Source organism: Corynebacterium sp. HMSC067D03 (genome assembly GCF_001811185.1).
GTDB lineage: Bacteria > Actinomycetota > Actinomycetes > Mycobacteriales > Mycobacteriaceae > Corynebacterium > Corynebacterium coyleae.
This window is the reverse complement of the sequence record NZ_KV803805.1, coordinates 1-57,180: the sequence shown is the minus strand read 5'-3', so window position 1 is coordinate 57,180 and position 57,180 is coordinate 1. Positions and strand designations below refer to the sequence as shown.

The 57,180-nt window shown below is 64.3% G+C and carries 48 protein-coding genes, 2 tRNA genes and 1 pseudogene (1 of these 51 only partly in view); 27 read left to right on the top strand and 24 right to left on the bottom strand.

Features of this window, described 5'->3' with window-relative positions; all coding sequences use genetic code 11:
• The 6 genes from HMPREF2785_RS04450 to HMPREF2785_RS04425 all read right to left on the bottom strand — a co-directional run.
• A protein-coding gene (locus HMPREF2785_RS04450; protein ID WP_070614352.1) for a type 1 glutamine amidotransferase crosses the window boundary here: on the bottom strand, positions 1–106 show its start. Its footprint begins 668 nt before the window's first position; the window shows 106 of its 774 coding nt (coding positions 1–106); it begins with the start codon at positions 104–106; its stop codon lies beyond the left edge, outside the window.
• Positions 99–1,385 (bottom strand): Mur ligase family protein, encoded by a 1,287-nt coding sequence (locus tag HMPREF2785_RS04445; protein ID WP_070570747.1) that lies wholly within the window; start codon positions 1,383–1,385, stop codon positions 99–101. The genes HMPREF2785_RS04450 and HMPREF2785_RS04445 overlap by 8 nt, the downstream gene beginning before the upstream one ends.
• 10 nt (positions 1,386–1,395) lie before the next feature.
• A complete protein-coding gene (locus tag HMPREF2785_RS04440) occupies positions 1,396–2,379 on the bottom strand; it encodes an exonuclease domain-containing protein (protein WP_070614351.1) in 984 nt (327 codons plus the stop codon).
• 13 nt (positions 2,380–2,392) lie between these two features.
• Complete coding sequence (locus HMPREF2785_RS11805; protein WP_070614350.1) at positions 2,393–3,610, bottom strand: hypothetical protein; 1,218 nt, start codon at positions 3,608–3,610, stop codon at positions 2,393–2,395.
• 59 nt (positions 3,611–3,669) lie between these two features.
• On the bottom strand, positions 3,670–5,481 hold the full coding sequence (leuA, locus tag HMPREF2785_RS04430) for a 2-isopropylmalate synthase (RefSeq protein WP_070614349.1): 1,812 nt from the start codon (positions 5,479–5,481) through the stop codon (positions 3,670–3,672).
• Positions 5,482–5,630: 149 nt separating this feature from the next.
• Positions 5,631–6,461 (bottom strand): DMT family transporter, encoded by an 831-nt coding sequence (locus tag HMPREF2785_RS04425; RefSeq protein WP_070614348.1) that lies wholly within the window; start codon positions 6,459–6,461, stop codon positions 5,631–5,633.
• Positions 6,462–6,552: 91 nt separating this feature from the next.
• Here HMPREF2785_RS04425 and HMPREF2785_RS04420 point away from each other — a divergent pair, with 91 nt between their 5' ends.
• Complete coding sequence (locus HMPREF2785_RS04420; protein WP_070614347.1) at positions 6,553–7,818, top strand: aspartate kinase; 1,266 nt, start codon at positions 6,553–6,555, stop codon at positions 7,816–7,818.
• 12 nt (positions 7,819–7,830) lie between these two features.
• A complete protein-coding gene (locus tag HMPREF2785_RS04415) occupies positions 7,831–8,859 on the top strand; it encodes an aspartate-semialdehyde dehydrogenase (RefSeq protein WP_070614346.1) in 1,029 nt (342 codons plus the stop codon).
• A gap of 3 nt (positions 8,860–8,862) precedes the next feature.
• On the opposite strand, the gene HMPREF2785_RS04410 is transcribed toward HMPREF2785_RS04415, so the two are convergent.
• Genes HMPREF2785_RS04410 through HMPREF2785_RS04375 form a run of 8 tightly spaced genes read right to left on the bottom strand, consistent with a single transcriptional unit; the run spans position 8,863 to position 16,749 of the window.
• A complete protein-coding gene (locus HMPREF2785_RS04410; protein WP_070421571.1) occupies positions 8,863–10,293 on the bottom strand; it encodes a YkvI family membrane protein in 1,431 nt (476 codons plus the stop codon).
• A 9-nt stretch (positions 10,294–10,302) separates the two neighbouring features.
• Positions 10,303–10,842 (bottom strand): RNA polymerase sigma factor, encoded by a 540-nt coding sequence (locus HMPREF2785_RS04405; protein ID WP_070614345.1) that lies wholly within the window; start codon positions 10,840–10,842, stop codon positions 10,303–10,305.
• 12 nt (positions 10,843–10,854) lie between these two features.
• Complete coding sequence (locus HMPREF2785_RS04400; RefSeq protein WP_070614344.1) at positions 10,855–11,166, bottom strand: Na+/H+ antiporter subunit G; 312 nt, start codon at positions 11,164–11,166, stop codon at positions 10,855–10,857.
• On the bottom strand, positions 11,166–11,432 hold the full coding sequence (locus HMPREF2785_RS04395) for a cation:proton antiporter (RefSeq protein ID WP_070614343.1): 267 nt from the start codon (positions 11,430–11,432) through the stop codon (positions 11,166–11,168). Before HMPREF2785_RS04395 ends, HMPREF2785_RS04400 begins: the two co-directional genes overlap by 1 nt.
• Positions 11,433–11,870: a monovalent cation/H+ antiporter subunit E gene (locus tag HMPREF2785_RS04390; protein ID WP_070614342.1), complete on the bottom strand. Its 438-nt coding sequence runs from the start codon at positions 11,868–11,870 to the stop codon at positions 11,433–11,435. It abuts the gene before it with no gap.
• Positions 11,870–13,375 carry a monovalent cation/H+ antiporter subunit D family protein gene (locus tag HMPREF2785_RS04385; protein WP_070614341.1) on the bottom strand — a complete coding sequence of 502 codons (1,506 nt, stop codon included), beginning with the start codon at positions 13,373–13,375 and terminating at the stop codon, positions 11,870–11,872. Before HMPREF2785_RS04385 ends, HMPREF2785_RS04390 begins: the two co-directional genes overlap by 1 nt.
• The gene (locus HMPREF2785_RS04380) at positions 13,375–13,836 is read right to left on the bottom strand and encodes a cation:proton antiporter subunit C (protein WP_070570765.1); all 462 of its coding nucleotides are present in this window, start codon (positions 13,834–13,836) and stop codon (positions 13,375–13,377) included. Before HMPREF2785_RS04380 ends, HMPREF2785_RS04385 begins: the two co-directional genes overlap by 1 nt.
• Before the next feature lie 3 nt (positions 13,837–13,839).
• On the bottom strand, positions 13,840–16,749 hold the full coding sequence (locus tag HMPREF2785_RS04375) for a DUF4040 family protein (protein ID WP_070614340.1): 2,910 nt from the start codon (positions 16,747–16,749) through the stop codon (positions 13,840–13,842).
• A 121-nt stretch (positions 16,750–16,870) separates the two neighbouring features.
• Between HMPREF2785_RS04375 and HMPREF2785_RS04370 the strand changes: the two genes are divergently transcribed.
• The 3 genes from HMPREF2785_RS04370 to HMPREF2785_RS04360 all read left to right on the top strand — a co-directional run bounded on the left by HMPREF2785_RS04370 (position 16,871) and on the right by HMPREF2785_RS04360 (position 28,120).
• Positions 16,871–18,265: a hypothetical protein gene (locus HMPREF2785_RS04370; protein WP_070614339.1), complete on the top strand. Its 1,395-nt coding sequence runs from the start codon at positions 16,871–16,873 to the stop codon at positions 18,263–18,265.
• A 151-nt stretch (positions 18,266–18,416) separates the two neighbouring features.
• Positions 18,417–24,731 carry a G5 domain-containing protein gene (locus HMPREF2785_RS04365; RefSeq protein WP_083308846.1) on the top strand — a complete coding sequence of 2,105 codons (6,315 nt, stop codon included), beginning with the start codon at positions 18,417–18,419 and terminating at the stop codon, positions 24,729–24,731.
• Between the two features lie 170 nt (positions 24,732–24,901).
• The gene (locus HMPREF2785_RS04360; protein ID WP_070614338.1) at positions 24,902–28,120 is read left to right on the top strand and encodes an alkaline phosphatase; all 3,219 of its coding nucleotides are present in this window, start codon (positions 24,902–24,904) and stop codon (positions 28,118–28,120) included.
• Positions 28,121–28,126: 6 nt separating this feature from the next.
• On the opposite strand, the gene HMPREF2785_RS04355 is transcribed toward HMPREF2785_RS04360, so the two are convergent.
• The 3 genes from HMPREF2785_RS04355 to HMPREF2785_RS04340 form a co-directional block, all read right to left on the bottom strand.
• Positions 28,127–28,861 carry a hypothetical protein gene (locus HMPREF2785_RS04355; RefSeq protein ID WP_070614337.1) on the bottom strand — a complete coding sequence of 245 codons (735 nt, stop codon included), beginning with the start codon at positions 28,859–28,861 and terminating at the stop codon, positions 28,127–28,129.
• Between the two features lie 821 nt (positions 28,862–29,682).
• Positions 29,683–29,759, bottom strand: a tRNA-Pro gene (locus tag HMPREF2785_RS04350).
• A 411-nt stretch (positions 29,760–30,170) separates the two neighbouring features.
• Positions 30,171–31,055: a metallophosphoesterase gene (locus HMPREF2785_RS04340; protein WP_371440483.1), complete on the bottom strand. Its 885-nt coding sequence runs from the start codon at positions 31,053–31,055 to the stop codon at positions 30,171–30,173.
• Between the two features lie 33 nt (positions 31,056–31,088).
• Between HMPREF2785_RS04340 and HMPREF2785_RS04335 the strand changes: the two genes are divergently transcribed.
• Positions 31,089–31,538 carry a GatB/YqeY domain-containing protein gene (locus HMPREF2785_RS04335; protein WP_070614334.1) on the top strand — a complete coding sequence of 150 codons (450 nt, stop codon included), beginning with the start codon at positions 31,089–31,091 and terminating at the stop codon, positions 31,536–31,538.
• A gap of 9 nt (positions 31,539–31,547) precedes the next feature.
• On the opposite strand, the gene HMPREF2785_RS04330 is transcribed toward HMPREF2785_RS04335, so the two are convergent.
• Positions 31,548–33,950, bottom strand: coding sequence for a transglycosylase domain-containing protein (locus HMPREF2785_RS04330; protein WP_070421553.1), 2,403 nt, complete (start codon positions 33,948–33,950; stop codon positions 31,548–31,550).
• Positions 33,951–34,132: 182 nt separating this feature from the next.
• Between HMPREF2785_RS04330 and HMPREF2785_RS04325 the strand changes: the two genes are divergently transcribed.
• Genes HMPREF2785_RS04325 through HMPREF2785_RS04315 form a run of 4 tightly spaced genes read left to right on the top strand, consistent with a single transcriptional unit; the run spans position 34,133 to position 35,975 of the window.
• Positions 34,133–34,492: a WhiB family transcriptional regulator gene (locus tag HMPREF2785_RS04325; RefSeq protein WP_070453009.1), complete on the top strand. Its 360-nt coding sequence runs from the start codon at positions 34,133–34,135 to the stop codon at positions 34,490–34,492.
• Positions 34,493–34,506: 14 nt separating this feature from the next.
• Positions 34,507–34,662: a Sp36 family protein gene (locus tag HMPREF2785_RS11800; RefSeq protein WP_092101229.1), complete on the top strand. Its 156-nt coding sequence runs from the start codon at positions 34,507–34,509 to the stop codon at positions 34,660–34,662.
• On the top strand, positions 34,663–35,124 hold the full coding sequence (locus tag HMPREF2785_RS04320) for a RidA family protein (protein WP_070483019.1): 462 nt from the start codon (positions 34,663–34,665) through the stop codon (positions 35,122–35,124).
• A gap of 41 nt (positions 35,125–35,165) precedes the next feature.
• A complete protein-coding gene (locus HMPREF2785_RS04315; RefSeq protein ID WP_070453003.1) occupies positions 35,166–35,975 on the top strand; it encodes an MBL fold metallo-hydrolase in 810 nt (269 codons plus the stop codon).
• Between the two features lie 30 nt (positions 35,976–36,005).
• Here HMPREF2785_RS04315 and glxR read toward each other — a convergent pair whose 3' ends face one another.
• The gene (gene glxR / locus HMPREF2785_RS04310; protein WP_070421549.1) at positions 36,006–36,689 is read right to left on the bottom strand and encodes a CRP-like cAMP-activated global transcriptional regulator GlxR; all 684 of its coding nucleotides are present in this window, start codon (positions 36,687–36,689) and stop codon (positions 36,006–36,008) included.
• Positions 36,690–36,939: 250 nt separating this feature from the next.
• Between glxR and nth the strand changes: the two genes are divergently transcribed.
• Genes nth through HMPREF2785_RS04290 form a run of 4 tightly spaced genes read left to right on the top strand, consistent with a single transcriptional unit; the run spans position 36,940 to position 40,181 of the window.
• Positions 36,940–37,731, top strand: coding sequence for an endonuclease III (gene nth / locus HMPREF2785_RS04305; RefSeq protein ID WP_070614333.1), 792 nt, complete (start codon positions 36,940–36,942; stop codon positions 37,729–37,731).
• On the top strand, positions 37,728–38,285 hold the full coding sequence (locus tag HMPREF2785_RS04300; protein WP_070614332.1) for a TlpA family protein disulfide reductase: 558 nt from the start codon (positions 37,728–37,730) through the stop codon (positions 38,283–38,285). Before nth ends, HMPREF2785_RS04300 begins: the two co-directional genes overlap by 4 nt.
• Positions 38,285–38,983, top strand: a complete 699-nt coding sequence (locus HMPREF2785_RS04295; protein WP_083308845.1) for an NUDIX hydrolase — start codon at positions 38,285–38,287, stop codon at positions 38,981–38,983. Before HMPREF2785_RS04300 ends, HMPREF2785_RS04295 begins: the two co-directional genes overlap by 1 nt.
• A 10-nt stretch (positions 38,984–38,993) precedes the next feature.
• Positions 38,994–40,181: a MarP family serine protease gene (locus tag HMPREF2785_RS04290; RefSeq protein ID WP_070421547.1), complete on the top strand. Its 1,188-nt coding sequence runs from the start codon at positions 38,994–38,996 to the stop codon at positions 40,179–40,181.
• Here HMPREF2785_RS04290 and HMPREF2785_RS04285 read toward each other — a convergent pair.
• Positions 40,178–40,687, bottom strand: coding sequence for a phage holin family protein (locus HMPREF2785_RS04285; RefSeq protein WP_070614331.1), 510 nt, complete (start codon positions 40,685–40,687; stop codon positions 40,178–40,180). The two genes, HMPREF2785_RS04290 and HMPREF2785_RS04285, sit on opposite strands and share 4 nt — an antisense overlap.
• 120 nt (positions 40,688–40,807) lie before the next feature.
• The gene (locus tag HMPREF2785_RS04280) at positions 40,808–41,626 is read right to left on the bottom strand and encodes an HAD family hydrolase (RefSeq protein ID WP_070614330.1); all 819 of its coding nucleotides are present in this window, start codon (positions 41,624–41,626) and stop codon (positions 40,808–40,810) included.
• 169 nt (positions 41,627–41,795) lie between these two features.
• Between HMPREF2785_RS04280 and ssd the strand changes: the two genes are divergently transcribed.
• The 7 genes from ssd to HMPREF2785_RS04245 are packed head-to-tail and all read left to right on the top strand — an operon-like array spanning position 41,796 to position 46,032.
• Positions 41,796–42,815 (top strand): septum site-determining protein Ssd, encoded by a 1,020-nt coding sequence (gene ssd / locus HMPREF2785_RS04275; protein ID WP_070614329.1) that lies wholly within the window; start codon positions 41,796–41,798, stop codon positions 42,813–42,815.
• Positions 42,816–43,943: a TadA family conjugal transfer-associated ATPase gene (locus HMPREF2785_RS04270; RefSeq protein WP_070614328.1), complete on the top strand. Its 1,128-nt coding sequence runs from the start codon at positions 42,816–42,818 to the stop codon at positions 43,941–43,943.
• A complete protein-coding gene (locus tag HMPREF2785_RS04265; RefSeq protein ID WP_083308844.1) occupies positions 43,940–44,686 on the top strand; it encodes a type II secretion system F family protein in 747 nt (248 codons plus the stop codon). The genes HMPREF2785_RS04270 and HMPREF2785_RS04265 overlap by 4 nt, the downstream gene beginning before the upstream one ends.
• Positions 44,683–45,240, top strand: a complete 558-nt coding sequence (locus tag HMPREF2785_RS04260; RefSeq protein ID WP_070614327.1) for a type II secretion system F family protein — start codon at positions 44,683–44,685, stop codon at positions 45,238–45,240. The genes HMPREF2785_RS04265 and HMPREF2785_RS04260 overlap by 4 nt, the downstream gene beginning before the upstream one ends.
• An 11-nt stretch (positions 45,241–45,251) precedes the next feature.
• A complete protein-coding gene (locus HMPREF2785_RS04255; RefSeq protein ID WP_070421541.1) occupies positions 45,252–45,443 on the top strand; it encodes a DUF4244 domain-containing protein in 192 nt (63 codons plus the stop codon).
• Positions 45,443–45,712, top strand: coding sequence for a hypothetical protein (locus HMPREF2785_RS04250; protein ID WP_070614326.1), 270 nt, complete (start codon positions 45,443–45,445; stop codon positions 45,710–45,712). Before HMPREF2785_RS04255 ends, HMPREF2785_RS04250 begins: the two co-directional genes overlap by 1 nt.
• Positions 45,712–46,032, top strand: a complete 321-nt coding sequence (locus tag HMPREF2785_RS04245; protein ID WP_070614325.1) for an Rv3654c family TadE-like protein — start codon at positions 45,712–45,714, stop codon at positions 46,030–46,032. The genes HMPREF2785_RS04250 and HMPREF2785_RS04245 overlap by 1 nt, the downstream gene beginning before the upstream one ends.
• An 11-nt stretch (positions 46,033–46,043) precedes the next feature.
• Here HMPREF2785_RS04245 and HMPREF2785_RS04240 read toward each other — a convergent pair whose 3' ends face one another.
• Positions 46,044–48,377: a DEAD/DEAH box helicase gene (locus tag HMPREF2785_RS04240; protein ID WP_070614324.1), complete on the bottom strand. Its 2,334-nt coding sequence runs from the start codon at positions 48,375–48,377 to the stop codon at positions 46,044–46,046.
• A 184-nt stretch (positions 48,378–48,561) separates the two neighbouring features.
• Here HMPREF2785_RS04240 and HMPREF2785_RS04235 point away from each other — a divergent pair, with 184 nt between their 5' ends.
• Positions 48,562–48,765, top strand: coding sequence for a cold-shock protein (locus HMPREF2785_RS04235; RefSeq protein ID WP_070421537.1), 204 nt, complete (start codon positions 48,562–48,564; stop codon positions 48,763–48,765).
• 54 nt (positions 48,766–48,819) lie between these two features.
• Here the strand turns inward: HMPREF2785_RS04235 and HMPREF2785_RS04230 are convergent, their stop codons facing one another.
• Positions 48,820–49,446, bottom strand: coding sequence for a DedA family protein (locus tag HMPREF2785_RS04230; RefSeq protein WP_070421536.1), 627 nt, complete (start codon positions 49,444–49,446; stop codon positions 48,820–48,822).
• Positions 49,447–49,611: 165 nt separating this feature from the next.
• Between HMPREF2785_RS04230 and topA the strand changes: the two genes are divergently transcribed.
• Entirely contained in the window at positions 49,612–52,476 is a 2,865-nt protein-coding gene (gene topA / locus HMPREF2785_RS04225) for a type I DNA topoisomerase (protein WP_070614323.1), read from the top strand.
• 64 nt (positions 52,477–52,540) lie between these two features.
• Positions 52,541–53,656: an HNH endonuclease signature motif containing protein gene (locus HMPREF2785_RS04220; protein WP_070614322.1), complete on the top strand. Its 1,116-nt coding sequence runs from the start codon at positions 52,541–52,543 to the stop codon at positions 53,654–53,656.
• 109 nt (positions 53,657–53,765) lie between these two features.
• On the opposite strand, the gene HMPREF2785_RS04215 is transcribed toward HMPREF2785_RS04220, so the two are convergent.
• Positions 53,766–55,289 carry an adenylate/guanylate cyclase domain-containing protein gene (locus tag HMPREF2785_RS04215; RefSeq protein WP_070452965.1) on the bottom strand — a complete coding sequence of 508 codons (1,524 nt, stop codon included), beginning with the start codon at positions 55,287–55,289 and terminating at the stop codon, positions 53,766–53,768.
• 37 nt (positions 55,290–55,326) lie between these two features.
• Between HMPREF2785_RS04215 and HMPREF2785_RS04210 the strand changes: the two genes are divergently transcribed.
• The 3 genes and pseudogenes from HMPREF2785_RS04210 to HMPREF2785_RS04200 all read left to right on the top strand — a co-directional run.
• Positions 55,327–56,541 (top strand): DNA polymerase III subunit delta', encoded by a 1,215-nt coding sequence (locus HMPREF2785_RS04210; RefSeq protein WP_070614365.1) that lies wholly within the window; start codon positions 55,327–55,329, stop codon positions 56,539–56,541.
• A 65-nt stretch (positions 56,542–56,606) separates the two neighbouring features.
• Positions 56,607–56,679: transfer RNA gene (locus tag HMPREF2785_RS04205), tRNA-Thr, on the top strand.
• Between the two features lie 225 nt (positions 56,680–56,904).
• Positions 56,905–57,180: pseudogene (locus HMPREF2785_RS04200) on the top strand (IS256 family transposase); the annotation flags it as partial.

The window sequence follows — 57,180 nt, the reverse complement described above, 5'->3', positions numbered from 1 at the left end:
CGAAACCACGCAAACGCGCACGCTCACGCAACACCAACGCATTGCCGTCATCGCCGTACGTGCCCAACACGTCGGGCAACACAAGACCAATGGTGAGTTTAGGCACGGTAATCCTCCTGCTTCGACAGCGCGCGGCGCAGATTCAGCAACGCCGTGTAGTTGGCCAACACCTCCACGCGACCCGGAGGGCAGGCACGAATCGCCTCCACAGGGTCGGGGATGCGCTCGTGGTCAATGCCGCCGTACGTCAGGCGCACCGCAAGGTCAGTGGCGCGCTCGCCGGCGGCGACGACGTGGGTGTCGCCGAAGTCCTCGAACTTCACGTCCCACAGCCACGAGACGTCCTCGCCGTCGCCTTGCTTGGCATTGACAGCGATGACGACACCGTCGGCGTCACGGTCCACCATCGACAGCGCCTCCTGCCATCCGGCCGGGTTCTTGGCCAAAAGCAGGTGGATGTCGTGTTCGCCGAGGTGGACGGTGGTGTAGCGGCCGGCGACGTTGTCCACTTCGCTGGCGGCGCGCACGGCGTCGTCGAGCGGCACCCCGAAGGCTTCGACGGCGCACGCGATGGCTTGGGCGGCGTTGCCCCGGTTCGCGCGCCCGGGCAGTTTCAGGTCGAGCACCGCTGCGCCTTGCGGGGTTTGCAGGGCGTTGTCGGTGACGGTGTATTGCGGGGTGGGGCGGCGGAATTCGCGGCCGTCGGGGAGTTTTTCGACGGCGTACCAGTCAGTTTCTTCGTCGTGCGTGACGGAGGAACGCACGATGTGCCCGCCGGAGCGTGGGTTGGTCACGGAGTCGCCGAGCCAGCCGGCGCCCGCGGCGACCCAGATGACGTTGGGGTGGTCGTAGGCGATCGAGGAGATGAGCACATCATCGCAATTAGCGACGACCACCGCATCCGGATGCGCCATCACCGCCGCACGTAGGGCGCGTTCGATGGAGTTGATCTCGCCGACGCGGTCCAATTGGTCGCGCGTGAGGTTCAGAAGGACGAACGCTTTCGGCTGCAGGCGCTCGGCAACCTTGGGGACGTGCAGTTCGTCGCACTCCAGCACGATGGCCTCCGCGTCTTTGCCGGCGAGCAAAGCGGAGATGATGCCGGCGTCCATGTTGTCGCCGCCGTCATTGGTGGCCACGGTGTGTTTCGTGCGGACGGCGCCGGCGAGCATGCGGGTGGTGGTGGATTTGCCGTTGGTGCCGGTGACCAGCACGGTGGGGCGGCCGCCGCCGAGGGAAGCCATGATGTTTGGGTCGATCGCACCTGCGACGAGGCCGCCGATCATGCCGCCGGCGCCGCGTCCGGTGGCGCGGGAGGCTGCGGTGGCGAGGTTGGCTGCGGTCGTCGCTAGGCGTGCCCGGGCTCGGGAGATGGGTCCTTGCATGCGCACAAGGCTACTCTGCGGGGGTCATGTCTCCTAGTAGGCGGGCGAATTCGTCGCCGGAGACGACGGGGATGTTTTTGCGGTCGGCGTGCATGGCTTTGCCGCGCAGTTCGGCGCCGTGGAGTTTGGCGTCGGAGACGGCGACGGAGGTTTCGCGGGTGAGTTTTTCGCGGTAGGTCAGGCCGGCGCGCATGGCGGCGTCGATGAGGTCGTCGGGGTTGCGGGTGATGTCGTCGGAGATGACGAATTCCATGCCGGGTTTGAGCCCGTCGTTGCCGAGCGTGCCGGGGTTGGTGGTGAGTGCGGGGGCTTTTTCGGCGTCGACGCGGGTGGCGCTGCGTTGGAGGCCGAATTTGTCGCCAGTGAGGTCGGCGGGGTTGTAGGTGGCGGGGTTGTCGGCCATGTGGAGGTACATGGCGATGAGTTTGAGGGTTTGCTCGCGGGAGAAGTCGGCTTCGGGGACCTGCGCGCGTTCGAGCGAGGCGGTGGCGGGTGGTGATGCGACGCCAATCATGTTGGCGACTGCGTTGATGCGGGTGTCTGTGGGGATGTGGCCATTGCGTTGCGACGACGCCAGCACGTCCACAATCATCTCCGGCCGCGGCACGTGTCCGACACGTTGGCGTCGTTTGTTGCCTCGGCCGCGGCGTGAGCGGTTGGCGCGGGCGGCGGCGTTCATGGCGCGTTTCGCCTCGGAGACGATGAAGCCCCAGGTGGTGGGGGCGTCGTGGACGATGAGGGTGCGGCCGTCGAGAAGTTTGTCCAGCGTGCGCAGGTGGCGGGAGAAGCGTGGCGCTTGGGCGAAGTCGTGTGGGGTGAGGCCGTGGGTGTGGGCGGGGCCGGGGTCGGTGCCGGGGTTGATCACGGCGTGGAAGTCTTCGCCGATGCGGCCGGAGGCGTCGAAGGTGACTGCGTCGATGGTGAGCAGGCGTGCGGTGGCCGGGTGGATGCCGGTTGCCTGCACGAATACTGCGACGAAGGGGTAGTCACTCATTGTTCAGAGGGTACTACGGCTCGGTGACCTCATACAGTGGGCGGTCGAGCGGGGCGTTGGATCGGACTTTGAAGCCGCCGATGGAGTATTCGTATGGGCGTGGGTCGGGCGCCGGGGCAGGTGCGGGTGCGGGTGCGGGGGCAGGAGCCGGTGCTTGCTCTTGTGCCGGCGCGGGTGCGGGTGCCGGGGCAGGCGCGGGCGCCGGGACAGGTGCGGGAGCGGGCGCAGGTGCCGGTACGGGCAGTTGTTGCTGTGGGGTGGGCACGCGCACGGCGGGGGCGCTTGGCGCGGGTGCTTCGGAAGGCTCGGGCGATTCCGATGACTCCGAAGGCTCCGAAGGCTCGGTCGTCTCGGGCGTCTCCGACTCAGACGATTCCGACGATTCCGACGTGGTCGTGTTGGTGACGGTTTCGGGGAAGGGGGAGACGGAGCGTTGGTCTTCGCGCCAGGATGCGCTGATCATGGCGGTGCCGACGACGGTGACGGCGACGGCGATGACGGCGGCGCCTGCGGCGACGAGTCGGCTGGCGACGCTGCTGCGGCCTGCGGTGTCGAGTTCGGCGTTGTCTTCGGTGTCGGCTGCGAGGGCTGCGGCTTCGGCGTCGACGGTGGCGAAGAATCCGGTGTCGTCCTCGCGCGGCAGGGCGGGCAAGAATGGCAGGGGTGAGATGTTGAGGTCGCCGGTGTGTGGGGTGGCGTCGATAGTCAGCGTGTGGCCGTCGGTGGTGCCGCGGGCGACGATGGTGAGGTCGCGTGCGGTGAGATCGGCGATGGTGTCGGCAAGTTCCGGAGCGTCTAGCTTTGCGACGACGCGCCCATCGACCGACACGTCCCCACCCGGAGCGATCACTGCCAGGACTTGGGTGGGGTGTTGGTCGGTTCCGTATGGGCCCACCGCGTAGGTCTGGCCGCTGGGGAGGAGGACCCAGGGGGCGCGGGGTGGTTCGTTGGTGGGGATGGAGAGGCTGGGGACGGCGAGGTCGAGGACGATGTCGTCGCCGTCGATGCGTGCGCGCACTTGGGGTGCGAAGCCGTGGCGGGCGATGTGGTCGAGGTCGGCGCGGCGCCCGGCGCTGAGTGTGCCAACCACGGCGTCACCGTGCAGTACCTCGAACCCGCCTCGGTCGAGGGGGTTGAGGGTGGCGGTGAAGGGGGTGGCGGTGGGGTCGTCGATACGCGGTTGCTCGATGGGGACGTCAAATCCGCCACCGGGTACCGCGTAGGTTCGCATCCGTTCTCCTCACCGCCTGTAAAGGTGTGCCCAAGTATAGACCTCTTGGGCAAGGCGGCCTAGTTCGCGGCGTAGGAGCGATTCACAGCCGACACGATTGCTTCAAGCGAGGCACGTGTGGTGGAGCCGGCGATGCCGACGCCCCAGGCGGAGGTGCCGTCGACGTCGGCGTAGATGTAGCAGGCTGCGTCGGCGTCGTCGCCTGCGGTGCGGGCGCGTTGCGAGTAGTCCTGCACTTCGAAGTCGATGCCGATCTGCTCGAGGGCGTTGGCGAATGCCGCGATGGGGCCGTTGCCGGAGCCTTGCACTTCTCGACGAGCCCCCTCATAGGCCACCACCGCCGATACGCGCGTGTCTTCGCCTTCTTCCTCGGCGGCGTCGATGCGGTAGGACGCCAGGTCCAGTGGGGTGTCCAGGTCGAGGTAGGTGGTGGCGAAGATGTCCCACATGTTCTTGGAGTTGACTTCGCCGCCTTCGGAGTCGGTGATGTTTTGCACCACGGCGGAGAATTCGGGCTGCATGGTCTTGGGCATGTTGATGCCGTGGTCGGTCTTCATGATGTAGGCAACGCCGCCCTTGCCGGATTGGGAGTTGACGCGGATGACGGCTTCGTAGGTGCGGCCGACGTCCTTCGGGTCGATTGGCAGGTAGGGCACTTCCCAGGTGGTGTCGCGCAGTTCGTCCCAGGTGACGTCTTCGCTGGTGGCGTCGGGGCGTACGGTTTGGGCGAGCGCGTCGAGGCCTTTGTTAATGGCGTCTTGGTGGGAGCCGGAGAATGCGGTGAAGACGAGGTCGCCGCCGTATGGGTGGCGCTCCGGCACGCGCAGTTGGTTGCAGTATTCGACGACGTCGCGGATGCGGGAGATGTCGGAGAAGTCGATTTGGGGGTCGACGCCTTGGGTGAGCATGTTCAGCCCGAGGGTGATCAGGTCGACGTTGCCGGTGCGCTCGCCGTTGCCGAACAGGCAGCCTTCGATGCGGTCGCCGCCGGCGAGGTAGCCGAGTTCGGCTGCGGCGACGCCGGTGCCGCGGTCGTTGTGGGGGTGCAGTGACAAGATCACGGCCTCGCGGTTGGCCAGGTTGCGGTGCATCCATTCGATGGAGTCGGCGTAGACGTTGGGGGTGATCATTTCCACGGTGGCGGGCAGGTTGATGATCATCGGGTTGTCTGGCGTTGCGCCCATCTTTGCGACGACCGCGTCACAGACCTCCTTTGCAAACTCCAGCTCGGTGCCTGTGAATGATTCGGGGGAGTATTCCCAGCGCCAGTTGGTGTCGGGGTAGTCGGCGGCGATGGTTTTGATCAGTTCGGCGGCGTCGGTGGCCAGGGCTTTGATCTGCTCGCGGTCCTTGCGGAACACTACGCGGCGCTGCAGTTTGGAGGTGGAGTTGTAGAAGTGCACGATGACGTTCTTCGCACCCGCGCAGGCTTCGAACGTGCGGCGGATCAGGTGCTCGCGCGCTTGGACGAGGACCTGGATGGTGACGTCGTCGGGAATCATGTCCTTTTCGATGATCTCGCGCACGAAATCAAAGTCCGTCTGCGATGCGGACGGGAAGCCGACCTCGATCTCCTTGAAGCCCATCTCCACCAGCAGGTTGAACATGCGGCGCTTGCGTTCGGGGCTCATGGGGTCGATCAGGGCTTGGTTGCCGTCGCGCAGGTCCACGGCGCACCACTGCGGCGCGTGGGTGATCTTCTTGTCGGGCCAGGTGCGGTCCGGCAGGGTGATGTCTTCTACCTCTTGGGCGAACGTCAGGTAGCGCTCGACTGGCATTTGGGAGCCGCGCTGCTTGTTCCAGGCGGGTTGGCCTTCGTTGCGTGGGCCGGAGGGGGTTTGGATTTCGCGGGGTGCAAAGAAGTCGGACATTGTTTGGTTCCTTCATTGTCGGGGGGGTGGGGGTGTCCACGGCCGGCAATGAGAAACTCCGCGACGGGGTGCCGGCCGTGTTAGTGGGCCTGATTCCCGCCGCGGCGTAGAAGGAGAAGCGTCCGTTGCGACATGCGTCACACCCTACATCACTTTATGGAAACGCGTGTGAGGAACGCCGCCGAGATGAGCATCACGCTTATCGACGACCCCACCAACACGTACCCCAACACCGACTGGTGCCTGAAGCTTTCACCCAGCAACGTCAGGCTGAGCGAGAACGCTAGCAGGGGTTCGACGATCTTGGAGGCTGGCAGGGAGGTGGCCAGGTTGCCGGCGGCGAAGGCGTATTGCTGCACGATGGTGCCGGCGGTCGCCGCGACCAACATGGCCCACAGTTGCCAGGAAGCGAGCAGTCCAGAGATGCCGCCGTGGACGAACGCGTCCACCGCCACCTTGGAGAACACGGCCTGGAAGCCGAACATGGCGCCGCAGATGATGCCGTCGATGAGTGCGCGGGTGTTGGGGCGTCGTCGAGAAGCAATGGCGAGGGCAAGTATCGAGACCACCGCACCGACCCCCACCACGGTGGCCCACTCCCAGGTCGCGGGCTCGCGCTCGCCGGGGATGGGGCGGCCGAACACGATCACACTCGCCACACTCGCGGTGAGGACGATCGCCCAAAACGCCTCCGCCTGGTGCATCCGGCGATGCTCCGCGCGCGCCGAAAACACCAGCGTGAGCATGAGGGAGAGCGCCAGGATCGGCTGCACTACCAGCAGGGTGCCAAACGCTAACGCCGCGGCCTGGAAACCGTAGGCGAGAAACGCCAGCCCCATCGACGCCCACCACGCCGGCCGACGCATGGATTTCACTACGGAACTTCCGTCGCGCATGATCCGGTGGCGCCACACAGTGCCCGCCGCCATCGTCGCCGCGGAAAGCAGCGCGAAGACAACGGCGAGAAAAATACTATGCACGGTGAATGATATTAGCGAGAGACGCCAACCAACGCTTTTGGGACGCTATTCTTGACCGTTGGAATGCACGAAGGATCCGTGGGAGGCTGACATGGCACTGATTGTCCAGAAATACGGAGGTTCTTCGTTAGAAAGCGCCGAGCGCATCAACGCGGTCGCCCGGCGCATTGTGGAGACGCGCCGGGCAGGAAACGATGTGGTGGTGGTCTGCTCTGCAATGGGTGACACCACCGACGAACTGCTTGACCTGGCAGCACAGGTCAACCCGAACCCGCCGGCACGAGAGATGGACATGCTGCTCACCGCAGGCGAGCGCATCTCCAACTCGTTGGTTGCCATGGCGGTCGACGCGCTGGGGGAGAAGGTGCAGTCCTTCACCGGCTCCCAGGCCGGCGTGATCACCACGGAGCGCCACGGCAACGCCCGCATCATCGAGGTCACGCCCGGGCGTGTGAAGGAAGCTATCGACGAGGGCAACATCGCCATCGTCGCCGGCTTCCAGGGCGTGAACCGTGAAACGAAGGACGTCACCACGCTTGGCCGCGGCGGCTCCGACACCACCGCCGTCGCGCTCGCCGCCGCATTGAACGCCGACGAGTGCGAGATCTACTCGGACGTCGACGGCGTCTACACCGCAGACCCGCGCATCGTGGCCGACGCCCGCAAACTGGACAAGCTCTGTTTCGAGGAAATGCTCGAGCTGGCCGCCAGCGGTTCCAAAATTCTTGTACTGCGCAGCGTCGAGTACGCGCGTGCCTTTAACGTGCCCCTGCGGGTGCGCTCGTCTTACAGCAACGACACCGGCACCCTGGTCGCCGGAGCATTGGAGGATATCCCCATGGAAGAAGCAGTTCTCACCGGTGTGGCCACCGACGATTCGGAAGGCAAGATCACCATCCTGGGCATCACCGACGAGGTGGGCGAGGCCGCCAAGGTGTTCCGCGCGCTCGCGGACGCTGAGGTGAACATTGACATGGTGATCCAGAACATCTCCAACATCGAGGACAACAAGACGGACATCACCTTCACCTTGCCGAAGGCCAGCGGCGCCGCCACCATGGAACTGCTGCGCGCCATGCAGGTCAACGAAGGTTGGGACGACATTACGTACGACGATGAGATCGGCAAGGTATCGCTCGTCGGCGCCGGCATGAAGTCCCACCCGGGCGTGACCGCTGATTTCTGCGACGCGCTGCGCGACGCGGGCATCAACATCGAGATGATCACCACCTCCGAGATTCGCATCACCGCCGTGGTGCGCAAGGCCGACGTGGCCGAGGCGGCGCGCGCGATCCACTCGAAGTTTGACCTCGGCGGCGACGAGCCGGCCGTGGTGTACGCAGGCACTGGACGTTAAGGAGTTTTGCAGATGACCACGCTTGCTGTTGTTGGCGCGACTGGCCAGGTTGGCCGCGTGATGCGCGACATCCTCACCGAACGTAACTTCCCGGCGGATAAGGTGCGCTTCTTCGCGTCGCCGCGCTCTGCCGGCAAGACGATTGAGTTCCGCGGCGAGGACATCGTCGTCGAGGACCTCACACAGGTCACGGAGGAGTCCGTCGCGGACGTCGACATTGCCTTGTTTTCCGCCGGTGGTTCCACGTCGCGCGAGTGGGCGCCCGTGTTCGCCGCTGCCGGCGCGACCGTGGTGGATAACTCCTCGGCGTGGCGCAAGGACACCGACGTCCCACTCGTCGTGTCTGAGGTGAACCCGGAGACGGTGAAGAACCTGGCCAAGGGCATCATCGCCAACCCGAACTGCACCACCATGGCCGCGATGCCGGTGCTCAAGCCGCTTCACGACGACGCCGGCCTGCGCACCTTGCGCGTCTCCTCCTACCAGGCCGTGTCTGGTTCGGGGCTCGCTGGTGTGGACACGTTGGCCAACCAGGTCGCCGAGTTGGGCGACCCCCACGTGCTGGTGCGCGACGGCGCCACCGACAAGCACAACGATTTCGGCCCGTACGTCGCCCCGATCGCGTTTAACGCCCTGCCGTTGGCGGGCTCGATTGTCGACGACGGCACCTTCGAAACCGACGAAGAACAAAAACTGCGCAACGAGTCCCGCCGCATCCTGGACATCCCGGACCTGAAGGTCGCGGGCACCTGCGTGCGCATCCCGGTGTTCACGGGGCACACGATGGTGGTGCACGCGGAGTTTGAGAAGGAGATCACCCCGGAGCGCGCCGCCGAGGTGCTCGGAAACGCGCCGGGCGTGCGCGTCGTCGAGGTCCCGACCCCGCGTGAGACCACGGGTATCGACGACTCCCTTGTCGGCCGCATCCGCCAGGATCAGACCATCGACGGCAACCGCGGCCTTGTGTTCGTGGTCTCGGGCGACAACCTGCGCAAGGGCGCCGCCCTGAACACGATCCAGATCGCCGAACTGCTGGTCTAGCCGCTAGAGGCGGCGCTCCTCTTCCTCGCGCTCGGCGGCTTCGGCTGCCTCCTCGGCGGCGATCATGTCGTCGACGGTGCTGTCGTTCCACGGCTCGTCCGGGTTCGCCTTGTACTCCTCGGCCGACACGGGCTCCGTGTAGGAGATGTAGACCAGGTCGGAGGGGCTTTCGCGGTCTTCTTCGTCGTAGTCGATCTCGTCGTCGTCGAGAAGCTCTTGCGCAACTTCCTCCTCGAGTGCCTCGACGAGTTCCTCCTCATCCACGTTGGACTTGGACGTGATGTACTCGAGTTCGCGTTCCTCGTTCTTGGTAAAGCGCTCGCTCGGGTCCATCTTCTTGCGCGTCAGTTCGAGTGCGCGGCGGCGACGGTCGCCTTCCTTGCGCAGTTTCGGGATGCCGCGAAGCCACGCCAGGGTCATCACGGTGATCAGCAGGATGCCCAGGTAACCCAGGATCGGGTAGACGGTGGACACCAGCGACTGGAAGCCCACAAACGACAGCGCGAAGCCGATCAGGCAGGCGGCGACGAAGATGAGGCGGAATCGTTCTTCGCGGCCGCGGGCGAGGCGCTTGCCCAGGGCGTAGAACATGCTCAGCGAGGTGGCGAAGATCATGCCGAAGATGACTAGGGCCATGATGGTGCCCATGGTCGGGTTGAGGTCGGTGATCAGGGTGAGCAGCGGCATGTCGTCGCCTTCGACGGTCTCGATCTTCACCAGCAGCGACAGCGCCAGCAGGATCAGCATGACCAGGTAGCCCACGCCGCCCAGCAGGCCGCCGAGGCCGGCAGCGCGGGTGTCCAGTTGGTTACCGCCGATGACGATGGCCATGGACGTCACGCAGATGATGTTCAGGCCCGTGTAGTTCAGGGCGGCGACCCACCAATTCGGCAGTGACGTCTCCACGTTGGATGCGGCGATGTTGAGGGCGTCCCAGTCGGGGTGGCCGTTGACCAGGGTCCAGCCACAGCCGACGATGACGAAGATGAGCAGGAACGGGGTCAGCGCACCGATAGCGCCGGTGACCTTGTCCACGTCCAGCATGCCGAAGCCAAGCGTCATCAGCAGCATGAGCACCGCGCCGATCCACACGGGCAGGCCGAACTGTTGGTTGAGGTTGGCACCAGCACCGGCGAACATGACAAAGCCGATGGAGAACAGCGTCACAATGGTGGCGATGTCCAAGATCCAGCCCATGACTTTCGACGAAATCATGCCCAGCACTTCCATATGCTCCTTGGCTTGGAAGAACGAGCCGAGCTGGAGGATGGTTACGCCTGCGATCAGCATGAGGGCGGAGGAGAGGATCGCTCCCCACAGGCCCTGGGTGCCGAAGGCGGAAAAGTACAGCATGGCCTCCTGGCCGGACGCGAAGCCTGCGCCGACCACGGTGCCGATGAACGCGGCAGAGATAAGTAAGGCTTTTTTCAGCATGTAGATAATTTACTCGGTGCCAGCGATGATGTCGCGACGGGCCCGCGCAACCCGGGATCGGATGGTGCCCACGCGCACCCCTGTGATCTTCGCGGCTTCCTCGTAGGTATAGCCCAGGACCTGCGTTAATACGAGTGCTTCGCGGCGTTCGGCGGGGAGTTCGTCGAGAAGCGAGCGCGCGTCGATGACGTCACCCCACGTGTTGGGGTTGTCGGGGCTGGGGTCGGAGGCGGCGACGGTTTCGTATTCGGCGGCGGACTTGCGGGGGCGTGCCATGTCGTGGCGGACGGAGTCGACCCAGGCGCGCCGCGCGAGCGAGAGCAGCCACGTGCGGGCGGATGAGCGTGCCTGGAAGCGCGGCAGGGAGCCGAGGACGCGCAGGTAGGTCTCTTGGGTGAGGTCGTCGGCGTGTTGGGGGCCGGCGAGGTGGGCGAGCAGGCGCCATACGTCGTCTTGGGTGAGGCGGATGAATTCGGTGAGCGCGGCTTTGTCACCGCGGCCGGCGCGTAGCGCCAGTTCGGTGATGTAGCCTTCGTCGTTCCTGCTCACAACCTGTAGAGATTACAGTTTGTCGGACACCGTCACGCCGTAGAGGGAGCGGCCCATGATGAAGGAGGCGACGGAGCCGACGATCCAGACGCCGAGGATGGCGATGATGGCGCGGATGAAGTCGTTGAGGTCGAAGCCGGTGGTGGACCAGGAGTAGATGAGTTTCGCGATGATCAGGATCGGAAACGCAATGACTACCAGGGGGCCGAGCAGGTTGACGCGGGTCAGCGCGTCGGGGGCGCGTAGTTGCAGGATGGTGGCTGCGATGACGCAGATGGTGGCCAGGATGACCAGGGCTGCGACGATGATTTCGGGGATGGTCATTAGCGGCGTCCTCTCGAGATGATGCGGGCCATGGAGATCGTTGGGATCACGCCGCAGACGATGCCGGCGAGGATCGGGATCTCGTAGGCGATGGACGAGGTGTTCCACAGGGTCCAGACGAGGAAGATGGCGATCATGCCGTAGAAGACCATGTCGGCCATGACGGCGCGAGATAGTTCGTCTTTGGTCAGGATGACCGCTGCAAGGGAGATGAGTAGGCAGATGGCCATGATGATGAGGCAGGCCTGCATGATGGTGACAAACATTTAGTTCATCCTTTCTGCGGGCGGGACGGTGTCGTCGTCAGGCGTGGGGCCCTGGTCGACGTAGGGCTCCCAGGTGACGGTTGTTGGGTCGATGGGGCTGTTGCGTAGCGACGGCCGCACGTGCTCTTCCATATCCGCCAACCCCGCGATGATGTCTTCCGGGTCGGAGCCGAACGCGGCTTGCACCAGCAGGGTAATCGGCCCGCCGGGCTCGGTGGGGTGGCGCAGGCCCATGGAGAGGGTGCCTGGGGTGGCGGTGATGGAGGTGGTGAACCAGAACACTTCCCAGTCGGTGCGCAGGCGCATGGGGTAGTAGATGACGATAGGTTCGATCTTGGCCGCTGGGTTGAATGCCTTGAGGACGGCGTCGAGGCCGGCGGCGAAGATTTCTTTGATGATCCAGCAGGTGTAGCCCGCGGCGTGGATGATGCCTCGCATTAGTTATCGCCTCCGATGGAGTCGTCGCCAAGTACGGCGCTGGTGTAGGCGTCGACGTTGAGTAGGTCGTCGACTGCGGTGGTGGTGATCTCCCACATTTGGCCGGCGAAGATGAACATGCCGAGCGAGAGGATCATGAGCACCGCGGACGGCAGCATGAAGCTCACGCGCACGTTAAGCGCTTCGGGGTAGTGCTGCATGGGCCGGCCCCAGAACACGCGTTGCCACAGGCGCATCATGGACAGCAGTGCGCCGAAGGAGGCGACGATGATGGCGGTGATGGCCACCCAGGAGCGCCAGTCGCCGGGTGTTGCGGCGGCGAGCACGATGGTGACTTTGCCGAAGATGCCGGAAAACGGCGGGAAGCCGACGATGGAGAATGCGCCGGCGACGAAGACGGCGGATGTCCATGGGTCGCGCCGGGCGATGCCGGAGAGTTTTGCCATGGTGCCGGTGCCGTAGGTTTCTTCGATCGCGCCGGAGTTCAGTACCAGCGCGGCAATCGTGACCATGTGGTGCAGGGTGTAGAGCAGGCCGGCGGCCAGGGCGTAGCGGGCGTCGTCGTTAGTGAATGCCAGCATGATGAGGATGAACGGCATGCCGTTGACCATCTGGTAGGCCAGCACGCGGCGCATGGTGGATTCCGCCAGGCCTGCGTAGCCGCCGATGATCATGGAGATGACCATGACCACGATCAGCAGGGTGTTCCAGCGTGGGTCCATGTCGAACATGATCACCCAGATGCGGAAGAGCATGTAGACGGCGACTTTGGTGTGCAGGCCGGAGAACAGGCCCATCACGGCGGCCGAGGTGGACGGGTAGGTGCGCGGCAGCCAGGTGTAGACGGGGAACACGCCAGCCTTCGCGGCAATCGCGATGACGACGATGCCGGCCGCCACCGTTGCCGGGCCGTTGCCCGCAGCCACACCTTGCAAGGAGGCGAGGTTGACCACGCCGGTCACGGCGTAGAGGTAGCCCACGCCGAGCACCAGCATTGTCGACGCCGCCAGGTTGACCAGCACGAACATACGGGCCGACAGCAGGCGGTGGCGGGTGCCCGACATGGCGATCAGGCCGTAGGAGGGCAGGAGGCAGACCTCGATCATGACGAAGAAGTTGAACAGGTCTGCGGTGAGCAGCGCGCCGCACACGCCGGTGATCAGCACGAGCGACAGGGGTGTGTAGAAGCGCGCTTGGGTTTCGCCGACGGCGATGGCGAACCAGTTGGAGGTCAGCGCCACGATCATGGTGGTCACGATCATCACCGCGGAGAACGTATCCGCGGCGAACGAGATGCCAACGCCGCCTTGGTACAAGCCGATGACGTGGGCGATCGTGCCGTGCTCAGCGGTGTAGAGGTAGAGCCACACACCCATCGCCAGGTTGATCGCCGGGATGGCGATGGCGAGCGTGTTGTTGAGCTTCCTCCAGGGGCTCAGCGCCGTGACCGCGGAGACGATCAGCGGTAGCGCAACGAAGATAGGCAGGATTGCGTCGACGGCCATTAGTCTTTCACCTTCAGATCATCGTTGGTGACGTGGCTGATCTCGCGTGCGCGGATCTCTTCCAGTTTCTTGGGGTTGAGGCGCGCGTTGCGGCCGGCGGTGGACAGTGCGGAGGGGCTGAGCCACATCTTGGAGTAGCCGGCGTCGGTGCCGGTGGGTTGCTCTGCGGTGTCGTCGTTACGCCCGAGCGATGCGAGCATAAGCAGGATCGTGGTGGTTGCCATTGCGATGACGATGGCGGTCAGCACGAATGCCTGTGGCAACGGGTCGCCCATGTCTTCGAAGGGGACGCGGGAGGGGAATGCTTCGCCGCGCCAGGAGCCCACGCCTGCGGCGAGCAGGGTGAGGTTGGAGGCGTGGCCGAAGAGGGACATGCCGAAGACGATGCGCACCATGCCGCGTTGGAGTACGAGGTAGACGGATCCCGCGACGAGGACCGCGATGGTAAGTGCCATGACCATGGGTTAAGGCTCCTTCGTGATAACCGGCTGCGGGTCGTGTGCCGGGTTGATCGGGTCGGGGTGTGCGTCCACCGGGTTTTCCGGCGGTAGTGGCTCGGGGATGGACGGCAGTGGGTTTTCGGCTTCGTCGCGCGAGTAGTCCAGGTCGGACAGGTCGGCGCCGGGGCGCAGGTAGCCGCCGAGTGCGTTGATGGCGGCGGTGACCATGCCGAGCACGGCGAGGTAGATGCCGAAGTCGAAGATCAGGGAGGTGGTCATGTGTTCGCCGGCGATTTCGCCGTGGATGGCGTACATGAAGCCGCCTTCGATGAAGCCGAGGAAGCCGGAGGAGATCGCGATGATGATGCCCCAGCCGGTCAGGCGGATTGGGGTGAAGTTCTTCACTACGTCGGCATCCGCGCCGCGGGAGAGGTAGTTGATGGCGAATGCGGTTGCCATGACCAGTGCTGCGACGAAGCCGCCGCCTGGTGCGGTGTGGCCGCGGAAGAAGATCAGCACCGACAGCACGACGAGTACCGGGGCGACAAGCGCGGCGGCCTTGCGCAGCGGGATGGAATTCAACTGCGATTGGCCGAACGGGCGCGGGCGTGTGCCGGCTTCGAACACGTGGCGCGGCATGGAGGCAACCACGGCGGCGATGACCACGGCGGCCATGCCGAGCACGGAGAGTTCGCCGAGGGTATCGAAGCCACGGAACTCCACGATGATCACGGCGACGATGTTGTCGGCGCCGGTGACCTCGCCGCCTTCGGTGAGGTACCACTCGGCGAGTTCGGAGCGGCCGCGGCGGCCGGTCAGCCCGTAGACGCCGAAGAAGGCAACCACGCCGGCGAGCAGTGCGAAGACAGCAGCAAGTGCTTTTCGACGAGGCTTTGTCTCCGGGAAGACACGCGGCTGGTAGCGCAGCACAACCAGGATGACCACGACGGTGAGTGCCTCGACGAGGAACTGGGTCAGGGCCACGTCGGGGGCGCCGAGCATGAACATCTGCAGGGTCATGCCCACGCCCACGGTGCCCAGCAGTACGGCGGAGGCCAAGCGGGAGCGGGTGAACACCATGCCCAGCACCGACATCGCGATGATGGCGAACGGGATGAGGTCCCACCACACGTCGAGGCCTTCGGCGCGGTCGGCTGGGGTCACACCGTCGATGCCGTCGGTGAGTGCGATGACGCACAGGCCCATGGCGGTGACGGAGGCCAGCAGTGGGAAGAGATGGCGTGACGGGTTGAAGCCGTCGGCCAGCTTGCCCAGTTGCTCGCCGAAGTCGGACAGGCCGCGGGTGAGACGGAAGAGGATGTCGGGGCCGTCGGCGGGCAGGAGTTGCTTGTTGCGCAGTGCTGCGAAGACGGGTTTGCGGAAGGCAACTGCGAAGATCACGCCGGCGATCAGAACGATCAGGGAGACGATGAACGGTGGGGTCAGGCCGTGCCAGATGGCCAGGTGGGTGGTGAAGGTGTCGTCGCCAGTAATTGCGCGTACGCCTGCGGAGACGGGGTTGTCCACCCAGAACAGCATGAACGGCAGGACGACGGACATCCAGCCCGGCAGGGCGGCCGGCAGCCAGAGGGCGACGGGGGCTTCGTGGACGTGCGACATGTCCTTCGGGCCGTCCACGAACGCGCCGAAGACGATCTTCAGCGAGTACAGGAACGTCAGGAATGCGGCGAAGCCGGCGATGATGAGCAGGGCCATGCCGTAGGGCGCCTCGTGGAAGGCGTCGAGGATGGATTCCTTGGACACGAAGCCGAACAGCGGCGGCACTGCAGCCATGGAGGCGGCCGCGACCACGGTGGAGGCGAACGTGAACGGCATCTTGTCGTAAAGCTTGCCCAGGCGGCGCATGTCGCGGGTACCGGCCTCGTGGTCGACCACACCGATGAGCATGAACAGTGAGGACTTAAACAGTGCGTGCGCCAACGTGTGGGTCAGCGCGGCAGCCAGGCCGATGGGGGAGCCGACGCCGATGGCGGCGACGATCCAGCCCAGGTGCGACACGGTGGAGTATGCGGTGAGGTGTTTCAGGTCGGTCTTGGTGATGGCGAAGCACGCCGACATGATCGCCGTGAACAGGCCGATGATGACCAGCAGGTAGTTCCATGCGGCGACGTCGTGGAAGATCGTGGAGAAGCGCAGCAGCAAGTACACGCCGGCCTTGACCACAGCGGCGGCGTGCAGGAACGCGGACACCGGGGTGGCGGCCGCCATGGCTTCCGGCAGCCAGAAGTGGAACGGGAACTGCGCGGCCTTGGTGAATGCGGAGAACGCGATGAGCAGCGCCACGACAACGGTGACGCGGTTGTCGCCCCACACGTCCGCGGCCAAAATGCCCGCAAGGCGCGTCGTGCCTGCCTGGATGGAGGCGACCGCAAGGCCCGCCAAAAGCGTCAGGCCACCGAAGAACGTCAGGATCAGGGTGCGGTACGAGCCGGCCTCGCCGGACGAGCCGGAGCGGGCGATCAGCATGAACGACGCGATGGAGACGAGCTCCCAGGCGATGAAGAGCAGCACGGCGTCGTCGGCAAGCACAAGCAACAGCACGGACAGCGTGAAGGCCGTCATGATGGTGTAGAAACTCGTGTTGCCCTGCCTTGCTGGCAGGTAGGCGGCGGAGTAGACGAACACTACACCGCCGATGACCAGCGCAAGCAGTGCGAAGAAGATGCCTAAGCCGTCGGCGCGCAGTGCGAACTCGATCGCGGAGCCGGTACCCATCACATCGCGCGCCCACACAAACGACCATGTCAGGTCGCTGCCTTGGGAAACGTCGGTGAAGTTGGCGCCTAGTACACCTGCGGCAGCGAACAGCAGCACTGCGAGCGGGTACCCGGCTTTCCTGTCCATGACTCGCACCAGCAGCGGTGAAAGCACCACCGTTGCTGCAACGAGCCCGATGACGAGGGGGAGAGTCATGGTGAACCCTTTTCAAAGGTTTGTAAGGGATTGGCAATGAACGTTAAAGACAGTATCAAGCTGCACGAGCGAGCGGTGCGCCTCCCGCAGAACGCATGTGACTGGTGATAAGAACAGTTGCATGAAATCGGACAACGCGTTGCGGTTGGTGTGTGCTCTGTTAGCGCTGGTTGTTGGTGTGTTTATGCCATTATCTCCGGCGTCCACGTGGGCGAACGCCGCGCGCGATGCGGAGGTGTCCGGCGCCCCGCAGGTTGGTGCGGACAACCTTGGGGATGCACGTCGTGCAGCCGGTGAGGCTGGCCAGCAGGCGAAGGTGCTCAAGGAAGGCGCCAGCAAGTTGGCCGAAGGTGTTGGTGAGGCGCAGGGCCAGACGCAGCAGCTTCTCGACGCCCTCGCCGCCGCCCAGGCCGGCTCCCAGCAGTTGTCCGACGGCATGGTGCAACTCCAGGCAGGCACCGGACAGTTGGGGGCGGGCGCGACCCAGTTGGCGGATTCCATCGGCGAGGTGGTCAACCAGGTCACCGGTTTTGAGGCGGTGCGCGGCCAGGTGGTCGGCGCGATTGACCGCTCGCTCGCCGAGTTGAAGGACGCGAAGGATCCGGATGCGGCCCAGGCCCGCGAATCGCTCAAGGGGCTGCGGGAGCAAGCCCAGACTGCCCAATTGCCGCCGGATGTGGTGGCGAAGATGAACCAACTGCGCGACGGTTCCCGCGACCTTGCTAACCAACTTGCCGTTCCGGGCTACGGGTACCACGACGGTATATATACGGCCACCAACGGCGCTGCCGAGTTGGCCGCAGGCCTGCGGGAGTTGCAGGGACAGACCGCACAAGCCACCGGCGGTATCGACGAGTTGGTCGCCGGCGTGCAAAAGATCGACCAGATGGCAGGCATGAACGCCGACAAGGTCTCCGCGGTGCGTGCAGCACTTCCGGTGCCCGCGGCCGCGCCGGGTAGCCCGGGTGCGGAGCAGACCGGATCGACGCTTGCGCCTATTGCCGCGATGTTGCTCGCGGCAATGGCGGTGCTGGGCGGTACGGCACTCGCAGCAGCATTTTGCCTATCGACGCGCACCCGCCGGTGGATCATCATCCCCGGCGCCATCATTATCGCGGCGGCCGGCACCATCCTGGCCGGCGTCCTCGGTGAGGGGCTCGGCGCACAGGAATATGCAGTGGTGGCCGCTGGACTGTTGGCTGGTGCACTCGCCTCAACGGGGCTAGCCGCAGTGTTGATGCGTTTGTGTGGTGTGGCTGTCGGGTTGGGGGCCGCGGCAGTGGTGGCGCTGGCGCAGACCGGCCTCGTCGGCTGGGTATGGCGCACGGCTACCACCGCGCAGGTAGACGCGCTGTGGGCAGCGCTTTCGCAGGCAGCGCCCATGCACTGGGCAGCCACCGCCGTGTCCGCCGCCGGCAATGGCGGGGACTACCGCGGTGTGGTCGCAGCATTGCTGCTGTCCGCGTTGCTTGCCGCAGCGGGGCTGGCGGGGGTGTGGCGCCGGTCCGCCGAGTAAACCGCCACCTAGACATGCGTCCAGTACGCCTCTAAAATGTGATGTCATCTATTGCTTAGCTGTTCCAGCTAGGCAAAGGTCACAATTTGAATACCTGATAACGAGGTTGCTTTCGCAGCCAACGTTCAGTGTCTCGACAGAGGAGTATCACATGGCCGAATCATCTCGGCGTCTACGCAAATCAACCTCAACGGGCATCGCAGCCTCGTCCGTGATCGCACTCGCCCTCGGCGGCCTGAGCGTCGTCGCACCTGGCCCACTTGCACCGGAGGCTGCAGCTGCCACCCTCAGCGGCGGCATCCGCGACAAGTCCGGCGCGGTAGAGAAGGATGACCAGAAGGCCTCCGACCTGCCGGCCGGTTCGTGTGTGGTCGAAAGTGTCGAGCCGGATGGCAGCCAGGCTGGTTTTACCTGGAACACCCTGGAGCCAGGTGGCGAAAGCCCCGATAAGAAGCTCTGGGGTCTGAGCATGTCCTTCGATAACTCGAAGGACCGCACGTTCGCTGATTGGAGCTTTACCAATTCAGGCCTTATGGGCGGGTACCTCGATGCGGCTCAAATTCCCGCCATGGATGCGGGTCTGACCCTCGTCGACAAGGTAGTCACACACAAAGCCGACGAAACCCTCGTGATTGATGGCTCTGGGCGACAGCGAAACCTCAACCTTGTCGCGAAACTGACCGATGCGAAAGTCAAGCAGTTCGCTGAGGCCACTGCCGCGAACCCGGTACGTTACGCCTGGCAGGGTGACTATAAGCAGGAAAACCCTAAAGGACCAAGGGCAACCCAGGGAGGCAGCGTGCTCTTCACGGCCGTCGTAAACCCGTGGCCGAGCGAGAACATTGAATGTAACCCGATCACGGTGTCGTGGGATACTCCCGATGTATCCGAGAACCACGTGATTGTCCCTGGAGAAGTATCCAAGGTCGGTAAGATCAACGTTCCTGCTGTGACCGGCGGTGGCACGGATGACTCCATGTCCCGCATGGTCGTGGAAGCCTACGACGGCAACGGCAAGTTCATCGGCACCACGGACCCGGCAGCATCCGGCGGCGAGCAGCTCCTGCGTATCGACAGCAAGACCGGCGATATCTACTTCACCTGGCCCGAGTACCGCGGTACCGACCTGGCAACTGACAAGAACGTGAACTTCTCCGTTCTGGCGAAGCCGCGTAACGTGGACCAGCTCCAGGCCGCTGGTGAGAACAACAATGAGTTTGGCACCACTCAAGTCTTCGACAGCTCCAACTCGCTGACACGCTACAACAAGGCGAACGTCATTGATTCCAAGGCCTTCTCCCTGGACGACACCGAGTACCACTCACCGAAGTACGACAAGACCGACGCGTCGATCATCTCCGGCGTCGATAGTGCGACCGGCCCGCTGGCTACCGAGCCGCAGAAGGTCACCTTCACCCAGGTCCCAGACTTGATCAAGGACCTGGAGAAGAAGAAGGCTGACGGCGGTTTCGAGGCCAAGGTCTCGCTGGACGAGAAGTACGTCTACGACGGCTGGACCGTCGAGATGGACGAAAACTACAACGTCACCGTCACCGCTCCGGAAGAACCGAAGCCAGGCAGCTTCGCGCGCCCTGTGGTCACGGTGGAGTATTCCAACGGTTCCACTGACAAGCTGGAACTCCTCGTCGTGGTAGACCCGAACAACACCCAGGTCACGGACCTCGTGCGCCCGAGCCTTTCCAAGGGCAAAATCGGTGAGGATCTCACCGCTCAGGTGGGCACCAAGTCCATCATGAAGGGCCACAAGCCAGTCCACCCAGCTAAGTTCGAAATCGACGAGTCCACTGTTCCTGCTGGCTGGACCGTCACCGTTGATGCGACCGGCAAGGTCACTGCGAAGGCGGATGACTCTGTTGCACCGGGCACGATCATTACTCCGAAGGTCAAGGCAACCTACCCGGACCAGACCACGGATGAGATCGAGACTCAGTTCCAGGCGATCGTGGACATCAAGATCCCGACCTACGACACTGTGACTGGCCAACCGAACGCGAGTGTCAGCCTCACTCCAGAGATCCCGGAACGCGGCCTGAGTGGTAATACGACCGATGAGGCCCCGACGCGCTACACCTTCGAGGATGGCACGAATCAGACCACCCTCACCAGTAAGGATGGCAAGACCTGGACCGTCTACGTTGATGAAAAGACTGGCGAGATCACGACCACGATTCCGAAGGGTGCGCAGGAAGGCGACATCCTGAACGTTCCGGTCCAGGCTCACTACAGCGATGAAGGCAAGCAGAAGCCTCAGACTGTTGTTGGCACTGTCGTCGTTATCAAGGATGACATCAAGGCGAACTACAACGTCCAGGTCACTGCTCCAGGGCAGGAAGTGAAGCACCAGGTTGCGGACACGCCGGACGGCTCCACGTTCTCCTTCGGAAACAAGAATGGCAAGCCGGTTCTTTCTCAGGACGTCAACGGCTGGAAGTACACCATTGACCCGAAGACCGGTGAAGTTTCCTCCACCCCGCCGGCGGGTGCTAAACCAGGTGACAAGAACACCGTCACGGTGACCGTTAACGCGCCGGGTGGTTTGACCACCCAGGCCCCGGTCACCACTGTGGTGAAGCTGACCAACAATTGGGAGTCTGAGCCGGTTGTTCCGTCGCAGACGGTCTACCCGGGTGGTACGGCGACCTCGCCGATTGGCGTCGAGAAGCCTGCAGAGATCAACCTTCATCCGGACAAGCCGTTCACCATTGATCCGAATGGCAAGGGCCTTGAGGCAACGGGTGAGAACAACGAGTTCGGCAACCCGACCTACAAGGTGAAGACGGCTAACGGCGACTGGATCGTCGGCCTGGATGACAAGGGCAACGTCATCTCCACCGCGCCGGAGACCGCGAAGCCGGGCGACAAGATCGACGTTCCGGTCATCGTGACTTACGAGGACGGCTCGAAGGACAACACCACCGCGACGGTCAACGTCATCGACGTTCCGAAGCGCGAGGTTCCGTTCCAGGTCGATTACAAGTACGACGACACTGTCCCTGCCGGTACCTACAAGGTTGAGACCAAGGGTGAGCCGGGCAAGGAAAAGATGAACCTGGACGGCACTTGGGAACGCACCCAGGAGCCGAAGAACGAGGTCGTTGTCATCGGCACCAAGCCTGCCGAGAGTGCCAAGGACGTGACCTGGAAGTTCCCGATTCCGTACCCGACTGAGGTTCGCGAGAATCCGGAGCTCAAGCCTGGCGAGATGAAGACCGTCCAGGAAGGCGAGAACGGCGAGAAGACTTACACCGCTAAGTTCACCGCCAAGGGGTCCGAGGCACAGGTTGCTGAGGAAGAGACCACCAAGGAAGCCAAGCCGCGCATCATCGAGTACGGCCCGGGCATTGCTCCGAGCGAGCTCGTGACCACTGTGAAGAAGCCAGTGCCGTTTGATACCGAAGTCGTATTCGACGACACGCTCGCTGCGGGTGAGCAAAAGGTGGATCAGGAAGGCAAGCTCGGCGAGGACACCGTGACCTCCACGCAGAAGCTTGTCGACGGCAAACCTTCGGGTGACCCGGTCGTGAAGACTGAGCGCACCGCGGAGCCGACGAAGCAGATCATTCGCGTCGGTACCAAGACCACCGGTGAAACCAAGAAGACCGTCGAGTCTGAGGTCCCGTTTGGTGTGAAGATCGAGTACGACCCGAACATGCCTGCTGGCAAGTCCGAGGTTGTCACCGAAGGCAAGCCGGGTAAGAAGACCACCACGGTGACCCAGAAGGTCACCAACTCCCAGCCGGATGGCGAGGCCACCGTTGAGGAGAAGATCACCGAGCAGCCTGTCGATCAGGTGATCAAGGTCGGCACCAAGCCGTCCGAGACCTCTGAGAAGGTCGAGTGGAAGGCGCCAGTTCCGTTCGAGGTTGAAACCCGTCCGAACAAGGATCTGAAGCCGGGCGAGATCAAGATCGTCCAGAAGGGCGAGCCGGGCGAGAAGACCTACACGGCCAACTTCACCTCCAAGGGCGACGACTCTTCGGTCACCCCTACGGAGAAGCAGACCAAGGATCCGGTCAACGAGATCATCGAATACGGTCCGACCGCTCCTGACCAGACGCTGACGTCGAAGACGACCCGCGAGGTCAACTTCGAGACCGAGTTCATCGTGGACAACACGGTGCCGGTCGGCCAGACCAAGGTCGAGCAGGAAGGCGAGAAGGGCGAGGAACTGATCACCTCGACCCAGAAGATCAAGGACGGCAAGCCAGACGGCGAGCCGAGCATCACCGTCGAGCAGACCAAGGCGCCGAAGAAGAAGATTGTCCGTGTCGGTTCCATGACCGATGGCACGTACGAGCTGGAAGAGAAGCTGCCGATTCCGTTCGACACCGTGATCGAGTACGACCCGGAGATCCCTGCCGGCGAGTACAAGGTTGTCACCGAGGGCAAGCCTGGTGAGAAGATCACCAAGATCACCCAGAAGATCGTGAACAGCAAGGTCGTCGAGGCAACGCGTGGCAGCGAAACCACCACCACCGAGCCGGTCACCAAGGTGATCAAGGTCGGCACCAAGCAGGCAACTGCTACCGACAAGGTGGAGTGGAAGGAGCCCATCCCGTACCCGACGGAACTGCGTCCGAACTCGGAGCTCGCTCCGGGTGAGGTTCGGGTTGTTCAGGAAGGCAAGGACGGCGAAGCCACCTACACCGCAACCTTCACAGGTACCAGCGGTGAAGCCACCAAGACCGAGGTCACCGATCGCACCGAGCCGACTCCGCGAATCGTCGAGTTCGGCCCGGGCCTTGAGGACGACAGCGTGGTCTCTTCCACGACCCGTTCCGTTGAGTTCGGCACTGACGTCATCGAGGACCCGAACCTCGAAGAGGGCAAGCAAGTCATCGAGCAGGGCGAGTTCGGCGAAGAGGTCGTGACGTCGACGCAGAAGCTTGTCGACGGCAAACCGTCCGGCGACCCAGTCGTCGAGACGAAGCGCACGAAGGAACCGAAGAATGCGGTCATCCGCATCGGCACCAAGAAGCCTGCGAATCCGACGCCGCCGACCGATGAGCCGGACCAGCCGACTCCGCCGACCGACGAACCGACCCCACCGGTCGAGCCGAAGGAAGTCGAGCTTCCGTACACTACGAAGATCATCTACGACGAGACGCTCGAGCCTGGTCAGGAAATCGTGGACCAGGAAGGTGCGAACGGCAAGGTCGAGGTGACCGTCGAGAATGGTCAGCCTTCGGTGAAGGTCGTGAAGGAGCCAGTCGAGAAGATCATCCGTGTTGGCACCAAGCCGCCGGCTGGTCAGGAGTGGAAGGAACGGATCCCGTTTGAGGTGAAGGTCAAGCTTGACCCCACCATCCCGGCGGGTGAGCACAAGGTTGAACAGGAAGGTAAGCCCGGCCTGGTTCAGCACAACTCTGACGGCACCGAAGAGACGCTCGTTGAGAAGCAGGATCACGTCATCCTCATCGGCACCAGGCCGGCCGACCCGACTGACCCGGAGAACCCGGATCAGCCGACGCCGGAAGGTGAGCTCGATATCAACGTCCGCTACACCACCAGGATCGTTTACGACCCGAACCTGAAGCCAGGCGAGGAAGTCGAAGACGTTGCTGGTAAGGACGGCCGCTACACCATCAAGGTTGTCGACGGCAAGCCTGTCGCCGAGATGGTGGAGAAGCCAGTCGAGCGCGTAGTCCGCGTTGGCACCAAGCCGCCGGCGGGCACCAGCTGGACTGAGGAGATCGCCTACGACTACGAGGTCATCGAGGACTCCGAACTTGAAGCTGGCAAGCACGAGGTTGTGCAGCCGGGTAAGCCTGGCGAGCGCATCCACCGTGAAGACGGCAGCGTCGTCGAGGTTCCTGCGCAGAAGCTGATCATCAAGGTCGGCACGAAGAAGCCGGCTGATCCGAGCGAGCCGACTGATCCGAGCGAGCCGACTGACCCGTCGACGCCTGCCGATCCGAAGGACCCGCAAGGCTCTTCCGATAAGGCGAAGCGCTGCGTGGCCAACGCGTTTGCGAAGAACAGCCCGATTCTGTGGCTGCTGCCGATCGGCGTCCTCGCCGGCATTGGCTACGGCGTGAACGAGGCGTTCGGTCCGCAGATCCAGCAGGCGTCTGCTGAGTTGAACGCTCGCTTCCAGGAGTCCATGCCGAAGCACGACTGGGGCCACGGGAACCGCGGCCGCCAGTGGGAGCAGCCTGAGTGGGCTCGCGAACTGCAGATGAAGGCAGACGCCATCAACCGCCAGTTCGCAGGCTACGGCGAGCAGCTCCAGCCGCTGGGCATTGCGCTCGGTGTCATTGCTGCAGCCAGCCTCACCGGTGTGCTGATTGCACAGGCCTGCCGCGAAGAGGGCTTCGACAACGGCATGACGGTGCTGGGCTCCTCGGAGCGTGTGACGTCCTCGGGCGAGACGGGCTCGTCGTCAAGCAAGGGCTCATCGGAGAACGCAGGTTCGTCGGAGAACGCAGGCTCCTCCAGTAAGTAGTCTGAACGCGTAAGCGAAGGGCGGTACCAGGTTGGGTGCCGCCCTTTTCGCATCTGCCGTTACCTAAAATTCACCTGAGTGTTCCTTATTAGAAATTTGCTGTGTTTAGCGTGTGCAGCGGTTCAAAAACCGTTTCATATTCTTCGGCTTCTCGTTATAAGGAACCCAACATGCGTTTCTCGTTAAAAGCAGCTACCGCGGTAGTCAGCGCTTCTGCGTTGGCTATTGCGAACCTGCCTACCTCCCTCGCACAGTCGGCGGAGCAGTCCTTCAACGGCAAGGACACCTGCATTTCCATCGATTCCAACGGCAACATCGTCGCCCCGCAGCCGGGTGACTGCACACAGTTCGGCAAGGGCGGCCAGGGCAACACCGACGCCCAGGCACGCAACGTCATCTTCATCCTGGGCGACGGCATGGGCCACCAGGAGATCACTGCTGCTCGTAACTACCTCAAGGGCGCTAACGGCCGCTTCGAGGGCCTCGACGAGCTGACCGCGGCAGGTGCTTACACGACCTTCGCCGTGGGCAAGGACGGCAAGCGTCAGTACGTCACCGACTCCGCCGCGTCCGCAACGGGCTGGTCCACCGGTACGAAGACCTACAACGGCGCGTTGTCCGTTGACATCACCGGCAAGCCGCACGAGAACCTGCTGGAGATGGCGAAGAACGCCGGTATGCGCACCGGTAACGTTTCCACCGCCGAGATCCAGGATGCGACCCCGGGCGCGATGCACTCGCACATCTCCAAGCGCGGCTACTACGCGCCGTCCGGCGACGCGAAGCCGGTCAAGGGTGCTGAAGCTCGCGAAAACGGCGGTCTCGGCTCCATCTCCGAGCAGATCATCGACACCCGCGCCGACGTCACCCTGGGCGGTGGCCGCAAGTACTTCGACGCCGAGGTTCAGCAGGGTGGCGAGAACCGCAACCCGTTCCTGACCGACAAGAACGACGGCGGCGTCGACTGGGAGGCCGGCAAGTCCGTCCGCGAAAACGCGATTGCCAAGGGCTACCAGGTTGTCGACGACAAGCAGGGCCTCGAGGGCATCACCGTCGCGAACCAGGACCAGCCGGTGCTCGGCCTGTTCCACGACAAGAACATGACCCGCAAGTTCGAGCAGACCGTGCCGGTAAAGTCCGATGGCACCACCGAGCCGGAGGTCTGCAAGGAAGCTGATCGCGGCGACGAGCCGTCCGCAGCGGAGATGACCAAGAAGGCCATCGAGCTTCTCGACGACCCGTCGGCGGACAAGGGCTTCTTCCTCCAGGTCGAGTCCGCCTCCATCGATAAGGCGGACCACGCAGCCGACGCCTGCGGCATGATCGGAGAGACCCAGCAAATCGACGAGGTTATTAAGGAAGCCCTCGACTTTGCCAAGGCTGACGGTGAGACCATGATCGTTGTCACCGCCGACCACGCGCACACCGCGGAAATCATCCCGGACGGCCGCCCGTCAGTGTCCGCCGTAACTCGCCTGAAGACGCCGAAGGACGGCACCACCATGTCCATCGGCTTCGGCACCCAGCCGTGGCTGGATGAGAACGGCAACCCGGTCTTTGACAAGAAGGAAAACGGCGACTCGTTCGACACCCCGAACTTCTCCATGATGCACACCGGCACCCAGGTGCGCATCGCAGGCTTCGGCCCGGGCTCCGAGAACGTCAACGGTCAGCTCGATCAGACTGACGCCTTCTACGCTATGGCGAACGCGCTCGGACTCAACGGCGGCACCGAGGGTGGCCAGAAGCCGTGGAAGATCAACAAGGACAACAAGGTCATCTCGCTGGCCAACCGCTCCAAGGCGAAGCCGGGCGACCAGCTCTGCTACCTCGTCTCCGCAGGCGAGGCACCGAAGGTCGGCGACTGTGCACAGTTCGGCACTGAGGGCCAGGGTATCGACAACTCCAAGGCGAAGAATGTCGTGCTCCTCATCGGCGACGGCACCGGCGACTCAGAAATCACCGCTGCCCGTAACTACCTCAAGGGCTCTGCAGGCCGCTTCGAGGGTCTCGACGACCTGGACTACACCGGCTACCTGACTACGTTCTCCCTGGACAAGGAGACCGGCCTGCCGAACTACGTCGGTGATTCCGCTGCAACCGGCACTGCATGGAACTCCGGCGTGAAGACCTACAACGGCGCAGTCGGCGTGGACAACGCCGGCAAGCCGGTTGCCACCCTCGGCGAGATCGCAAAAGCCAAGGGCCTGAAGATCGGTAACGTCACCACCGCCGAGATCCAGGACGCCACCCCGGCAGCCTTCGCTGCACACGCAATCAAGCGTTCGTACTACGCACCGTCCGGCGACAAGAAGGTCGCAGAGGGCGAGCAGCTGCGTGAAAACGGCGGTCTTGGCTCCATCTCCGAGCAGATCGTTGACCTGCGTGCAGACGTCACCCTCGGTGGCGGCCGCAGCTACTTCAACACCGAGGTCGTCCAGGGCGGCCAGTGGGGCGAGAACGGTAACACCTGGACCGCAGGTAAGACTGTCCTGGAAAACGCGAAGGACAATGGCTACCAGGTTGTCACTAACGCCTCCGAGCTCGACGCGATCGCAGAGGCAAACGCCGACAAGCCGGTCCTCGGTCTGTTCTCCGAGGGCAACATGCCGCGCGCGCTGAACCAGTCCATTCCGACCACCGACGGTGGTGACCTCGAGCCGGCCACCTGCGTTGCTAACCCGGAGTTCACCGCTGAGACTCCGCGTCTGGCAGCCATGACCTCCAAGGCGCTGGAGCTGCTGCAGAACGACAAGGGCTTCGTGCTCCAGGTCGAGTCCGCCTCGCCGGACAAGGCCGACCACCAGGCTGACGCCTGTGGCCTGATCGGCGAGGTCGGCCAGCTTGACGAGGCCGTCCAGGCTGTTCAGGATTGGGTGGAGAAGACCGGTGAGGAGACCCTGATCGTCGCCACCGCCGACCACGCTCACACCGCACAGATCACCTACGAGAACCAGAACACCGCTGGTCGCGTCACTCAGCTGACCACGGTTGAAGGCTCCACCATGGCCGTCAACTTCGCCACATCCAAGACCAACGAAGACGAGGATGCGCTCGGCGGCCAGCAGCACACCGGTGCGCAGCTGCGTGTCGCAGCCTCCGGCCCGGGTGCCGCGAACCTCACCGGCCAGATCGACCAGACCGACCTCTTCTTTGCCAGCCTGAACGCGCTGGGCATCGATCCGGTCAACCACAATCTGACCTTTGAGAACAAGATGCAGCCGGTGGAGGAGACCACCGCGGGCGACTCCGCCGCCGGCTCCTCCGTCGACTCCCCGGCGCTCATCGCCACCCTGGCCATCGCAGGTCTCGCTGGCCTGATCTCCCTGATCGCCCTGCTGGCACCGTTCGCTGTGGACGGCGCCCTCGGCCCGATCGCGAAGTTCTAGCCAGAACTACATGCCCAACATCGGCAGTTTGATGCCGAAGTGGGGCAGTGCGAAGAACAGGCCTGCGATGACCAGCAGCGCCGCAATCACCCCACCGACAATGGCCGGCACGTTCACGTCTGTGTCCATCTTGGCGGTGGGGTATTTCACATCCGCCTGCATGCCCTTGGCGCAGGTTTCGGCGGCGGTGGCGTTGGCGTCGTCGATAAGCATGCGCTTCGCAGCGACCTTGCCGGACGGCGTTTCCGCCCACGCCTTGTACACGTCGCCATCCTTCGCGGTCAGCGGCGTCTCCACGCGCTTCGTGTCCGGGCCAACGCGCCACGAATCCGTGTCAATCGCCTCCAGCGTGCGATTCACCGTCGGCTCCGACTCCTTCATCGTCTTCTGCGCATCCGCATACTTTGCGACGAGACCCTCCGGCAACACCTTGCCAAACTCCGCCTTCTCACCCTTGAGCGCCTTCTCGTTCTCCGCGACAACGCCGGGGTAGACCTGCTCGATCGCCGCGATGAGGTCGCGGGCCTGCTCATAGTCACCGATCGCCTTGAAGTCATCGAACCACGACTGGATGAAACGCTTCTCGGCCGGCGCGAGCTTCACGGCGCACACGCCGTCCTTGTCCTTTGCTGCGACGGTAGCGGCGTTGGCCGGGGTGGCTGCGCCGGTCGCGGCGACAGCGCCGAGTGCGAGCGTTGCTGCGGTTGCGTACGCGGCGATACGGGTGGTGGTGCTGGTCATGGTTTTCCTCCTCGGAGTGTGAGTGTGTGTACGGGCTGTACCACCTCAGTGTCCAGGAAGACGTGTTGCGACAGCGTTAACGCGCGATGGTGGGGGCGTTGCCGGGTAGGATCCTGGGCGAAAACACCGTGTCAGAAGCAATGTGATGAACCAGGGGTGAATGGAAATTTCACAAATGCAGTTAGCCGCTTTGCTAGGCAATGGAGTTTCTCCATTGGAACCATCACCGGTCGATTACGTTTTTATGTTGCTCACGTTGGTGGCTGTGGTGCTATTAGTTGCCAGCGCGATTGTATTTTTCAGGCAACCTAACAGACGATCTAACAGAGGATGGTCGGATGTCTGGATCGTGCTCTTTCTAGTGTTCATACCCGTGGTAGGACCGTTGGTGTATCTGCGGCATGTGCGGTCTAGCAAAAAGAGCGACAAAAAATCGTAGATGTGTGAGGCAAGGCCCAGCTTTGGGTTAAGCCGTGGGGGCGTGGCCTGGGCAAAATAAAGAGTGGCCCCCGCATCCCACTGAAGGGATGAAAGGCCACTCAAGTTTGAAGCGCGCAACCACTTGCGCTTTCCGGGACTGCGAACTTAATCCCAGCCGGCTCGAGAGGTGGTGGGTTTTAGCCCAAATCCCTCGAGAACCCCAGTATAGAACTGACATCAGTTAAATCAAGCATTTTCTGACCCAATCGTCACAATATAGAAACCGTGAGACTGGCGAAGATGGAGGATACGGGCACTCGATCAGGGAGCGAAAAAATCTTCGTGGCGCTGCCGACACGGACTATCGAATGCGAAAACCCGCCTCGGAAGGCGGGTTGTGTTGGTCGGGATAACAGGATTTGAACCTGCGACCTCTTCGTCCCGAACGAAGCGCGCTACCAAGCTGCGCCATATCCCGGTGGTATCTCGGACTGTTGTCCGCGGTACTCGAAACACAATACCCCTGGGGTTCGGTTTGGCCAAAACGGCAGGTTGTGTGCGTTTTGTTGCCGGTGTGGGGGCGTGGCGGTGGCGCGGTGGCGGTGTGGCGGCGGCGTGGCGGTGGCGCGGTGCGGCTTGGATCCAGCGCCACAAAAGACGATATCGGGATTTGCGTCCTCGTTTTTGCAAAAGCCCAGGTCGCGTTCCGGGAAAATCGCCAAATCCCGATATCGTCTTTTAGGCAGTTCGCGCGACCTGCGGCGGAGCAGGCAGAGCAGACGGAGCAGACGGAGCAGACGGAGCAGGCAAAGCAGCGGAGCGGCAGACGAACGGACGGGCCGACCAGCCCGCAACCGACCACCCCGTAACCGACCACCCCGCAACCGGTCTACCCGCGCTCGACGACCCGGATCAGCGACGCGGACGGCGGGCAGAACAGGCGCACGGGTGCGTACTTGGACTGGCCGAGCCCGTTGGATACCTCCATCCACATGCGGCCGTAGCGGTGCAGGCCGGAGGCGCGTTCGCGGTCGATGTCGGCGTTGGTGACCAGGGCGCGTCCGCCGGGCAGGCAGATCTGGCCGCCGTGGGTGTGGCCGGCCAGTGCAAGTTGGTAGCCGTCGGCTTCGAAGGCGTCGAGTACGCGCCGGTAGGGGGCGTGGAGGAGGCCGATGGCCAGGTCGGCGTCGGGGTTCGGCGAGCCGGCGATGGATGGGTAGTCGTCGAGGTCGTGGTGCGGGTCGTCGACACCCGCCAGCGCAAGGCGTACGCCGGAGGCTTTGAACTCCAGGCGGTTATGGGTGGCGTCGTGCCAGCCGCGCTCCATGAACGCGGCGCGCATGCCTTCCCACGGCAGGTCCACGTACGACGGTTCGCGTTTGGCGCCGGTGAGGTACTTCAGCGGGTTGACGGGGCGCGGCGCCCAGTAGTCGTTGGTGCCGAACACAAACGCGCCGGGGCGGTTGAGCAGCGGGCCGAGGGCGTCGAGGACCCAGGGCACGCCACCAAGGTCCGACAGGTTGTCGCCGGTGTTGATCACCAGGTCCGGGTCGAGCGCGTCCAGGCCGGAGACGAACTCCACCTTTTCCTTCTGTCCGGGGATCATGTGCAAGTCGGATACGTGCAGCACCCGAAACTCCCCGCGCCCCTGCAACACGCCTGGTTCCAGCAGTGGCAGGGTGTATTCGCGCAGTTGGAAGTTGTTGCGTTCGGTGAACCCCCAGGCGAGTGCGGAGGTTCCGGCGGCGAGGGTGGCTGCGGCGGCTTTCTTCAACGTCTTCACTCGCACCACTGTAATCTCGCAGGCATGAGTGCATTGAAAGACCAGATCCGCGCAGACCTCAAGGAAGCCATGAAGGCGAAGGAGAAGGAGCGCACCGGCACGATCCGTATGCTGCTGGCGGCGATCCAGACCGCTGAGACCGAGGGCACGAAGCACGAGGTCGATGATCAGGAGATTCAGAAGATCATCGCGCGTGAGATTAAGAAGCGCCGCGAGTCCGCCGAGATCTACCAGACCAACGGCCGCGACGATCTCGCCGAAACCGAGCTCGCCGAGGCGAACATCCTCGAGGCGTACCAGCCAAAGCAGTTGACGGACGATGAGCTCGCAGTGCTTATCGACGACACCGTGGCCGAAACCGGCGCCACCTCCATGGCGCAGATGGGGCAGGTCATGAAGGCCGCCACCGCCAAGGCCGCCGGCCGTGCTGATGGCAAGCGCATCTCCGAGGCTGTCAAGGCCCGCCTGAGCTAGCCAGCCGCGTTAGTTGTTGCCGAAGGCGTTGGCGATGGCGTCGCGGGCGTCGTTAAGCGATTGCTCGATGCCGCTGAAGTCCGGCGCCGGTGGGGCAGCGGGGCTCGGGGGAGCAGACGGGGACGGGGATGGGCTCGGCGCGGTGCTGGAGGGGGCCGAGCCGTCCGAGACGTTCAGGGTGATGGTGGAGCCGCGCGCGAGCGACTCGTCCGCCGGGGTGATGGACACAACCTGGCCGGCCGGGGCACCGCCGCCCGGCACCGTCTTCAACACGACCTTGTAGCCCTGGGCCTCCAGCTGGGATTTCGCGGCGGAGGAGTATTGGCCAACCACGGAGTCCACGGCCGCGCGGCGCGCACCGGTCTGGTACTTCGCGCTCGCTGCCGGAAGGCCTGAGGCCGCACCGGGCACACCAGCGGCGGCCTGGAACCAGGTGTTGGCTGCCTCGTTGCCGCCGAACAGGTTGCCCACGCCGCACTGGCGGACCGGGGCGGTGCACAGCGGGGTGGTTTGGGTGCCGTCGTTGAAGATGTACGGCGCCGCAGACATGCCCAGCGTGAAGCCGAGGAACGCGGAGGACTGGTGCGACTCGGTCGTACCGGTCTTTGCGGCGGTGGGTGCGCTCCAATGGTTGCGTTTTGCGGCGTCGGCGCCGGTGCCGTCGACAATGTCGTGCGACATGCCGGCAGCCAAAGCGGCGGCGATCTCCGGGTCGATGGCTTGCTCGCAGGCGGGCCGGTCGATGAAGACCTCACGGCCGTTTTTATCGGTCACGCTCGCGATCGGGTTCGGCTCGCACCAGCGCCCGTTGGACGCCAAGGTGGCGCCCACGTTGGACAGTTCCAGCGCGTTGACGGCTAAGGGGCCGAGGGTGAACGAGCCCATGTTTTCTTCCTTGGCGGCCTGGGCGATGGAGCGGCCGTCCCCAAACGAGTTGTCGTCCTTGTAGGAGCGCAGGCCCAGGCGCACCGCCAGATCCACGACCGGGGCAACGCCGACGGTCTGAATCAGCTCAATGAACGTGGTGTTCGGCGATTGTGCAAGCGCGTCCTGCAAGCTCATCTTCGGTGCATAGACGCCGGCATTTTCTACACAATATGCACCCGGCGGACAGTTCGCGGCGCCGCCTGCGCCCATGCCGTACACCACGGAACGCGCCGGTGTGTTCAGCATGGAGTTCAGCCCGTAGCCCTGCTCAAGCGCGGCGGCTGCGGTGAAGATCTTGAATACGGAGCCTGCGCCGTTGCCCACCAGCGACACAGGCTGCGGCAGGATCGTCTGGCTTTGGTCCAGGTCCAGGCCATAGAAGCGGGAAGACACCATCGCCTTGATGTTGCGCGAGTCCGCGCCGGGCTCCACAATGTCCAACACCTGCGCCACGCCTGCGGTGTGCGGGCTGACGTTGTTGCGCACCGCGTTGAGCGCGACCTGCTGAATGTTCGGGTCGAGTGTGGTCTTGATGGTGTAGGACCCGTTTTTGATGGTGTCCAGGTCCAGGCCTTTTTCTGCCAGGTAGCGCAGGGCGTAATCGCACATGAAGCCGTTGTCGCCGGCGGTGATGCAGCCTTCCGGCAGTGTTTTCGGCTTGTCCAGAATGCCTAACGGTGCGCCCGCCCAGCGGTCGGCCTCGGACTGCTCGATGTAGCCCTGAGCGGCCATGTTGTTGAGCACTACGTTGCGACGACGCACCGCCCCTTCCGGGTTCGTATACGGGTTCAGCGCCTCCACCGACTGCAGCAGACCCACCAGCATCGCAGCCTGTGCCGGGTTGAGCTTGGCGGCGCTGGTGTCAAAGTAGGTCCGGGCGGCGGCCTCGATGCCAAAGGAGTGCTGACCAAACGACACCAGGTTCAGATACCGGGTAAGGATCTCGTCCTTCTCCAGCGTCTTGTCTAGATCGGATGCCATGCGCATTTCGCGCAGTTTGCGGGGAATGGACTGTTCGGTGGCGGCGAGCGCTTCCTCTTCGTTTTCCGCGTCGATGAGCCAGAGGTAGTTCTTCACATACTGCTGGTTCACCGTGGACGCGCCCTGCTCCACACCGCCGGCCAGCACGTTGGTCACCAGCGCGCGGGCAAAGCCCTGCATATCCACGCCCTCGTGGACGTAGAAGCGGCGGTCCTCCGTAGAAACCAGCGCGTCCTTGGCGTACTGCGAGATCTGCTCGCTGGGCACCTCGTAGCGGCGCTGTTTGAAGATCCACGCCATGGGTTTGCCGTTGACGTCCGTAATCGTGGTCACGCCCGGCACGTCGCCGTGGGTGAGGTCGGAGAGATTGGACTGCATGGTCTCGTCGGTACGCGCAATTGCGGCACCCCCAAGACCTGCGATCGGCGCCAGGCATAACGCCATGACGAGCGCTGATGCGACGACGGCGACCAGCAGGTTTCCTAAGCTTTTCAGGGCAGACACGCCAACACCTTAATTCAATCTGTGGCGTGGGGGAATACCATGCTCCCCCCAAAAATGTGATGCATTCGACATGGAATTTCCTGTGTGATTCCATTTACATGGGATCGCTAATATGCGGTCGATTGTATAAAAGGAGTCCGCTCCGCTTCCGGATAGGGATAGGACGTCTAAGGAGACGCACGATGACCACGAGTTTGAAAAAGGCACCGGCAACTAACCTGCGACCGACCACCTCCAAGAAGTGCGACTCCACGGGAACACTGGTCTTCGACCGTGGCGAGTGGGTCACCCAGGCCCAGTGCCGCGGCGGCGACCCGGACGCACTCTTCGTCCGCGGTGCCGAGCAGCGCAAGGCAGCAGCCATCTGCCGCGCCTGCCCGGTGATGACTGAGTGCCGCGCAGACGCACTGGATAACAGGGTGGAATTCGGCGTATGGGGAGGCCTGACCGAGCGTCAGCGCCGCGCAGTACTGCGTAAGAACCCGCACGTGAAGGACTGGGCAACCCACCTGTCCAGCGGCGGCGAAATTATTGGCCTCTAGGTAGGGTGAATCCCATGAAGAAATGGGAATACGCAACCGTTCCGCTGTTGTCGCACGCCACCAAGCAGATTCTGGATTCTTGGGGTGAGGACGGCTGGGAACTCGTCGCAGTCACCCCGGGTCCGAACCCGGACAATGTTGTCGCCTACATGAAACGAGAGGTTGAGTAAATGGCACAGTGGTCTGAGCGCCTGAAAGAACTGGGCATTGAACTTCCGACCGTGGCCGCACCCGTGGCCGCATACGTCCCAGCAACACGCACCGGCAACCAGGTGTGGACGTCCGGCCAGCTGCCATTTGTGGACGGCAAGTTGCCGGCCACCGGCAAGGTTGGCGCCGAGGTATCCCAGGAGGATGCATACGGCTACGCCCGCCAGGCTGCGCTGAACGCGCTGGCTGCAGTGGACGCACACGTGGGTATCGACAACGTTGCCCGCGTGGTCAAGATCGTGGGCTTCGTGGCCTCCGATCCGGCATTCACGGGTCAGCCCGCCGTGATCAACGGTGCATCCGAACTGGTGCAGGAAATCTTCGGCGAAGCCGGTGCACACGCACGTTCCGCAGTCGGTGTTGCTGTTCTTCCGATGGACACCCCGGTTGAGGTCGAGATTGTCGTGGAGCTCGAAGGCTAGTTTGCCCATCGGCGCAGCCGTGACGGGGTAGGGTGGGAGCCATGAAACATCCCGCATACAGCCAGCTGCGCCCTGTGACCCCCAACGCCGCGGTGGTCCTGGTGCCGAACCCCAGCTACGCGGCGCTCGAGGGCACGAACTCTTGGGTGATCCGAGGTGAGGGCGACGAGGCGAGCATCGTCGTCGACCCGGGCCCGGCCGATGAGGGTCACCTCAACGTGCTGCAGGCAAAGGCCGACAAGGTCGCCTTGATTCTGTTGACTCACCGTCACCACGATCACGCAGATGGCGCGGAACGGTTCCGCCAGCTCACTGGCGCACCGATCCGCGCCCTTGATCCGTCTCATACCTCCGGCGCTGAGCCGCTCACCGACGGCGAAGTGATCTCCGTTGAGGGGGTTACCCCGCGCGTGAAGGTCGTCGCTACGCCGGGCCACACCAGTGACTCTGTGTGCTTCTTCGTCTACCCGGGCGAAGACACCGACGGTAAGCCGGAAGGCATCATTACCGGCGACACCATTGCGGGTCGCCACACCACCATGATCTCTGAGACCGACGGTGATCTGGGTGCCTACCTGGACACCCTGGAGATGCTCGAGGAAAAGGGCAAGGGTGTCATGCTGCTTCCGGGCCACGGTCCGGAAGGTGAGGACCTGTCTGCGTACGCCCGCAAGTACATCGATCGCCGTAACCAGCGCCTGGATCAGATCCGTCAGGCACTGAAGGAGCATGGCGATAACGCGGACATCAATACGCTGGTCGATGCGATTTACGACGATGTCGACCCGGTCCTGCGCGGTGCCGCAGAACAGTCGACTCGTGTGGCGCTGCGTTACCTCAACGCCAAGTAGCGGATTTTCGACCCGCCGCGGGCGCCTCCGTTAGCGCGCGCGGCGAGCGAGGTGCTCAGTGTTAACAATGAGCACGCTTTTACCCTCCAGGCGGATCCAGCCGCGGTGAGCGAACGTGGCCAATGCCTTGTTCACCGTCTCACGCGACGCACCCACAAGCTGGGCGATCTCTTCCTGGGTGAGATCATGGTTGACGCGGAGTGCGCCACCCTCATGTACACCGAAGCGGTTTGCCAGCTGGAGCAAGGTCTTGGCTACGCGGCCAGGCACGTCGGTGAAGATCAGGTCTGCCAGCGACGCGTTCGTGCGGCGTAGGCGGCGGGCCAGCACGCGCAGCAGCTGCTGGGAGATCTCCGGGTGGTTGTCGATCCACTCGCGCAGCATAGTGGAGTCCATGGTGGCGCAGGTGACGTCCGTGACGCAGACTGCGGAGGAGGTACGCGGGCCCGGGTCGAAGATGGAGAGCTCGCCGAACATGTCGGACGGGCCCATCACGGACAGCAAGTTCTCGCGACCGTCCGGCGCATGGCGGGCAAGTTTAATTTTGCCTTCGACGATGATGTAGAGGCGATCGCCGGGCTCGCCTTCGTCGAAAATCGTGGTGCCCTTCGGGAAATCCACGGTGTCCATATCGTTGATCAGCGCGGCGACCGCGTCAGGGTCGACGCCCTGAAAGATGCCGGCGCGGGCAAGAGTGTCTTGAACGCCTTCCATGAGTCCTCCTCAGACTGTCGCTCACGCATTTTGCGTGGGATTGGTCACGAACGGTGCCATTAGCGGTGACCGTCACACAAATTGGAACTCTACCAGCTCAACTAATCAGTGCGATAGTCTTTCCGCGACTGGGAACTGTGTTAGTCGATGACCGCTGCTTCCACACGCTCCATGCAAAGCGGAAATACCCCAAGCACAAGCGGAATCAGCACCACAAGCAAAAAGGTCATACCCATAGTGTACGGCTAGCATGTTGGGCATGGCCGCTTCGACCTCTCCATTGAAACATCGCCGCCCAGGCGCCCATCCCGCCGCGAAGGGGAAAGAGACTCCGATCGGGCGTAAGCGCAGGGCACGCCGTATTAACCGCACGTTGGCGGCAGCGTATCCGGACGCGCACGCGGAGTTGGACTTTACTAACCCGCTGGAGTTGCTCGTTGCTACGGCGCTGTCCGCACAGACCACGGACGTACGGGTGAACATGGTCACCCCGGCGCTGTTTGCCAAGTACCCCACGGCCGCCGACTACGCGGAGGCTAACCAGGCAGAGGTGGAGGAGATTATCCGCTCGACCGGGTTTTACCGCTCCAAGGCGGCGAACCTGATCGCGATGGGCCAGAAGCTGGTCACCGATTTTGGTGGCGAGGTGCCCGAGAAGCTCGAGGACCTGATCACCCTGCCCGGGGTGGGCCGCAAGACGGCGCATGTGGTGCGCGGCAACGCGTTCGGCTACCCGGGGCTGACGGTGGACACGCACTTCCAACGCCTGGTCAAGCGCATGATGCTCACGGAAGAGACGGATCCGGTGAAGATCGAACACGCGATCGCGGAACTGATCGAGCGCCGCGAGTGGACCATGTTCTCCCACCGCATCATCTTCCACGGCCGCCGCGTCTGCAACGCCCGCAAACCGGCCTGCGGCGCTTGCCCGATCGCGTTCGACTGCCCCTCCTTCGGCGTCGGCCCAACCGACCCGGAGGAAGCCGCCGAACTGGTCACCGGGCCCGAGCGCGACCACATTTTGAGGATGGTGGGCCTGTGAAGCGCACAATCTGGGTCAGCGTCGCCGCGATCGTTGCGGTGACGATGCTGGTCATTGCGGGTGCCAGGGCGTTGCTTGTCGACGACGCCACGCCCCCGGCCGGCGACGGTGTCGTCGAAAAGCAATCTGCCCCGGTGACAGGACGCCCGGACTGCCCAGAAGGTGCGATCGGCGGCGTGGACCTGGCGTGCCTTGGCGGCGAGGTCGCCGGCGCGCAGCAGGAGATCACCGTGGCCAACGTGTGGGCGTGGTGGTGCGAACCGTGCCGGGCGGAGTTGCCTGTGGTGGAGGAGTTCGCCCGCGCACACCCCGAGTACACCGTGGTGGGCGTGCACGCGGACCGCGATGGGGCGCGAGGCGCGGCGTTGTTGGAGAACCTCGGCGTGGACCTGCCGAGCTTCGAGGACGACTCCAACGTGTTCGCCGGCACGCTCGGCCTGCCGCCGGTGGTGCCGCTGACCGTCGTGTTCCGCGGCGAGGAGCAGTTGGGCGTGTTTGCCAAGGAGTTCACCTCGGCCGAGGAGCTGGCCGAGGCCGTGCGCGGGGTGCTGTGATGGTTGCGGTGCGGCCGGAACGGGCACCGGTGTGGCTGCGGGGGCTCGTGGATAAGCTGCGCGCTGGCGAGGGCGATGCGCGGGTCAAAGCGATGCTGGGCCCGCGCGTGCCGCAAACGCCGGGGGAGGACCAGGCGGCGGTGCTCATCGTGTTTGCTGGCGACCCGGAGACGGAGGAACTGCCGGAGGACGCCCGGGTGCTGATCACGCACCGCACCCCGTCTATGCGCAGCCACTCCGGCCAGATGGCGTTTCCGGGCGGGCACATCGACGCCACAGATACAGGCCCGGTGGCGGCGGCGCTGCGCGAGGCATACGAGGAGACGGGGCTCGCCCCTGAGCGGGTTGTGCCGCTGGCGGTGATGGGGCAGGTGAAAACCGGTGGCAGCCGCAGGCTGGTGCGCCCCGTGGTGGCGTACGCACCCGACCCCGGTGAGGTGTACCCGGCAAGCGAGCTCGAAACCGACGACGTGTTCTTCGTTCCCATCCGGGACTTGGTGGATCCGGCCAACCGCGCGAAGCTCGGCTGGAAGCACTGGACCGGTCCGACATTTTGGGCGCGCGACTATCTCATCTGGGGTTTTACCGGAATCTTGCTGGCGGTCGTGCTGGATCTAGCCGGCTGGGTGCGCGCCTGGGACGAGCGTCCGGGCGATCTTTACGAGGCGCTGGCCCGATCCCGCAACCGCGAGCTGTAACATTTGCGGAATGCACCTGGTCGTTGACGTTCTGCTTGGGCTTGCCGTCGTCGCTGCGTTTGTCAGCGGCTGGCGCCAAGGTGCGTTTTCGGCTGTGATCTCCGCAATCGGCATTATCGCGGGCCTCGTGGTGGGGCTGGCGGTGGCGCCGTTGCTTCTCGACGTCACCGAGTCCCAACCCATCCGCATCACGCTGCTGCTGTCGGTGGTGGTGCTCTTCGTCGGCCTGGGCAACCTGCTCGGCGTGACCCTCGGGGGCAACTTGCGGGCGCGGGTACGCAGCCGCCTGACGCGTTTCGTGGATTCGGTGGTGGGCGCACTGTTCCAATCGGTCGCACTGGCGCTGGTGGTGTGGTTTATCTCAATCCCGCTGGCGTCGGCGGTGCCTGGCGAGTTGGGCGACGGGATCCGCAACTCGCACATCCTGGCCAAAATCCACGACACCGCTCCGGAGAGCGCCGGGAAACTGCCCGCGAAATTCGCAGCGCTTCTCGACGAATCCGGCCTGCCCCCACTCGTCTCCCCCTTCCAATCCCCGCACGGCGCCCAGGTGGACGCACCCGATAACGCGGCGCTTCGCCCCGAAGTTGTGGAGGCGGCCCGCCCGAGCGTGGTCCACGTCATGGGCGATGCGGAGAGTTGCCGCCGCCGGCTCATGGGCTCCGGCTTCGTGTTTGAGGATGGCTACGTGCTCACCAACGCGCACGTCGTCGCCGGCACCGAGCGCGTCTCCTTGGACACGGTCGTCGGCGTGAAGCCCGCGGACGTGGTGCTCTACGACCCGGATACCGACATTGCGGTCCTCCACGCCCAGGGCTTGGGTCTGCCGCCTCTGCGTTGGGCTGCACGCGAGCTGCAGCGTGGCGACGACGCCGTGGTCATGGGCTACCCCAAATCCGGCCCCTTCGAGGCCGCACCGGCGCGAATCCGCAGCCAACTGACCATCGCAGGGCCGGACATTTACACCACCGGTCGTGTGGAGCGTGAGGCCTACACCATCCGCGGCGACATCCGCCAGGGCAACTCCGGTGGCCCGCTGCTCACCCCGGCAGGGGAGGTCGCCGGCATGATCTTCGGCGCGTCCCTGGATGCCTCAGAAACGGGTTACGCGCTGACTGCACACCAGGTGCAGCAGCGCGTAGGGGATGTGACCAGGCTGAACGGTGTCGTCGATACGCAAGCCTGCGTCAGCGGTTAGCGGCTGGTGTAGAGCCCAGCCTCGTTCTTGGTCAGGTTCTTCTGAGCCTCGCCTGGCTTCAGGTTCTTCAACTCGTTGACCGAGCTGATGGTGCGCTCCGGAGTCTTGATCTTCTTGACCTTCTTCAGGCCAACCAGCGCGAGCAGGCCAGCCAGGGCGATCATGATGAGGAAGACGATCAGGAATGCCCAGCCGCGGTGCATCCAGGATGCGAGCATCTCCGCGAACGCGAAGAAGAGGAAGAACGAGGAGTACAGGGCAATCACGCCGGCGACGCCGAACAGGCCGCCGCCGATGGCGCCCTTCTTCACCTCGCCCATGACCTCGGCCTTGGCCAGCTCGATCTCGCCGCGGACCAGGGTGGACACCTGCTCCGACGCGTTAGAGATCAGCGTGCCGATGGACTGCTGGCCCGGCACCGTCAAATCAGTATCGCGCAGCGGAATCGAATCCACCTTGGCGGTTACGGCGCTCGAGCCGCTGGTGTACAGACCTTCGTTGCTCACTGTTTACTCACCTTCCTGGGTGGCTTATTACATGAGGCACCCTGGGACGGTGCCTGGAATTCTCCCAACGATGTTAGCGATACATCACAGTGTTTGCCTGAATCGGGGTGAAAGATAGCGTCACGCGCTGTGACGCTTGTCGCCGGACTTGCCGGAGACCGCACGCGCGATGAGCACCCCAGCCACCGCCAACGCGGTCACGCCGGCGATCACGCTCGCGCCGATGCCGACCTCGCGGGCGTTCGGCATCTGGATGAGCGGCTCCGGGTCTTTAAAGGTCCGCACCTGCCAATCGTGTGACAGTGCGTGCTTGCGAAGCGCCCGGTCCGGGTTCACCGCCACCGGGTTGCCCACCAGTTCCAGCATTGGAATGTCCGTGGCGGAATCGGAGTAGGCGTAGCTGCGCTCCAGGTCGTAGTCGTGGTCGGCGACAAACTGGCGCACAGCCTCCGCCTTCGCCCCGCCCTTGAGGTAACGGGTGATCTCGCCGGTGAGCTTGCCGTCCTTCTCCGCGAGTTCGGTAGCCACGACCGTGTCTACGCCGAGTTCGCGCGCGATCGGCTCAACCAGAATTGATGCGGAGGCGGAGATGATGATGACGTCGTGGCCTTGGGCGCGGTGCTCGTCGATAAGTTCGCGCGCTTCGGCGTAAATCGCGGGCGTGACCACGGTGCGCATCGTTTCTTGGGTGATGCGCTGGACGTCCTCGATCGACCATCCTTCGATGAGTTGGGCGAGCGAATCGCGCGTGGCGTCCATCTTCTCGCTGGAATGGCCGACCAGCATGTACTGGGCTTTGGTTAGGTAGAGGTCCCACGCCTCTTGTCGCGTGATCATTCCGTTGTTGCGGAATTCTTTGCCGAAGGCGAAGGCGGAAGACGTCGCGATGATCGTCTTGTCTAGGTCGAAAAACGCCGCCACCGGCCGTGTGGGAGACATGCTTTAGCAGTCTAGCCCCACTTTGCTGGTGGGGCAGTGTAGGCCCGCTGTGAAAGAAGTGAACATTTGGGGCGAATTGTCCACAGGCTTTTTGTTGAAGTGTCACCCAGATTGCGAGTTGTCCACAGGGTGGTTGCCACATTTACGCTGGTGAAAAACACTTATTGGCATGACACGCACACACCCACACACCGGCCCGATCGTGGTCGCGGTCGCCGACCCCGCTACCCACTCCGAGGCCGTTCACCTCGCCGCCGCAACCGGCCGCCAAGTCATCGACACCGCCGATGCGGCCGAGCTCGCCCGCCACGCGCCCAAAGCATTCGCCGTGCTTATCGACGACACCCGCGCCCCCGAACTTCCCCCACCCCACGCAGCGAACGTCTTCCGCGTCGGTGGGGAGCTGGTCGATTCAGCCGAGCGGGTCTTCGTCCTGCCCGCCGAGGCCGCGGACCTCCTGCGCGCCATTGGCGCCCTTGCCGTGCAGCCCGCGGCGATGGCGGCGCGCGGGAAGGTGATCACCGTCGTGGGCGCATCCGGTGGGTCAGGGGCGTCCACCCTGGCGGCCGCACTATGCCGGGTTACGTCACGGGGTGACTCGGCAACGCTGCTCGACGGGCACTGGCTCTCCGGCGGGCTCGACCTGCTGCTTGGCATCGAGCACGTCCCCGGCGCGCGGTGGGGCGAGATCGACTTCGGTGAGGGCACTGTTGCGCGCACCGACGTGCGCCGCGCGCTGCCCGCCACCGCCGACGACATCGCGGTGCTGACCTTTCCGCGCCAGCGCGTGGCGGACCCGTTCCGGCTGGAGGCGGCCGCGTTGGAGCACGTCGCCGGTGCCGTCGGCGGGGCAGGGCTGACGGTGGTGGATGCGCCCGCCGCGCTGATTCCCGGCCGCAGCGACCTGGTCGTCGTGGTGGTCGTGCCCGAGGTGCGCTCAGTTGCCGCCGCGACCCGTATCGTCGCCGAGTGCGCCGCCGCCGGTCTGCCGTGTGTGTTGGTTGTGCGCGATAGCGCCTGGGCCGCGCTGACCGACGAGGAGATCGCGCACACCACCGGCGCCACCGTACTCACCCACCTGCCACACGTGCGCGGGCTGACTCGCACGGTGGAAAAGTCCGGCCTGCCCGCGCGTGTGCCCCGTTCGCTAGCCGCCTGCGCCAACGCGGTGCTCGAGGAGGTGGCCTAAATGACCGACCGCGACCTCATCGCCCGCGTCAAACGCCGCCTCGCCGACGAACCCACCACCCCGGAGCCTGCCCGCATCGCAGCCCTCATCCGCGAAGAAGCCGTGGTGATCAGCGACATCGGCGTGCTGGATGTGATGCGCACACTTCGCGACGACACCACCGGCACCGGACCCCTCGAAGCACTGCTTGCCGACGACACCGTCACCGACATCTGCGTCAACGGCCCCAACTGCGTCTACGTCGACTCGGGTGCGGGCCTGGAACGCTCCGCGGTGCGCTTCGAATCCGAAGCCGCCGTGCGCCGGCTCGCCTCCCGCCTGGCCGCCAGTTGCGGGCGCCGCCTCGACGACGCGCAACCGTTTTGCGACGGCCACATCACCCGTGACGACGGCACCCTCCTGCGCTTCCACGCCGTGCTCGCCCCAACCGCCCAGGCCGGCACCTGCATCTCCCTGCGCGTGCTGCACACCGCCTCTGCCACCCTCGACGACCTGGTAGCGCGCGGAGCGCTGGGTGGGGAGGTTGCGGAGGTGCTACGTGGGGTCGTCGCAAAGCGAAAAGCGTTCGTGGTCGTCGGCGGCACCGGATCCGGCAAAACCACGCTGCTATCCGCCCTGCTCGCGGAGGTCGACCCGGCCGAGCGCATCGTCGCCATCGAAGACACCCTGGAACTCACCCCCGACCATCCGCACGTGGTCAACCTGACCACCCGCGGCGCGAACTCCGAGGGTGCCGGCGAGATCACCATCGCGGACCTGGTGCGCCAGTCGCTGCGTATGCGACCCGACCGCGTCGTAGTGGGCGAGATCCGCGGCGCCGAAGTCGTCGACCTGCTCGCAGCACTGAACACCGGCCACGACGGCGGCGCCGGCACCCTGCACGCCAACTCGATCGCGGAGGTCCCCGCCCGCTTCGAAGCGCTCGCCGCGCTGGGCGGGCTGGATCGCGCCGGGCTGCACGCCCAACTCGCCGCCGCCATCGACGTGGTCATCGTGGTTAAACGCCACCCCGACGGCACACGCCGCCTCCACCAGATCGGCGTGCTCGACGGCCAACCCGTGCGAGCCAAGGTGGTGTGGGACGCCGACGCCGGCCCCGCCGACGGTTACGAGGAGCTCCTGTCATGACCACGCTGTTGCTTCTCGCCGGCGCCGCTGCCTGCCCGCCGCCTGCCCCGAGTGCTCGCATCGCGCCGCGCTCGTTGGCTGTTCCTCCCCGCATTGCCATCCCGCTGGTTGTCGGCGCCGTGGTGCTCGCCGCCCTGGCGTTCGACCGGGCCAGCCTGGTCATCGCGCTAGCGATGGGTGCGGCGACGGTGGTGTGGGTCGCAGATACCCAACGGCGCGCCCGGGCCGCCTCCAAGCGCACGGAAGCGGTCGCCACCTTCCTCGGTCACCTTGGCACCAACGTCGAAGCCGGCGCGCCACTGCACGCCGCGTTAGAGCGCGCCGCCGAACACGCACCGCGCGAGATCGCCCGCGACGTCGCACACCTCATCCACCACGTCACCACCGGCGCACCACTTGCGGCCGAGACGGACGAGTTCGCCCGCATCGCCCCGCTGTTCGCACTGTCGGCCAGCAGAGGAGTGCCGCTGTCGCGCCTGGTCGCCGCCGCGCGCGACGACATCGATCACACCCGACGCCACCGCGCCACCACCAACGCCGCGCTTGCCGGGCCCAAAACCACCGCGGTTGTGCTCGCCCTGCTGCCGTTCGCCGGCCTGCTCATGGGCGCGGCGATGGGCGCGAACCCGCTCGCGCTGCTCACCGGGGGAGGCCTCGGCGGAGTACTGCTCACCGTCGGCACCGCGCTGGTGTGCGCCGGTGTGATCGTTTCCCAACACATCATCCAAGGAGCCACCACATGATCGCCGCAGCCCTGCTCATCGCCATCGCGCTCGCCGTCAGCCCCGCGCAGCCCGCCCGGCGCGTCACCCGCCAGGTGCCGCCCACGCCGAAGACCCCGCGCGACGGACCCGACTACGCGCTGCCGGACCGCTGCGCCGCCGACATCACCCTGTTCGCGGCCTGCTTCGAGGCCGGCCTGCCGGTCAGTGCCGCAGCCGCCGCGGTAGCCGAAACTCACGACGGCGACCGCAGTCCGTGGCACACCGTCGCAGCGCTGCTCGCACTCGGGGTCGAACCTGAGCGCGCCTGGTCGGAACTCCACGCCATTCCCGGCGGGGAGGACTTGGCCAGCCTCGTCGCTATGACGCACGCGTCCGGCGCGGCGCTGGCACAAGGGTGCGAACGTATCGCTTCAAACCTGCGTGCCGACGCCGCCGATCACGCCAAAGCCAAAGCGGAACGCGCCGGCGTACTCATCGCCATCCCGCTCACCGCGTTTTTCCTCCCGGCGTTTTTCGTCCTCGGGCTCGCGCCTGTGGTGATCAGCCTCGGGAGCAACCTCATCAACTTCTGAAAGGAACAATCATGACTCGCATTTCCACCTTCTTCATCCAGCGTTTGCGTAACGACGCCGGAATGTCAACCATCGAATATGCTTTCGGTTCGTTGGCGGCAGCTGCCCTTGCCGGGGTGCTGTATCTCGTGGTCAACGGCGACGGGGTCGTTTCCGCCATCGAAAATGTGATCACCAGCGCGCTGACCAACACGCCAGGCTGATGACCACGATTGAAACGGCGCTTTCGCTGGCCACGCTCGTGGTGGTTACGGCTGCGATCGTGGGTGGCATTGCCACGATGTCCGCCTACATCGCTGCCGTGGACATTGCCGGTGCCGCCGCCCGGGCGCACGCGATGGGCGTGGACTACACCCCACCGCGCGGCGAGGTGACCATGCACGAATCTGCAGGCCTGGCCACCGTTACCGCCGCCGTGCCCGCCCCGATTGGCACCATGCGCGCCACCGCGGTCTTCCCCGTGGAGTTCTAATGCGCAGATTGCTTATCGACGACACCGGCTCCGCCACCGTCACCACCACCGGCATCATCACCGCAGTGGTCTCCTTGGCCCTTGCGGTGGTGGTCACCGGGGCCCGCACCGCCGACACACACCGTGCCCGCGTGGCCGCGGACCTTTCCGCCGTCGCCGCAGCCACCGCGCTGTACCGTGGCGCGGACGCCTGCACCTGGGGCAACGCCACCGCCAGCAACAACGGCGCTGAGGTCACCTCGTGCGAGTTCGTCGAAGGCGACGTCATCGTGGCCGTGCGGCTGCGCCACGCCGAAGCGACCGCTCGCGCCGGGCCGTAACGCCTTGCCTGTCAGCCAGTCATGGTGACCAACGCGCCGAGCAGCTTCAGCGCGGCGTGCTTGTCCAGGGGCTGGTTGCCGTTGCCGCACTTCGGCGATTGCACACACGACGGACAGCCGTCTTTGCAGCCGCAGGACCGCACCGTTTCGTAGGTCGCGGCGATCCACTCGTGGAAGCGGGCGAAGCCCTCGTCGGCAAAGCCTGCGCCGCCGGGGTGGCCGTCGTAGACAAACACCGTGGGCAGCATCGTGTCCTGGTGCAACGCCGTGGACACGCCGCCGATGTCCCACCGATCGCACGTGGCCAAAAGTGGCAGCAGGCCGATCGCGGCGTGCTCCGCAGCGTGCAGCGCTCCGGGGATCTCGCCAGCCGTAATACCCAGTTTGTCCAGCACCATCGGGTCGATCGTGTACGCCACCGCGCGGGTGACTAGGCGTTGCTCGGGCAGGTCGAGGGGGATGTGTTCGGAGACGGTGCCGTCGGCAAGCCGGACGACATAGCCGGTGACACGGTCGATGACCTCCACGTCCACACTGGCCACCCACAGTCCCGGCGAAGGGTTTTCCAGATCTGTCGGCTCGCCAAGGATCGTGATGTCGGTCGTGGAGCGCGCCTGCGTGGAGTAATCCGGCCGCTCCGGCGCGACCAGCGCCACGTAATCGTCCAGGTCTAGCGACTGCACCACAAAGTATTCGCCCTGGTGGATGTACACCGCGCCGTCGTGCACCTGGCTCATCGCACGCCCCGCGTCCACGGTGCCCAACAGCCGCCCGTCGGTCACGTCGACGATCATGACTTCCTCACCCACGCCTCCGCGAATGCTTACCGACGAATGCGCCGTCTCCGGAGTGACCTCCCCCTCCAACTGGGGCACCGCAAACCACCCCTGCGGCCGGCGGCGTAGCAACCCCTCGGCGGTCAGGTCGTTGACAACGTCGGTGGCGTTGAAGGCGGCGACGTCGTCGTCGCTAAGCGGACGCTCCACCGCCGCGCAGTACATATGACCGCGCAGGATGTAGGGGTTGGCCGGGTTGAACACGCTGTTTTCTACCGGCCGGCCGAGCAGTGCCTCGGGGTGGTGAACCAGGTACGTATCCATCGGCTCGTCGCGCGCCACCATCACCACCACGGAGCCCTGGCCGCGCCGGCCTGCGCGCCCGGCCTGCTGGCGAAACGACGCAACCGTGCCCGGAAACCCCGCCATGACCACCGCGTCCAGGCCCCCGACGTCGATGCCAAGCTCAAGCGCGTTCGTCGTGGCCACGCCAAGCAGATCGCCGTTATCCAGACGCTGCTCGAGGGCGCGGCGATCCTCCGCGAGGTAGCCGGCGCGGTAGGAGGCGACGCGTTCGGCGAAATCGGCCCGGCCCGCCACCACCAGGTCCTCCTGGGCGCGCATAGCCACCGTCTCCGCGGCGCGGCGCGAGCGCACAAACGTCAACGTGCGCGCACCCTGCAGCAGCAGCGTGGACATGATCGACGCCGCCTCCGTCGTCGCCGGGTACCGCACCGGCGCGCCGTTTTCGCCCTCGGCGCCCTCGATGAACCCCGGCTCCCACAATGCGATGGTGCGCTCGCCGGTGGGCGCCGCATCCTCCGTTACCGCAACAACCTCGCGCCCGCACAGCCGCGACGCCTGGCCCGCAGGATCCGCCGCGGTCGCTGAGGCGAAAATCAGCGTCGGCTCAGACCCGTACGCCTTCGCAATACGCAGCAACCTGCGCAACACCAACGACACGTTCGCCCCGAACACACCCCGGTAGGTGTGGCACTCGTCCACCACCACAAACTTCAAATGGCGCAGCAGCCGCGCCCAACGCTCGTGCGCACCCAAAAGACCCGCGTGCAGCATGTCCGGGTTCGTAAACACGTAGCGGGTGTGCTCCCGGATGCCCGCCCGCGACTCCTGCGGCGTATCCCCGTCATACGGCGCCGGGTGTACCGACGCAAGCGCCGCATTCCCCCGCGTCATGGCAAGCGTTGCCTGCAACTGGTCCGAACCCAACGCCTTCGTCGGCGTCAGATACATAGCGCACGCCTTCGGATCCGCCGCCAACGCGGAAAGCACCGGCAACTGATAGCCCAACGACTTTCCCGACGACGTCCCCGTCGCCACCACCACATCCCGGCCCGCCCACGCCAACTCCGCGCACTGGGTTTGGTGGGCGTAGGGGAGGGTGACGGTGTCGTCGATAAGCATCTGCTTCAACCCCGGCTCCACCCACTCGGGCCACTGTCCAAACACCGCGAGACGAGCCGGCTCATGCTCCACATGCGTCACCGTCGCAGCAGGGAAACGCTGCGCAAGCACCGAAACGAGCTCATCGCCAAAACCAGAAACCATGATGGTGAGCCACTTTAGCCGGGCCAAAGCAGTGCCCCCGACAACAAATCGTGGCAGACTGGGCAACGGTCACAGATTTTGTGTGCGCCTCATCAGGTGCTCGCGAGGATTGTGCACGCGGGCACCAGGACCAAACAGGCCCTGGTGGACGACAAAAACATGCAACATTTTGAAAGGTTTCACCATGGCAACCGGAACTGTTAAATGGTTCAACGCCGAAAAGGGCTTCGGCTTCATCGCACCCGACGACGGCTCCGCCGACGTCTTTGTCCACTACTCCGAAATTCAGGGCTCCGGCTTCCGTACCCTCGAAGAAAACCAGCAGGTCGAGTTCGAGGTCGGCGAAGGCGCCAAGGGCCCACAGGCCCAGCAGGTTCGCGCCCTCTAAAACAGCGCGAACAAACCCCCGGACGGTACACCCGCCTGGGGGAAATTTTTACGCCTACACCGCGCTAATTCCGCGGCGAATATCAGAACGCTCGAAGATCTGGTTCTGCAGCTTCTGAATCACAAACCCCACAAGCGAACCCAGCACTACACCCAGCACCATGCCCAGAAGCGGATACTGCTGCAGGAGCGTGCCACCCAAATAGCCCATGCCGACACTCAGGCAGGCCCACAGGATCACGCCGATGGTGTCGAAAAAGAAGAACTTAAACCAGTTGTAACGCACCGACCCCAGCACAATCGTGGCCACCCAACGCGCCCACGGGAGGAAACGCGCAACAATAATCATCGCGCCCGCACCCCGGTTCATGTTGGCCCGCACCCACGTAATTGCCTGGCCAGCCTTCGAATCCGGATCCAACCGATCCACCCGGTGAATCAACTTCGCGCCGAGAGCGAAACAAATATTGTCGCCGATAATCGCACCGATAATCGCCGCGATGATCACACCCCACACGTTCGGCACACCACGCGACGCGGAAAACGCACCAGCCAGATTCAACACCGTTTCAGACGGCACCACCGGCGCCAACGCATCCGAAACGATCAGCAACACGACGAGTGGGTAAAAGATCGGCAACCCCATCAACGTATGCAAAAACTCAATGAGTGAATCGACCACGCTGCGTCCTCCTTTCCACCCCAACAACTCCGCGCCAGGGCACCAACGCAGTGTAATGCCAGGGGCGAGAAAATCCCCCGTCCGTATAACCATGTGCTAGTTGTCTGATAAGAATGAGGAAGTTTTACCGCTCATACGCTTAGTGGGAATCGAGGAAAGGTCAGCGTGACTGCAAACGGCAAGACTCTCGTGATCGTGGAGTCCGCGACAAAGGCGAAGAAGATACAGAAGTATCTCGGCGACGATTACATCGTGGAAGCATCGGTGGGCCACATCCGTGACCTGCCGGGCCGCGCCGCCGACATCCCCGCGAAGTACAAAAACGAGCCGTGGGCAAAACTCGGCGTCAACCCGGAGAAGGGCTTCGACCCGATCTACGTCGTGTCCGCTGACAAGAAAAAGAAGGTCACCGACCTGCGCGCCAAGCTCAAGCAGGCCGACAAACTCCTGCTGGCAACAGACCCGGACCGCGAAGGTGAAGCGATCGCGTGGCACCTGCTTGAAACCCTTAAGCCGAAGGTGCCGGTAGAGCGCATGGTGTTCAACGAGATCACCGAATCTGCCATCCGCGAAGCCGCCGAAAACACGCGCGAACTCGACATGGATCTCGTCGACGCCCAAGAGACCCGCCGCATCCTCGACCGCCTCTACGGCTACGAAGTTTCCCCCGTGCTGTGGAAGAAAGTCATGCCGCGCTTGTCCGCCGGCCGCGTCCAATCCGTAGCCACCCGCGTCATCGTCGAGCGTGAACGCGAGCGCATGGCGTTCATCGCCGCCGAATACTGGGATTTAACTGCTTCGCTCGCCCACTCCTCCGAAGAATTCGACGCCAAACTCGTCTCCCTCGACGGCAAGCGCATCGCCCAGGGCCGCGACTTCAATGACCGGGGAGAGTTGGTGTCGGATGCGGTGGTCGTCGATAAGCAAAAAGCGCATTCGCTTGTCGACGACCTCGGCACCGCACCGATGCACGTCACCGCAGTGGAAGAAAAGCCCTACACCCGCAAGCCGTACGCGCCGTTCATGACCTCGACGCTGCAGCAAGAAGCCGGCCGCAAACTCCACTTCACCTCCGCGCGCACCATGCGCATCGCGCAACGCCTGTACGAAAACGGCCACATCACCTACATGCGTACAGACTCCACCTCCCTGTCCAAGCAGGGCCTGGACGCCGCACGCGCCGCAGCACGCGAGCTCTACGGTGCCGACTACGTCTCCGCCAAGCCGCGCGTCTACGACCGCAAGGTGAAAAACTCCCAGGAAGCCCACGAGGCGATCCGCCCCGCCGGCGAACGCTTCGCCACCCCCGGGCAGCTGGCGGGCGCGCTGGACGCCGAAGAGTTCAAACTCTACGAACTGATCTGGCAGCGCACCGTCGCCTCCCAAATGGAAGACGCACGCGGCAACTCCACCAAAATCACCATCGCCGCCGACGCCGCCGGTGAGGCTTGCGAGTTCACCGCAACCGGCCGCACCGTCACCTTCCCCGGCTGGCTGCGCGCCTACTCCGACCGCCAGTCCAACGAAACCCGCCTGCCGCAACTAGCCAAGGGCGACGAACTGGCCACCAAGTCCGTCACCGCCGACGGCCACACCACCAACCCGCCTGCGCGCTACAACGAAGCGTCGCTGGTGAAGAAGATGGAAGAACTCGGCATCGGCCGCCCGTCCACCTACGCGTCCATCATCAAGACCATCCAGGACCGCGGCTACGTTGTCGTCCGCGGCAACGCACTCGTGCCGTCCTGGGTGGCGTTCTCCGTCGTCGGGCTGTTGGAAAACAACTTCGACGCACTCGTGGACTACGACTTCACCTCCTCCATGGAAGACGAACTCGACGAAATCGCCCACGGCAACCAAGACCGCACCAAGTGGCTCACCGGCTTCTACTTCGGCGACGCCGACGCCCGCGAGTCCATGGCGCAAGCCCTCGCACGCCGCGGCGGGCTGAAGCACATGATCGAGAACAACCTCGAATCCATCGACGCGCGCGCCGCGAACTCGCTGACACTTTTCGACGACGCCGAAGGCCGCCCCGTCGTCGTCCGCGTCGGCCGCTACGGCCCCTACATCGAGCGCGTCGTCGGCGAGAAGGACGGCGAGCCCGAATACCAGCGCGCCAACCTGCCCGAATCCGCAACCCCGGACGAAATCACACTCGAGATGGCCGAGAAACTCTTCGCCACCCCGCAGTCCGGCCGCGAACTGGGGGAGAACCCTGCCAATGGGCGTGTGGTCGTCGCAAAGGAAGGGCGCTTCGGCCCATATGTCACCGAGCTCGTGCGTGACGACGAACGCACCACCGCCGAAGCCCGCGCCGAAGAAATCATCGCCGCTGAGCGCGCCGAAGAGGACAAACAGCGCGCCGAAGAAGGCAAACGCGCAAAGAACTGGGAAACCAAAACCGCTGCCGCGCAGAAGGAAAAGCGCATGGCGCAGCTGGTCGACGAGCAGTTGAAGCCCGCCACCGCCTCCCTCTTCGCGTCGATGGAACCGGCAACGGTCACGCTCGAGGAAGCACTGAAACTGCTGTCGCTGCCGCGCGAAGTCGGCGTCGACCCCGCCGACGGCGAAGTCATCACCGCCCAAAACGGCCGCTACGGCCCATACCTGAAGAAGGGCACCGACTCGCGCTCGCTTGCGTCCGAGGACCAGATCTTCTCCATCACCCTGGAAGAAGCCCGCCGCATCTACGCCGAACCGAAACGCCGCGGCCGCGCCGCCGCCAAGCCACCATTGAAGATGCTTGGCGACAACGACGTCTCCGGCAAACCCATGACCGTCAAAGACGGCCGCTTCGGCCCATACGTCACCGACGGCGAAACCAACGCGTCACTGCAACGCGGCGACACGCCAGAGACGATGACGGACCAGCGCGCCAACGAACTGCTCTCCGCGCGCCGCGCCCGTGAAGCCGAAGACGGCGGCAAGAAAGCCACCAAGAAAAAGACGACAAAGAAGAAGGCAACCAAGCGCGTGACCAAGCCGAAGCAGACCACAAAACGCGTGGTCAAAGCTCGCAAGCGCTAGGGATTGCACAATATAGTGGACAATTCCTTTACAAGGGTTGTGCTGTGCGCTTAGCGTGCATGGCATGACATTTAGCGAGATTCTCGAGGCCCTGGCGCACGCCGACATCAGCGTGCTCGCCGGTTTCGACGAGTCCGCGCCCGCCTTCGCCGCCCTCGACCCCGCCCTGAAACGTAAGTGGGCGCAGGCGCACGCCACCTACTTCGGCGCGACGAAGTTCACCCGCAAGCAGGCCGACGCGCGCCGCTTGGCCGCCGGAATGCCGCTCGACCAGATCTGCCTGCTCGAGCGAAAACTCGCCGCCGTCGCCGACCTTGCCGAGCGCTGGCGTCTCCGCCTCGAACTGTTGCGCTTCCGGGGCTCCTACAAAGCGCTGTCGCGGCGTATCGACGACACCATCACCACCCCGAAACCCACCCCCAAGAAGCAGTGCCGCTTCTCCAAATCGCGCGCTGGGATGCGCAACATGTCGCTGACCTACTCCGAGCGCGACATCGCCGATTTGGAGCACCTGCTGCGTTCGCTCATCGACCCGTCGCTGCCCGCCGCCGAGCAAATGGCCGACGCGCTTGTGAGCCTGCTGCGCGGCGGCGGCGCTGGGGGTGCTGATGGTGTCGGCGGGGTTGGCGCCGGCGCTGGGATTGCTGGTGTCGGTATGCCCTACGCCGCCCCGCGCCCGATCATCCTGGTGCCGTTGCCGGAGTGGACCCGCATCCAGTCCGGCCACGGCGACGAAGTGGAGCTCATCCTTACCGACGGCACCACCATGACCGGCGCCGAATTCCTCGCCCGCGAGTTCGGCGCCGACCTGGAGGTTGCCGCGTTCCACCCTGCAGAGGGAGCGGTGAACCTGTACCGGGCGAAGCGCTTCGCTAACGACAAACAGCGCACGTTGGCGTCGATGATGTCGCCGACCTGTCCGGTACCCGGCTGCCGTCACGGAGCCGATCACTGCGAAATCCACCACATCACCGCCTGGCGACACGGCGGGGAAACCAACCTGGCCAACCTCGTGCCCCTGTGCAGTTACCACAACGGCACGAACGACGACGACCCGTGGATCGTGAGACGAGGCCGAATATGCATCCGCGACGGCATCCCAGTGTGGGTGTCACCCAACGGGTACGAAGTGCCGAACGACACCCCCGGAGCCATGCAGCTCCTGTTCGGAAACAACTGACCGGGCGCGATTGAGCGCGCCCGCAGGCCTGAGTTCTGCCGCGCTGCGCTGGGCCGGGGCTGCTGCCGCGCCGCGCTGCGCTGGGCCGGGGCTGCTGCCGTGCTGGGTCCTATGAGCGGTCCGCCATGGTGGAGCGCACCGGGCGCGCCAACTGCGTCATCTTGTTACGCCCGCGCAACTCCACCGACTTCATCAGCGTCCAGCGCTGCTGCTCAACCTCGTTCGCCGCGCGCAGGGTCGCGGCGTTGGTCAGCACCATGCCCGGGGTGTCCTTGGCAAGGTCGGTGAGGCGGGCGGCGCCGTTGACGGCGTCGCCGATCACGGTGTACTCGAAACGATCCTTGCCACCGATGTGGCCAGCGACCACGTGGCCCGAGGCGACACCGATGCCGGCCTTCAGTTCGAAGCCTTCCAGGCCGCGCTGGATTTCGCGGGCGGCTTGGAGGGCGTGCGAGGCGGCGTCGTGAAGCGAAACTGGCGCTCCGAACACCGCAAGCGCCGCATCGCCCTGGAACTTATTAATCACGCCCTTGTTGCGGTGCACCACCTCAACGACAACCTCGAAGAACTCGTTGAGCGCCTCCACGACCTCCTCCGGGGTGTGCTGGACGGTGTAGGTGGTGGAGCCGACGACGTCGATAAACAGCACCGCGACCCGGCGTTCCTCGCCGCCGAGCTGCGGGCGCTCCTCAAGCGCCTTCTGTGCGACCTCAGCACCGACGTACTTGGCAAACACGTCGCGAACACGCTGGCGGTCCTGCAGACCCCGCATCATCTCGTTAAAGCCGGCTTGGAGGACACCGATCTCGGAGCCGTCGTAAATGTCCACCTGCGTATCGCCCTCACCGCGGCGCACACGGTTGATGGCGACCTGCAGCTCCTTAATCGGATCGACGACGATCACCGTCGCAAACGACGTCCCCACAAACCCCGTGAAAATCCCCGCCGCGATCAGCGCCACGATCGCCGCCGTCATCTCACCCGGGGTGTCCCGGAAGTAGCCGACGCGCTGCGCCACAGCCAGCAGCAGCACCCCGACCATCGGCACGGCGGAGGTGGTGAACCACGTCAGCATCAACCGAGACGCGATCGGCGGCTGGAGCGTCGAATCCTCGAACCGCCGCGCCAGCGCCGACGCCGCAATCGGACGCACGAGACGCTCCGCCTGCAGATACGTGAGCACCGACACCACAAAACACGTCAGGATGGTGGTGGCGAGGACGACGATGCCCAGGGGGACGTCGACAAGCAACGTGCGCACCGTGACAATCGCAATGCCCAACCCCCACACCGCAACAACGATGATCGTCTGCAACACCGGCAAACGCATCACCAAATGCCGCACCATGTTCGGGTCATGATCATCCGGGCGCCGCTGCCACTCCAGCACCGGCCGGAACAGGAAAAACGTGACGATCACACCGAGCGCAACAGCAATCGCCGCATACAACACCCCGATAAACCCAAGCTGGCCGTTGAGACCTAACTCGTTGACGGCATCCATCGGGATGAGGAAGCGCACGAACAACATGCAGCCCACGGCGCCGAGCAGGTTGGTGCCCAGCACCGTCGCGGCATAGAGAGGCCACGACGTGCCCCAAAGCCACTGCAGCTCGCGCCAGATACGTTCCATGGTCTATCACCTTAGCGCGCGGGTACTCTGGTCACCTGTGACTACCCGCAGCGTTAGTGAGCGTTTGGCTGGCACCCCGGCGGTGCGCGACATCATATTGTCGGCGGCTGCCACGGCGAGGGGGCAGGGGGATGCGTATGCGATGACGCATGCGTGGTTGTTTACGGGCCCTCCGGGTTCGGGGCGGTCGAATGCGGCGTTGGCGTTTGCGGCGGCGTTGATGTGTGAGAACCCGGACGAGATTGGGTGTGGGCGGTGTAAGGGGTGTCGTGATGCGTTGTCGGGGTCGCATACGGATTTGGTGCATGTGGTGCCGCATACGTCGACGATCAAGGTGGATTTTGTGCGTGATGAGATCGTCGCAAAGGCAGCTCGCTTACCGACGGTCGCCCCCTGGCGCGTTGTCATCATCGAAAACGCGGACCGCCTGGCCACGTCGATCACCACCGCGCCGGCTGACGCGCTGTTGAAGACGGTGGAGGAGCCGCCGGAGCGCACCGTGATCATCATGTGTGCGCCGTCGACGGATCCGCAGGACTTTTCGCAGACACTGCGTTCGCGCTGCCGGCATGTGTATGTGCCGTCGCCGTCGGAGGATGAGTTGGTGCGCATTCTCGTCGAGGAGGAGGGGGCGTCGGAGCATGATGCGCGCCTGGCGGCGGTGTCGTCGCTACGCCATATTGGCCGGGCGCGGTTGTTGGTGCGTTCAGAGGCGATTCAGCAGCGTCGCGCGATGGCGATCAACTTGGCCGAGTTGGTGTTTCACGGCCCGCAGGCGTTTCAGGCGGTGGGGTCGTTGCTGAAGGCGGCGGAGAAGGAGGCCATCGAGGCGCATAAAGCTGACGACGAAGCCGAGCGCGCCAAGCTCGAAAACGCCCTCGGCATGGGTGCGAAGGGGAAGGGGGCGGCGAAGGCGCTGCGGTCGGTGGCGTCGTCGGTGCGTCAGTTGGAAGAGGAGCAGAAGCGTCGTGGCACGCGCCGCAAGCGCGACATGCTGGACCTCGTGTTGGTGGACCTGGCGGGGGTGTACCGGGATGCGATGGTGGTGCAGTCGGGTGCCGAGGTCGGTCTGACGCACCCGGATTTTGAGGGGCTCGCGCGTGAGATTGCCGGCCAGGTGTCGGCGGAGGGGCTCGTGGAGTGCCTCGAGGCGATCGGGCAGTGCCGCGAGCGCCTGGACCAGAACGTGACTCCGGCGGTGGCGTTCAACGGCATGATTGGCCGTATAAGGCTGGCGTGCAACGTGTCTTAACCTGCGGGTTTCGCAGGTCGCGCCCGCTAGGTTAAGCTGTCTTCCCGGTGCAGCATTGCTGCCCGGCCACCTTAGCTCAGTCGGCAGAGCGTCTCACTCGTAATGAGAAGGTCGCGAGTTCGATTCTCGCAGGTGGCTCACCCAAAAGCCCAGGTAAAACGGTGTTTTACCTGGGTTTTCTTTTCGTTTCGCGCGCGCCGGGGGGTTAAGCGACAAAATGTGTGTCCGGAATCGTTGATTTTCATGCTCTGAACTCCGCGTTTGCGGAAAATATATGCTCCAAAAGCATATATTGGCCCTCTCTTGCGAAAATCCACGGTGTGGCTGCCATGGTGTGCTATGAAGCAGTGGTTCGGTTGCCCAATGCCAAAGAACCGACCACGCTGCCATTGTGGCGGCGATATGAAACGCAACGGCACCACCAGCAACGGGACGACCCGGTGGCGGTGCAAAATCTGCGGTGCTTCACTGACCAAGCAGCGCAGCGATATCACCAACGCAGCCCTATTTCGTGCGTTCATCCAGCACCTGACCACCGGGACCAGTCTTGCGGCGATCGCCGGCAACATGAGCTGCTCGACACGTACGCTGCAGCGCAAATTCGATGCCTTTTGGCTGGTTGACGTGCCTGACCCGACC

What these genes read in the sequence shown, in the direction of transcription:
- HMPREF2785_RS04445 (WP_070570747.1), bottom strand. Translation starts at nt 1,385, where the DNA reads ATGCAAGGACCCATCTCCCGAGCCCGGGCACGCCTAGCGACGACCGCA.
- HMPREF2785_RS04440 (WP_070614351.1), bottom strand. Translation starts at nt 2,379, where the DNA reads ATGAGTGACTACCCCTTCGTCGCAGTATTCGTGCAGGCAACCGGCATC.
- HMPREF2785_RS11805 (WP_070614350.1), bottom strand. Translation starts at nt 3,610, where the DNA reads ATGCGAACCTACGCGGTACCCGGTGGCGGATTTGACGTCCCCATCGAG.
- leuA (WP_070614349.1), bottom strand. Translation starts at nt 5,481, where the DNA reads ATGTCCGACTTCTTTGCACCCCGCGAAATCCAAACCCCCTCCGGCCCA.
- HMPREF2785_RS04420 (WP_070614347.1), top strand. Translation starts at nt 6,553, where the DNA reads ATGGCACTGATTGTCCAGAAATACGGAGGTTCTTCGTTAGAAAGCGCC.
- HMPREF2785_RS04415 (WP_070614346.1), top strand. Translation starts at nt 7,831, where the DNA reads ATGACCACGCTTGCTGTTGTTGGCGCGACTGGCCAGGTTGGCCGCGTG.
- HMPREF2785_RS04410 (WP_070421571.1), bottom strand. Translation starts at nt 10,293, where the DNA reads ATGCTGAAAAAAGCCTTACTTATCTCTGCCGCGTTCATCGGCACCGTG.
- HMPREF2785_RS04400 (WP_070614344.1), bottom strand. Translation starts at nt 11,166, where the DNA reads ATGACCATCCCCGAAATCATCGTCGCAGCCCTGGTCATCCTGGCCACC.
- HMPREF2785_RS04395 (WP_070614343.1), bottom strand. Translation starts at nt 11,432, where the DNA reads ATGTTTGTCACCATCATGCAGGCCTGCCTCATCATCATGGCCATCTGC.
- HMPREF2785_RS04390 (WP_070614342.1), bottom strand. Translation starts at nt 11,870, where the DNA reads ATGCGAGGCATCATCCACGCCGCGGGCTACACCTGCTGGATCATCAAA.
- HMPREF2785_RS04385 (WP_070614341.1), bottom strand. Translation starts at nt 13,375, where the DNA reads ATGGCCGTCGACGCAATCCTGCCTATCTTCGTTGCGCTACCGCTGATC.
- HMPREF2785_RS04380 (WP_070570765.1), bottom strand. Translation starts at nt 13,836, where the DNA reads ATGGTCATGGCACTTACCATCGCGGTCCTCGTCGCGGGATCCGTCTAC.
- HMPREF2785_RS04375 (WP_070614340.1), bottom strand. Translation starts at nt 16,749, where the DNA reads ATGACTCTCCCCCTCGTCATCGGGCTCGTTGCAGCAACGGTGGTGCTT.
- HMPREF2785_RS04370 (WP_070614339.1), top strand. Translation starts at nt 16,871, where the DNA reads ATGAAATCGGACAACGCGTTGCGGTTGGTGTGTGCTCTGTTAGCGCTG.
- HMPREF2785_RS04365 (WP_083308846.1), top strand. Translation starts at nt 18,417, where the DNA reads ATGGCCGAATCATCTCGGCGTCTACGCAAATCAACCTCAACGGGCATC.
- HMPREF2785_RS04360 (WP_070614338.1), top strand. Translation starts at nt 24,902, where the DNA reads ATGCGTTTCTCGTTAAAAGCAGCTACCGCGGTAGTCAGCGCTTCTGCG.
- HMPREF2785_RS04355 (WP_070614337.1), bottom strand. Translation starts at nt 28,861, where the DNA reads ATGACCAGCACCACCACCCGTATCGCCGCGTACGCAACCGCAGCAACG.
- HMPREF2785_RS04335 (WP_070614334.1), top strand. Translation starts at nt 31,089, where the DNA reads ATGAGTGCATTGAAAGACCAGATCCGCGCAGACCTCAAGGAAGCCATG.
- HMPREF2785_RS04325 (WP_070453009.1), top strand. Translation starts at nt 34,133, where the DNA reads ATGACCACGAGTTTGAAAAAGGCACCGGCAACTAACCTGCGACCGACC.
- HMPREF2785_RS11800 (WP_092101229.1), top strand. Translation starts at nt 34,507, where the DNA reads ATGAAGAAATGGGAATACGCAACCGTTCCGCTGTTGTCGCACGCCACC.
- HMPREF2785_RS04320 (WP_070483019.1), top strand. Translation starts at nt 34,663, where the DNA reads ATGGCACAGTGGTCTGAGCGCCTGAAAGAACTGGGCATTGAACTTCCG.
- HMPREF2785_RS04315 (WP_070453003.1), top strand. Translation starts at nt 35,166, where the DNA reads ATGAAACATCCCGCATACAGCCAGCTGCGCCCTGTGACCCCCAACGCC.
- glxR (WP_070421549.1), bottom strand. Translation starts at nt 36,689, where the DNA reads ATGGAAGGCGTTCAAGACACTCTTGCCCGCGCCGGCATCTTTCAGGGC.
- nth (WP_070614333.1), top strand. Translation starts at nt 36,940, where the DNA reads ATGTTGGGCATGGCCGCTTCGACCTCTCCATTGAAACATCGCCGCCCA.
- HMPREF2785_RS04295 (WP_083308845.1), top strand. Translation starts at nt 38,285, where the DNA reads ATGGTTGCGGTGCGGCCGGAACGGGCACCGGTGTGGCTGCGGGGGCTC.
- HMPREF2785_RS04290 (WP_070421547.1), top strand. Translation starts at nt 38,994, where the DNA reads ATGCACCTGGTCGTTGACGTTCTGCTTGGGCTTGCCGTCGTCGCTGCG.
- HMPREF2785_RS04280 (WP_070614330.1), bottom strand. Translation starts at nt 41,626, where the DNA reads ATGTCTCCCACACGGCCGGTGGCGGCGTTTTTCGACCTAGACAAGACG.
- ssd (WP_070614329.1), top strand. Translation starts at nt 41,796, where the DNA reads ATGACACGCACACACCCACACACCGGCCCGATCGTGGTCGCGGTCGCC.
- HMPREF2785_RS04270 (WP_070614328.1), top strand. Translation starts at nt 42,816, where the DNA reads ATGACCGACCGCGACCTCATCGCCCGCGTCAAACGCCGCCTCGCCGAC.
- HMPREF2785_RS04265 (WP_083308844.1), top strand. Translation starts at nt 43,940, where the DNA reads ATGACCACGCTGTTGCTTCTCGCCGGCGCCGCTGCCTGCCCGCCGCCT.
- HMPREF2785_RS04260 (WP_070614327.1), top strand. Translation starts at nt 44,683, where the DNA reads ATGATCGCCGCAGCCCTGCTCATCGCCATCGCGCTCGCCGTCAGCCCC.
- HMPREF2785_RS04255 (WP_070421541.1), top strand. Translation starts at nt 45,252, where the DNA reads ATGACTCGCATTTCCACCTTCTTCATCCAGCGTTTGCGTAACGACGCC.
- HMPREF2785_RS04250 (WP_070614326.1), top strand. Translation starts at nt 45,443, where the DNA reads ATGACCACGATTGAAACGGCGCTTTCGCTGGCCACGCTCGTGGTGGTT.
- HMPREF2785_RS04245 (WP_070614325.1), top strand. Translation starts at nt 45,712, where the DNA reads ATGCGCAGATTGCTTATCGACGACACCGGCTCCGCCACCGTCACCACC.
- HMPREF2785_RS04240 (WP_070614324.1), bottom strand. Translation starts at nt 48,377, where the DNA reads ATGGTTTCTGGTTTTGGCGATGAGCTCGTTTCGGTGCTTGCGCAGCGT.
- HMPREF2785_RS04235 (WP_070421537.1), top strand. Translation starts at nt 48,562, where the DNA reads ATGGCAACCGGAACTGTTAAATGGTTCAACGCCGAAAAGGGCTTCGGC.
- HMPREF2785_RS04220 (WP_070614322.1), top strand. Translation starts at nt 52,541, where the DNA reads ATGACATTTAGCGAGATTCTCGAGGCCCTGGCGCACGCCGACATCAGC.
- HMPREF2785_RS04215 (WP_070452965.1), bottom strand. Translation starts at nt 55,289, where the DNA reads ATGGAACGTATCTGGCGCGAGCTGCAGTGGCTTTGGGGCACGTCGTGG.